At 74.1% G+C, this 56460-nt stretch carries 51 protein-coding genes (2 of these 51 cut by a window edge); 39 read left to right on the top strand and 12 right to left on the bottom strand.

Features of this window, described 5'->3' with window-relative positions:
* Window positions 1-940 carry the 3' portion of a glycosyltransferase family 4 protein gene (locus ACIQKA_RS26015; RefSeq protein WP_402542519.1) on the top strand. 140 nt of this gene lie to the left of the window's left edge, so only the last 940 of its 1080 coding nucleotides appear in the window; its start codon lies off the left edge, out of view; the stop codon is at window positions 938-940.
* Between the two features lie 69 nt (window positions 941-1009).
* Here ACIQKA_RS26015 and ACIQKA_RS26010 read toward each other — a convergent pair whose 3' ends face one another.
* The 3 genes from ACIQKA_RS26010 to ACIQKA_RS26000 form a co-directional block, all read right to left on the bottom strand.
* Complete coding sequence (locus ACIQKA_RS26010) at window positions 1010-2638, bottom strand: PucR family transcriptional regulator (RefSeq protein WP_383159113.1); 1629 nt, start codon at window positions 2636-2638, stop codon at window positions 1010-1012.
* A gap of 173 nt (window positions 2639-2811) precedes the next feature.
* Complete coding sequence (locus ACIQKA_RS26005; protein WP_402542518.1) at window positions 2812-4203, bottom strand: FAD-binding oxidoreductase; 1392 nt, start codon at window positions 4201-4203, stop codon at window positions 2812-2814.
* 126 nt (window positions 4204-4329) lie between these two features.
* Window positions 4330-6132 (bottom strand): glycoside hydrolase family 15 protein, encoded by a 1803-nt coding sequence (locus ACIQKA_RS26000; protein ID WP_383159118.1) that lies wholly within the window; start codon window positions 6130-6132, stop codon window positions 4330-4332.
* Between the two features lie 520 nt (window positions 6133-6652).
* Here ACIQKA_RS26000 and ACIQKA_RS25995 point away from each other — a divergent pair.
* The 13 genes from ACIQKA_RS25995 to ACIQKA_RS25935 all read left to right on the top strand — a co-directional run bounded on the left by ACIQKA_RS25995 (window position 6653) and on the right by ACIQKA_RS25935 (window position 21440).
* A complete protein-coding gene (locus tag ACIQKA_RS25995) occupies window positions 6653-8302 on the top strand; it encodes a CTP synthase (RefSeq protein ID WP_351971411.1) in 1650 nt (549 codons plus the stop codon).
* Window positions 8303-8414: 112 nt separating this feature from the next.
* Window positions 8415-9041 (top strand): NUDIX domain-containing protein, encoded by a 627-nt coding sequence (locus tag ACIQKA_RS25990; protein ID WP_383159120.1) that lies wholly within the window; start codon window positions 8415-8417, stop codon window positions 9039-9041.
* Between the two features lie 234 nt (window positions 9042-9275).
* Window positions 9276-11261 (top strand): NB-ARC domain-containing protein, encoded by a 1986-nt coding sequence (locus ACIQKA_RS25985; protein WP_383153015.1) that lies wholly within the window; start codon window positions 9276-9278, stop codon window positions 11259-11261.
* A gap of 148 nt (window positions 11262-11409) precedes the next feature.
* Window positions 11410-12525 carry an alanine dehydrogenase gene (gene ald, locus ACIQKA_RS25980; RefSeq protein ID WP_383434772.1) on the top strand — a complete coding sequence of 372 codons (1116 nt, stop codon included), beginning with the start codon at window positions 11410-11412 and terminating at the stop codon, window positions 12523-12525.
* 448 nt (window positions 12526-12973) lie between these two features.
* A complete protein-coding gene (locus ACIQKA_RS25975; protein ID WP_366377801.1) occupies window positions 12974-13999 on the top strand; it encodes a ParA family protein in 1026 nt (341 codons plus the stop codon).
* On the top strand, window positions 13996-14481 hold the full coding sequence (locus ACIQKA_RS25970) for a hypothetical protein (RefSeq protein ID WP_383153128.1): 486 nt from the start codon (window positions 13996-13998) through the stop codon (window positions 14479-14481). Before ACIQKA_RS25975 ends, ACIQKA_RS25970 begins: the two co-directional genes overlap by 4 nt.
* A gap of 577 nt (window positions 14482-15058) precedes the next feature.
* Entirely contained in the window at window positions 15059-15844 is a 786-nt protein-coding gene (locus ACIQKA_RS25965; protein ID WP_383219504.1) for a segregation and condensation protein A, read from the top strand.
* A 50-nt stretch (window positions 15845-15894) separates the two neighbouring features.
* Window positions 15895-16452: an SMC-Scp complex subunit ScpB gene (scpB, locus tag ACIQKA_RS25960; RefSeq protein ID WP_386366353.1), complete on the top strand. Its 558-nt coding sequence runs from the start codon at window positions 15895-15897 to the stop codon at window positions 16450-16452.
* Window positions 16452-17711 carry a pseudouridine synthase gene (locus tag ACIQKA_RS25955; protein ID WP_383153023.1) on the top strand — a complete coding sequence of 420 codons (1260 nt, stop codon included), beginning with the start codon at window positions 16452-16454 and terminating at the stop codon, window positions 17709-17711. The genes scpB and ACIQKA_RS25955 overlap by 1 nt, the downstream gene beginning before the upstream one ends.
* A gap of 249 nt (window positions 17712-17960) precedes the next feature.
* Entirely contained in the window at window positions 17961-18611 is a 651-nt protein-coding gene (gene pnuC / locus ACIQKA_RS25950) for a nicotinamide riboside transporter PnuC (protein WP_383153025.1), read from the top strand.
* Window positions 18608-19687, top strand: a complete 1080-nt coding sequence (locus tag ACIQKA_RS25945; protein ID WP_383444934.1) for an AAA family ATPase — start codon at window positions 18608-18610, stop codon at window positions 19685-19687. Before pnuC ends, ACIQKA_RS25945 begins: the two co-directional genes overlap by 4 nt.
* Window positions 19684-20421: an NUDIX domain-containing protein gene (locus tag ACIQKA_RS25940; RefSeq protein WP_383434762.1), complete on the top strand. Its 738-nt coding sequence runs from the start codon at window positions 19684-19686 to the stop codon at window positions 20419-20421. Before ACIQKA_RS25945 ends, ACIQKA_RS25940 begins: the two co-directional genes overlap by 4 nt.
* The gene (locus ACIQKA_RS25935; RefSeq protein WP_383153031.1) at window positions 20418-21440 is read left to right on the top strand and encodes an ADP-ribosylglycohydrolase family protein; all 1023 of its coding nucleotides are present in this window, start codon (window positions 20418-20420) and stop codon (window positions 21438-21440) included. Before ACIQKA_RS25940 ends, ACIQKA_RS25935 begins: the two co-directional genes overlap by 4 nt.
* A gap of 26 nt (window positions 21441-21466) precedes the next feature.
* Here the strand turns inward: ACIQKA_RS25935 and ACIQKA_RS25930 are convergent, their stop codons facing one another.
* A complete protein-coding gene (locus ACIQKA_RS25930) occupies window positions 21467-22156 on the bottom strand; it encodes a DNA polymerase beta superfamily protein (protein ID WP_383153033.1) in 690 nt (229 codons plus the stop codon).
* Window positions 22157-22166: 10 nt separating this feature from the next.
* A complete protein-coding gene (locus ACIQKA_RS25925; RefSeq protein ID WP_391095982.1) occupies window positions 22167-22625 on the bottom strand; it encodes a Rieske 2Fe-2S domain-containing protein in 459 nt (152 codons plus the stop codon).
* A 199-nt stretch (window positions 22626-22824) separates the two neighbouring features.
* Here ACIQKA_RS25925 and aroH point away from each other — a divergent pair, with 199 nt between their 5' ends.
* The 5 genes from aroH to der all read left to right on the top strand — a co-directional run bounded on the left by aroH (window position 22825) and on the right by der (window position 27255).
* Complete coding sequence (aroH, locus tag ACIQKA_RS25920; protein ID WP_383153036.1) at window positions 22825-23187, top strand: chorismate mutase; 363 nt, start codon at window positions 22825-22827, stop codon at window positions 23185-23187.
* Window positions 23184-24272 carry a prephenate dehydrogenase gene (locus tag ACIQKA_RS25915; protein ID WP_383434753.1) on the top strand — a complete coding sequence of 363 codons (1089 nt, stop codon included), beginning with the start codon at window positions 23184-23186 and terminating at the stop codon, window positions 24270-24272. Before aroH ends, ACIQKA_RS25915 begins: the two co-directional genes overlap by 4 nt.
* Before the next feature lie 149 nt (window positions 24273-24421).
* Window positions 24422-25096, top strand: coding sequence for a (d)CMP kinase (cmk, locus tag ACIQKA_RS25910; RefSeq protein ID WP_402542517.1), 675 nt, complete (start codon window positions 24422-24424; stop codon window positions 25094-25096).
* On the top strand, window positions 25093-25737 hold the full coding sequence (locus tag ACIQKA_RS25905) for a lysophospholipid acyltransferase family protein (RefSeq protein ID WP_383153042.1): 645 nt from the start codon (window positions 25093-25095) through the stop codon (window positions 25735-25737). The genes cmk and ACIQKA_RS25905 overlap by 4 nt, the downstream gene beginning before the upstream one ends.
* A 69-nt stretch (window positions 25738-25806) precedes the next feature.
* Window positions 25807-27255: a ribosome biogenesis GTPase Der gene (der, locus tag ACIQKA_RS25900; protein WP_383153044.1), complete on the top strand. Its 1449-nt coding sequence runs from the start codon at window positions 25807-25809 to the stop codon at window positions 27253-27255.
* Between the two features lie 578 nt (window positions 27256-27833).
* On the opposite strand, the gene ACIQKA_RS25895 is transcribed toward der, so the two are convergent.
* Window positions 27834-28616 carry a hypothetical protein gene (locus ACIQKA_RS25895; RefSeq protein ID WP_383153045.1) on the bottom strand — a complete coding sequence of 261 codons (783 nt, stop codon included), beginning with the start codon at window positions 28614-28616 and terminating at the stop codon, window positions 27834-27836.
* 216 nt (window positions 28617-28832) lie between these two features.
* On the opposite strand from ACIQKA_RS25895, the gene ACIQKA_RS25890 reads away from it, so the two are divergent.
* The 4 genes from ACIQKA_RS25890 to ACIQKA_RS25875 all read left to right on the top strand — a co-directional run bounded on the left by ACIQKA_RS25890 (window position 28833) and on the right by ACIQKA_RS25875 (window position 32548).
* A complete protein-coding gene (locus ACIQKA_RS25890; protein WP_383153046.1) occupies window positions 28833-29447 on the top strand; it encodes a transglycosylase family protein in 615 nt (204 codons plus the stop codon).
* A 101-nt stretch (window positions 29448-29548) separates the two neighbouring features.
* Entirely contained in the window at window positions 29549-30823 is a 1275-nt protein-coding gene (locus tag ACIQKA_RS25885) for a glycosyltransferase (RefSeq protein ID WP_383434744.1), read from the top strand.
* Window positions 30824-31055: 232 nt separating this feature from the next.
* Window positions 31056-32042, top strand: a complete 987-nt coding sequence (locus ACIQKA_RS25880) for a helix-turn-helix transcriptional regulator (RefSeq protein ID WP_383444955.1) — start codon at window positions 31056-31058, stop codon at window positions 32040-32042.
* Between the two features lie 290 nt (window positions 32043-32332).
* Window positions 32333-32548 (top strand): I78 family peptidase inhibitor, encoded by a 216-nt coding sequence (locus ACIQKA_RS25875; RefSeq protein WP_383153052.1) that lies wholly within the window; start codon window positions 32333-32335, stop codon window positions 32546-32548.
* Between the two features lie 77 nt (window positions 32549-32625).
* Here the strand turns inward: ACIQKA_RS25875 and ACIQKA_RS25870 are convergent, their stop codons facing one another.
* On the bottom strand, window positions 32626-33444 hold the full coding sequence (locus ACIQKA_RS25870; protein ID WP_383153054.1) for a phosphatase PAP2 family protein: 819 nt from the start codon (window positions 33442-33444) through the stop codon (window positions 32626-32628).
* Window positions 33445-33915: 471 nt separating this feature from the next.
* On the opposite strand from ACIQKA_RS25870, the gene ACIQKA_RS25865 reads away from it, so the two are divergent.
* Window positions 33916-35646, top strand: a complete 1731-nt coding sequence (locus ACIQKA_RS25865; protein WP_402542516.1) for an MFS transporter — start codon at window positions 33916-33918, stop codon at window positions 35644-35646.
* Between the two features lie 42 nt (window positions 35647-35688).
* Here ACIQKA_RS25865 and ACIQKA_RS25860 read toward each other — a convergent pair whose 3' ends face one another.
* Window positions 35689-36120, bottom strand: coding sequence for a cell division protein SepF (locus ACIQKA_RS25860; RefSeq protein ID WP_383153058.1), 432 nt, complete (start codon window positions 36118-36120; stop codon window positions 35689-35691).
* 370 nt (window positions 36121-36490) lie between these two features.
* Between ACIQKA_RS25860 and ACIQKA_RS25855 the strand changes: the two genes are divergently transcribed.
* Window positions 36491-37765 carry a DUF5685 family protein gene (locus tag ACIQKA_RS25855; RefSeq protein WP_391095992.1) on the top strand — a complete coding sequence of 425 codons (1275 nt, stop codon included), beginning with the start codon at window positions 36491-36493 and terminating at the stop codon, window positions 37763-37765.
* 77 nt (window positions 37766-37842) lie between these two features.
* Here ACIQKA_RS25855 and ACIQKA_RS25850 read toward each other — a convergent pair whose 3' ends face one another.
* Window positions 37843-38820, bottom strand: a complete 978-nt coding sequence (locus ACIQKA_RS25850; protein WP_383153062.1) for an ABC transporter substrate-binding protein — start codon at window positions 38818-38820, stop codon at window positions 37843-37845.
* Window positions 38817-39314, bottom strand: a complete 498-nt coding sequence (locus ACIQKA_RS25845) for a GNAT family N-acetyltransferase (RefSeq protein WP_402542515.1) — start codon at window positions 39312-39314, stop codon at window positions 38817-38819. Before ACIQKA_RS25845 ends, ACIQKA_RS25850 begins: the two co-directional genes overlap by 4 nt.
* A 504-nt stretch (window positions 39315-39818) precedes the next feature.
* Between ACIQKA_RS25845 and ACIQKA_RS25840 the strand changes: the two genes are divergently transcribed.
* The 11 genes from ACIQKA_RS25840 to ACIQKA_RS25790 all read left to right on the top strand — a co-directional run bounded on the left by ACIQKA_RS25840 (window position 39819) and on the right by ACIQKA_RS25790 (window position 52118).
* Complete coding sequence (locus tag ACIQKA_RS25840; RefSeq protein WP_402542514.1) at window positions 39819-40676, top strand: amino acid ABC transporter permease; 858 nt, start codon at window positions 39819-39821, stop codon at window positions 40674-40676.
* Entirely contained in the window at window positions 40673-42478 is a 1806-nt protein-coding gene (locus ACIQKA_RS25835) for an FAD/NAD(P)-binding protein (protein ID WP_402542512.1), read from the top strand. The genes ACIQKA_RS25840 and ACIQKA_RS25835 overlap by 4 nt, the downstream gene beginning before the upstream one ends.
* A 75-nt stretch (window positions 42479-42553) precedes the next feature.
* Entirely contained in the window at window positions 42554-43450 is an 897-nt protein-coding gene (locus tag ACIQKA_RS25830; protein WP_383434732.1) for an amino acid ABC transporter permease, read from the top strand.
* Complete coding sequence (locus tag ACIQKA_RS25825; protein ID WP_383153071.1) at window positions 43447-44247, top strand: amino acid ABC transporter ATP-binding protein; 801 nt, start codon at window positions 43447-43449, stop codon at window positions 44245-44247. Before ACIQKA_RS25830 ends, ACIQKA_RS25825 begins: the two co-directional genes overlap by 4 nt.
* Before the next feature lie 71 nt (window positions 44248-44318).
* Window positions 44319-45293, top strand: coding sequence for an ABC transporter substrate-binding protein (locus ACIQKA_RS25820; protein WP_383434729.1), 975 nt, complete (start codon window positions 44319-44321; stop codon window positions 45291-45293).
* Between the two features lie 69 nt (window positions 45294-45362).
* Complete coding sequence (locus tag ACIQKA_RS25815; protein WP_391095997.1) at window positions 45363-46400, top strand: LLM class flavin-dependent oxidoreductase; 1038 nt, start codon at window positions 45363-45365, stop codon at window positions 46398-46400.
* Window positions 46397-47713, top strand: coding sequence for an NtaA/DmoA family FMN-dependent monooxygenase (locus ACIQKA_RS25810; RefSeq protein ID WP_402542511.1), 1317 nt, complete (start codon window positions 46397-46399; stop codon window positions 47711-47713). The genes ACIQKA_RS25815 and ACIQKA_RS25810 overlap by 4 nt, the downstream gene beginning before the upstream one ends.
* A complete protein-coding gene (locus ACIQKA_RS25805) occupies window positions 47710-48498 on the top strand; it encodes a DUF1684 domain-containing protein (RefSeq protein WP_391095999.1) in 789 nt (262 codons plus the stop codon). The genes ACIQKA_RS25810 and ACIQKA_RS25805 overlap by 4 nt, the downstream gene beginning before the upstream one ends.
* 181 nt (window positions 48499-48679) lie before the next feature.
* Window positions 48680-49573, top strand: a complete 894-nt coding sequence (locus tag ACIQKA_RS25800; protein WP_390112120.1) for a S1 family peptidase — start codon at window positions 48680-48682, stop codon at window positions 49571-49573.
* Between the two features lie 281 nt (window positions 49574-49854).
* Entirely contained in the window at window positions 49855-50736 is an 882-nt protein-coding gene (locus tag ACIQKA_RS25795) for an esterase/lipase family protein (RefSeq protein WP_402542509.1), read from the top strand.
* Between the two features lie 185 nt (window positions 50737-50921).
* A complete protein-coding gene (locus tag ACIQKA_RS25790) occupies window positions 50922-52118 on the top strand; it encodes a hypothetical protein (protein WP_402542507.1) in 1197 nt (398 codons plus the stop codon).
* Window positions 52119-52180: 62 nt separating this feature from the next.
* Here ACIQKA_RS25790 and ACIQKA_RS25785 read toward each other — a convergent pair whose 3' ends face one another.
* Window positions 52181-53194 (bottom strand): lytic polysaccharide monooxygenase, encoded by a 1014-nt coding sequence (locus ACIQKA_RS25785; RefSeq protein WP_402542505.1) that lies wholly within the window; start codon window positions 53192-53194, stop codon window positions 52181-52183.
* Window positions 53195-53378: 184 nt separating this feature from the next.
* Window positions 53379-54047: a response regulator gene (locus tag ACIQKA_RS25780; protein WP_383437324.1), complete on the bottom strand. Its 669-nt coding sequence runs from the start codon at window positions 54045-54047 to the stop codon at window positions 53379-53381.
* Between the two features lie 135 nt (window positions 54048-54182).
* On the opposite strand from ACIQKA_RS25780, the gene ACIQKA_RS25775 reads away from it, so the two are divergent.
* The 3 genes in view from ACIQKA_RS25775 to ACIQKA_RS25765 are tightly spaced (at most 3 nt apart) and all read left to right on the top strand, a layout consistent with a single transcriptional unit that may run on beyond the window.
* Window positions 54183-55166: a Bug family tripartite tricarboxylate transporter substrate binding protein gene (locus ACIQKA_RS25775; protein ID WP_383153091.1), complete on the top strand. Its 984-nt coding sequence runs from the start codon at window positions 54183-54185 to the stop codon at window positions 55164-55166.
* Entirely contained in the window at window positions 55163-55705 is a 543-nt protein-coding gene (locus tag ACIQKA_RS25770; RefSeq protein ID WP_391096009.1) for a tripartite tricarboxylate transporter TctB family protein, read from the top strand. The genes ACIQKA_RS25775 and ACIQKA_RS25770 overlap by 4 nt, the downstream gene beginning before the upstream one ends.
* A gap of 3 nt (window positions 55706-55708) precedes the next feature.
* On the top strand, window positions 55709-56460 hold the 5' end (the start) of the coding sequence (locus tag ACIQKA_RS25765) for a tripartite tricarboxylate transporter permease (protein WP_391096011.1). The gene runs 754 nt beyond the window's last position; 752 of the gene's 1506 nt are visible here — the first part of the coding sequence; it begins with the start codon at window positions 55709-55711; its stop codon lies beyond the right edge, outside the window.

Below are 56460 nucleotides of genomic sequence, written 5' to 3'. Positions count from 1 at the left end.
CGACTACCTCGGCGCCGGCGCGCGCTTCGTGCCCCTGCCGCGCCTCGGCGACCCCGCCGCCGTCACCGCCCTGCGCAACACCTGCGTCGGCGCGGACATCGTCCACGCGCACGGCCTCCAGGCCTCCGTGCGGGCCGCGCTCGCGCTGTCCGGCGGGGCGCCGGTCCCGCTGGTGACGACCTGGCACACCCGGAGCCACGCGGAGGGCGCGCGCGGCGGGGTGCTCCGGCTCCTCGAACGGCGGACCGTACGGGCCGCGAGCGTCGTCCTCGCGACCTCCTCCGAACTGGTCGACCGGGCCCGGCGGCGCGGCGCCCGCGACGCCCGGCTCGCCCCCGTCACGGCGCCCGCCGCGCACGGACCGGTCTGCCTCCACGACGGCAAGGCGCGCGCCGAACTCGGCGCCGTCGACCGCCCGCTGCTCATGGCCGTCGGGGCGCTCGAACGCGGCCGGGGCTACCGGACCCTGCTCGACGCGGCCCGGCGGTGGCGGGACCTCGACCCGCAGCCGCTCCTCGTGATCGCCGGCGAGGGGCGCGAACGGGCCTTCCTCCAGCGGCGGATCACCGACGAGGACCTGCCGGTCCGGCTGATCGGCAGCCGCGAGGACGTCGCCGAACTGCTCGCGGCGGCGGACGTCGCCGTCCTGCCGTCCCGCTGGGAGGCCCGCTCCCCGCTCGCCCAGGAGGCGCTGCGGCTCGGCGTGCCGCTCGTCGCGACGGCGGTCGGCGGGGTGCCGGAACTCGTCGGCGACGCCGCCGAACTGGTGCCGTACGGGGACTCCGCGGCCCTCGCGGCGGCGGTGCGGGGCCTCCTGGAGGACGCCGACCGGCGGATGGACCTGGCGGCGGCGGGCCGGGTCCAGGCGGGCACGTGGCCGACCGAGGACGACACGGTGGCGCACGTGCTCAGCGTGTACGACGAGCTGGCGGGGCGCTGACGGACCCCGTTGCCGGGCACGGACGGCGGACGGGCCGGGCGCTGACGGGCCCCGTGACCGTCGTGGGGGCTACGAGGTGTGGCGGCGGGCCCTGAGGGCCAGGGAGAGCGCCAGGACCGTCTGGGGGTCGTCCAGGTCCGTGCCCAGGAGCTCCGAGATGCGGGCGAGCCGGTTGTAGAGGGTCTGCCGGTTGAGGTGCAGCTCGCGGGCCGTCTCCGCCTTGCGGCCCGCGTGGGCCAGATACGTCTCCAGGGTGGGCAGCAGCGGCGGCCGGGAGGTCCGGTCGTGCTCCTGGAGGGGGCCGATCGCACGGTCCACGAAGGCCCCGAGCACCGTGTCCCCGTGGAAGTGCAGCCGCCACAGCAGCAGGTCGATGTCGAGGCGCCGCGCGTCGTACCAGGGCAGGTCCGACAGGCCCTGCGCCGCCGTCGCCGTCTCCGCGGCGTGCCGCAGGCCCGCCGAGGCCGCCGCCCAGCCGCCCGCCACGCCCACCACGATCACCGGCGGGTGCGTGCCCGCGCGCTCCAGGCCGGCCCGCTCCACGCCCGCGCGCAGGGCCGCCGCGACCCGGTCCGCGACCGCCGTCCGCTCGGTCTCCGAACGCAGGCCGAGCAGGAGCGGCACCCGGCCCTCGACCGGGCGGACGCCGAGCAGCACGGGGACGCCGACGGAGGACAGCTCCTCCAGGACCGCCCGGGCGAGCAGCGCCCAGTTCCCCGAGGGGGACAGCTCCGGGGCCAGGCGCATCACCACCGGCAGGAGCGGGCCGTCGCCCGGCTTGAAGCCGAGCACCCGGGCCTGCGCCGGGGCGTCCTCGGCGGTGATCCTGCCCTCCGCCAGGTCCGTCAGGAAGTCGCCCCGGCCGCGCGCGGCCAGCTCCTCCTCCTGCCGCGCCTGCATGAGGACGACCGCGAGGAGCCCGGCCGCCCGCTCGGCTGCCATCCGGTGCACGGGGGAGAGGGCCCCGGAGACCGCCAGGAGCACCAGGCGGGCCCGCACCGAGCCCGTGCCGGGGCCGCCGCCGGGCACGTCGACCAGGACCGTGCCGGTGGGCGGGCCCGACTCGCGGGCCGCCCGTCCGCCGCGCAGCCCGTCCCACACCTGGAGCGGGTCGGCGGGCGCGGACTCCGTGCCCGCCGCGTACAGGAGCTGTCCGTCGGGGGTCTCCAGGAAGACCGGGTTGGCGGCGAAGCCGGAGAGGATCCGCAGCACCTGCGGGACCCCGCCGCCGCCGAGCAGGGCCTCCGTGCACTGCCGGTGGACCTCCTCGGCCCGCCGCTGGAGGGCGTAGTGGCCGTTGACGATCTCGGTGTGGATCTCCTCCGTCACCGTCACGAACGGCACCTCGCGGTGCAACTGCACCAGCGGCAGGCCCGCCGTCCGCGCGGCCTCCACGATCGTCGCCGGGAGGCGGGCGAAGCGCGGTCCCAGCTCCACCACGAGCGCCGCGATGCCCCGGTCGGCGAGCCGACGCACGAAGGCCCGCTGCTCGGCCGGCCGGGTCCCGAGCCCGAGGCCCGTGGTGAGGAGCAGCTCGCCGCCCTTGAGCAGCGACGCGATGTTCGGCACCTCGCCCGCGTGCACCCAGCGCACCGTCCGGTGCAGCCGGTCCGCGCCGGCGACGACCTCCGGGAGCCCGCCGCGCAGGCCGGGGAGTTCGAGGGCCCGCTGCACGGTGATACCGCCCTGGTTGTCCATGGCCCCGGACGCTACCCGCGTCCGACTTCCGGCGACATCACCCCGCGGTCACGGCGCCGGACGCCCCGTGCGCCGGCCCGACAACTCGTCGCCCCCGGAGGGGGATTGCGCGATCATGTGTCGAGTGTGTCCTGCGTCACCCGCGGAGGGGGGGCGGGACGGGCGGGCGGTCCTCAGGCCGCCGGGGTGATGTTGTGGTTGAAGCGGAACACGTTCTCGGGGTCGTACGCCGCCTTCACCCCGGCCAGCCGGCGGGCGTTCTCCGCGCCGAGGCCCGCCTCCACCCGGTCCGCGCCCTCGGAGCCGATGAAGTTCAGGTACACGGCGCCGACCGCCCACGGCCGCATGTCGGCCCGGACGTCCCGCACCCAGCGGATCACCCGCTCGTCGTCGGCCGGGTCCCCCCACACCCCGAAGGGGTGCACGGCCCACGGAGCCGTGCGCCACGGCAGCGGATGGTTCGAGGGCCCGTCCGCCACCCGTCCGCCCATCGGGAAGACCAGGTGCTGGGTCCCGGTGGGCACCGGCATGTCCCGCTCCCGCGCGCAGAAGCGGTCCACGGCCTCGTCGGGGAAGCCGTCCAGGTACTCGGCCGACCAGTAGTTCCGCTGCCCCGGCGGGTCGTCCAGCATGCACTGGAAGTCGGCGTACGGGATCTCCGCCACCACCGTCGCCGCCGGGCCGAGCGCGAGCAGCGGCGCCATCGCCTCCCGCAGCTCCGCCTCCGGTCCGGCGTACGTCGTCAGCACCACGTAGACCGGCGTCCCCACCAGCTCCGGCGGGACGAAGTCCTCCGGCGGGGCCGTCAGGCAGAGCACCGCGCCGCCCGCCGCGTCGGGGGCCGGGGCGTCGAACAGGTCCCGGTACGCGCGGACCGCCGCGGGCCCCGTCTCCGGCGTGAACACCAGCAGCGCGAAGCAGAACTCCGGCAGCTCGTGCACCCGCAGGGTCAGCGAGGTGACCACCCCGAAGTTCCCGCCGCCGCCGTGCAGCGCCCAGAACAGCTCCGGGTTCTCCCCGGCGTCGGCGTGCACGTGCCGGCCCTCGGCCGTGACCAGCTCGGCGGAGAGCAGGCTGTCGCAGGCGAGGCCGAACCTCCGCTCCAGCCAGCCCGAGCCGCCGCCGAGCGCGAACCCGCCGACCCCGGTCGTGGACGCCCGCCCGCCGGTCACCGCCACGTGGAACGGCTGGCAGGCGCGGTCCAGGTGCGACATGGTCGCCCCGCCCCCGACCCGTACCGTCATCTGCTCGGGGTCCGCGACCACCGCGTGCATCCGGCGCAGGTCCACCACCAGGCCGCCGTCGTTGAGCGCGGTGCCGGCGACGGAGTGGCCGCCGCCGCGTACCGCGATCGGCAGGCCGGCCTCCCGGCCGAAGAGCACCGCCCGGGAGACGTCCTCGGGGGTCGCGCACTGGGCGACGACGGCCGGACGCCGGTCGATCATGCCGTTGAAGACGGTCCTCGCCGCGTCGTAGCCGGGATCGTCCGGCACGAGGACCTCACCCGCCAGGTCCTCGCGGAGACCGGCCAGGGCGCTGTCGGGGACGGGCGTTCGGGGAGCCATGGGGTGCCCCCCTTCCTTGCGGGGGACAGGACCCTTTCATCGTAGGTCCGGCCCCCGGCCCGTGCTCCCCGGCCTCCGCCGCGGCCCGGCCCCCGCGCGCCGGGCCCCAACCGCTCCCGTGCCCCCTCAGCCGCCGTAGGCGCCGCTCGCCGTCAGGCGCAGCGCCGTGTCGATCAGCGGGACGTGGCTGAAGGCCTGCGGGAAGTTGCCCACCTGGCGCTGGAGCCTGGGGTCCCACTCCTCGGCGAGCAGGCCCAGGTCGTTGCGGAGCGCGAGCAGCTTCTCGAAGAGGGTGCGGGCCTCGTCGACCCGGCCGATCATCGCCAGGTCGTCGGCCAGCCAGAAGGAGCACGCCAGGAACGCGCCCTCGTCGCCCTCCAGGCCGTCGACGCCGGCCTCTTCGCCCGCCGTGGGGTAGCGCAGGACGAAGCCGTCCTCCGTGGACAGCTCCCGCTGGATCGCCTCGATCGTGCCGATGACCCGCTTGTCGTCCGGCGGCAGGAACCCCATCTGCGGGATCAGCAGCAGCGAGGCGTCCAGCTCCTTGGAGCCGTACGACTGCGTGAAGGTGTTCCGCTCCTTGTCGTAGCCCTTCTCGCACACGTCCCGGTGGATCTCGTCGCGCAGCTCGCGCCAGCGCTCCAGCGGGCCGTCGGCGTCCCCGGACTCGATGAGCTTGATCGTGCGGTCCACCGCCACCCAGGCCATCACCTTGGAGTGCACGAAGTGCCGGCGCGGGCCGCGGACCTCCCAGATGCCCTCGTCGGGCTGGTCCCAGTTCTTCTCCAGGTACTCGATCAGCTTCAGCTGGAGCAGGGAGGCGTAGTCGTTGCGGGACAGGCCCGTCATGTGCGCCAGGTGCAGGGCCTCGGTGACCTCGCCGTACACGTCCAGCTGGAGCTGGTTGGCGGCGCCGTTGCCGACCCGGACCGGGGTGGAGTTCTCGTACCCCGGCAGCCAGTCGAGCTCGGCCTCGCCCAGCTCGCGCTCGCCCGCGATGCCGTACATGATCTGGAGGTTCTCCGGGTCGCCCGCGACGGCGCGGAGCAGCCAGTCCCGCCAGGCGCGGGCCTCCTCGCGGTAGCCGGTGCGCAGCATCGAGGAGAGGGTGATCGCCGCGTCCCGCAGCCAGGTGTAGCGGTAGTCCCAGTTCCGCACGCCGCCGATCTCCTCGGGCAGCGAGGTGGTCGGGGCGGCGACGATCCCGCCGGTCGGCGCGTACGTCAGCGCCTTCAGGGTGATCAGGGAGCGGATCACGGCCTCCCGGTAGGGGCCGTGGTACGTGCAGTGGTCGACCCACTCGCGCCAGAACTCGGTGGTCGCCTCCAGGGCCCCCTCGGGGTCCGGCAGCGCCGGCTGCTCCTTGTGGGAGGGCTGCCAGGAGATCGTCAGGGCGACCCGCTCCCCGGGGCCGACGGTGAACTCCGAGTACGTGGTGAGGTCCTCGCCGTGGGTCTCGGCCCCGGTGTCCAGCCACACCGAGTCGGGCCCGGCGACCGCGACCGTGCGGTCGCCGACCTTGTGCACCCAGGGCACGATCCGGCCGTAGCTGAACCGCATCCGCAGCGCGGACCGCATCGGCACCCGGCCGGAGACGCCCTCGACGATCCGGATCAGCTGCGGCGCGCCGTCGCGCGGGGGCATGAAGTCGATCACCCGGACCGTGCCGCGCGGGGTGTCCCACTCGGACTCCAGGACCAGGGAGTCACCCCGGTAGCGGCGCCGGTCGGCCGGGGCCGGGTCGGCGTCCTCGGGACCCGCGGGGGCCACCCGCCAGAATCCGTGTTCCTCGGTGCCGAGGAGTCCCGCGAAGATCGCGTGGGAGTCGAAGCGGGGCAGGCAGAGCCAGTCCACGCTGCCGTCCCGGCAGACCAGGGCAGCGGTCTGCATGTCTCCGATGAGTGCGTAATCCTCGATGCGCCCGGCCACGTGCTTCACTCCAGTCGAACGGCCATGTCCGCCCCTCGGGGCGCTTGCTCCAGATGCCCGGCCGCATGTGCCGGCCGGGGTCCGAGTGTGTCAGCCGTCAGGGGGTCTGCGACAAGCCTCGGTCCGGGATGGGTCCCCGGGCGTTCGGCCCCGGGGGGACAGGCGGTGGCGTCGTCGGCCGGCCGGCTCGGCCGGCCATGTCCGAGCAGGATACGTCGCGCCCCGCCCCGCCCGTTGATCACACCAGTAACGTCGTTGCTCCAATCGGGTGAACGCCCCCTTTCCCGTTCCCCACCCCGGGCCGGCCGGACCCGGTCGCGTCGCCCTCCGTGAACACCCGGCTGCCGCGTGTGGCCGGAAGCGGTCTCCCCGGGTCGCTGATACCCTGGTACCCCGTGGACCGGTGGGAAACGGCGACAGCCGAGGACCCCGCAACCGCAGCGACGGCACCCCCCGATTCTTCCGGAGGGGACGCCGGTACGCACCTCCAGAACGCGACCACGGGAGCCCCCTCTTGGCGATGCCGCCCAACACCACGACGACCAAGCACATCTTCGTCACCGGGGGTGTCGCCTCCTCCCTCGGCAAGGGCCTGACCGCCTCCAGCCTGGGTGCGCTCCTCAAGGCGCGGGGCCTGCGGGTCACGATGCAGAAGCTCGACCCGTACCTGAACGTCGACCCCGGCACCATGAACCCGTTCCAGCACGGCGAGGTGTTCGTCACCAACGACGGCGCCGAGACCGACCTGGACATCGGCCACTACGAGCGCTTCCTCGACGTCGACCTCGACGGCTCGGCCAACGTCACCACCGGCCAGGTCTACTCGCAGGTCATCGCCAAGGAGCGGCGCGGCGAGTACCTGGGCGACACCGTGCAGGTCATCCCGCACATCACCAACGAGATCAAGTCCCGGATCCGCCGCATGGCGACCGACGACGTCGACGTGGTCATCACCGAGGTCGGCGGCACCGTCGGCGACATCGAGTCCCTGCCGTTCCTGGAGACCGTCCGCCAGGTCCGCCACGAGGTCGGCCGCGACAACGTCTTCGTCGTGCACATCTCGCTGCTGCCCTACATCGGCCCCTCCGGCGAGCTGAAGACCAAGCCGACCCAGCACTCGGTCGCCGCCCTGCGCAACATCGGCATCCAGCCCGACGCGATCGTGCTGCGCGCCGACCGCGACGTCCCCACCGCCATCAAGCGCAAGATCTCGCTGATGTGCGACGTCGACGAGGCCGCCGTGGTCGCCGCCATCGACGCCAAGTCGATCTACGACATCCCGAAGGTGCTGCACACCGAGGGCCTGGACGCCTACGTCGTCCGCAAGCTCGACCTGCCCTTCCGCGACGTGGACTGGACCGTCTGGGAGGACCTCCTGGACCGCGTCCACAACCCGGAGCACGAGGTCACCGTCGCGCTCGTCGGCAAGTACATCGACCTGCCCGACGCCTACCTCTCGGTCACCGAGGCCATGCGGGCCGGCGGCTTCGCCAACAAGGCCCGGGTCAAGGTCAAGTGGGTCACCTCCGACGACTGCAAGACCCCGGCCGGCGCCGAGAAGCAGCTCGGCGACGTCGACGCGATCCTCGTCCCCGGCGGCTTCGGCGACCGCGGCGTGAGCGGCAAGGTCGGCGCGATCCAGTACGCCCGCGAGCACAAGGTCCCGCTGCTCGGCATCTGCCTCGGCCTCCAGTGCATCGTCATCGAGGCCGCCCGGAACCTGGCCGACATCCCCGAGGCCAACTCCACCGAGTTCGACCCGGCCACCGCGCACCCCGTCGTCTCCACGATGGAGGAGCAGCTCGCGTACGTCGAGGGCGCCGGCGACCTGGGCGGAACGATGCGCCTGGGCCTCTACCCGGCGAAGCTCGCCGAGGGCTCGATCGTCCGCGAGGTCTACGGCGACGAGCCGTACGTCGAGGAGCGCCACCGCCACCGCTACGAGGTGAACAACGCCTACCGCGCGGAGCTGGAGAAGAAGGCCGGCCTGGTCTTCTCCGGCACCTCCCCGGACAACAAGCTCGTCGAGTACGTCGAGTACCCGCGCGAGATCCACCCCTACCTGGTCGCCACCCAGGCGCACCCGGAGCTCCGCTCCCGCCCGACCCGCCCGCACCCGCTCTTCGCCGGTCTGGTGAAGGCCGCGGTGGAGCGCAAGACGGGCAAGTAGGGCGCAGGCGTTAACGTTGCCGGGGTGCGGGCCCGTTCGGGTCCCGCACCCCGGTTTTCGTGTGTCCGCGCGGTGCGCGTGCCGCACGTGTTCGTCTACGGGAGGACGGCTGATGGAGTTGCAGGACACCCCGCAGGAGTGGCGGATCGCCGCGACGGCGACCCCCTTCCAGGGCAAGAAGACGGGCGTCCGCACGGACGACGTGGTCATGCCGGACGGCACGGTCGCGCGCCGCGACTACCAGGTCCACCCCGGCTCGGTGGCCGTCCTGGCCCTGGACGCGGAGGACCGGGTGCTGCTGGTCAAGCAGTACCGGCACCCGGTGCGGCACAAGCTCTGGGAGATCCCGGCCGGGCTGCTCGACGTGCCCGGTGAGAACCCGCTGCACGCCGTCCGGCGCGAGCTGTACGAGGAGGCGCACGTCAAGGCGGAGGACTGGCGGGTCCTGACCGACTTCTACACCTCCCCGGGCGGCAGCGACGAGGCCGTGCGGATCTTCCTCGCGCGGGACCTCTCGGAGGCGGAGGGCGAGCGCTTCGAGGTGGCCGACGAGGAGGCCGACATGGAGGTGGCGCGGGTGCCGCTCGCGGACCTCGTCCGGGGCGTCCTCGCGGGCGACCTGCACAACAACTGCCTGGTGACCGGCGTCCTGGCGCTGGCCGCCGCCCGCGCCGGCGACGGCCTCGACGCCCTCCGTCCGGCGGAGGCGCCCTGGCCGGCCCGCCCGTTCGAGGCGTAGGGCGCGTCCGGCGAACCGGGGCGCGTCCGGCCCCGGTCCGCCGGACGCGCCCCGGTTCCGGCGCCCGCTCCGCCGAGGGGAGCGGTCCGGTCGGAAGATCTGCTGATCCGATCGGGGGATGTGTCCGCCCTGCTCCGCCGGGTACGCGCCGTGCGCTGAACTACGCTCGGAAACGCCCGTGCGGAGCCCCTCCCGCGGGATCGGCTCGTGCGCAGGTGGACGGGAGCGTGGCCCGTGACGGATCAGGCGGTGGCGACAACCGGCAGCCGGCGGTTCTTCGGCCGCCAGCGCGAGTTGAAGGCCCTGCGCGCCGACATCGAACGGACCGGCCTCGACACCCTCACCGGCCGCAAGGCGCCCCGCGCCCGGGTCCTGCTCGTCGCCGGGAGGCCCGGCTCGGGACGCACCGCCCTCGCCGAGGAACTGGCCGCCGACATCGCCGACCGGTACCCCGACGGGATCTTCCGCGTCCGGCTGACCGACCCCGGCGGCGAGCCCGTCCCCACCGGCCGGGCCGCCCAGGAGCTGCTGGCCGCCCTCGGGGTCGCCGAGCCGCCCGGCGCCGCCGAGGACGAGCTGACCGAACTGGTCCGCGGCGCCTTCGCCGGGCGCCGGGCCGTCCTGGTCCTCGACGACGCCGTCGACGCCGAGCAGGCGGACCCGCTGATCCCCGACGAGCCCGGCACCCTGGTGATCGGGGTCGCCGGAGGCCCGCTCACCGGCATCCCCGACGTGCGGCCCTGCACCCTCGGCGGCCTCGACCCCAAGTCGGCCATCGAACTGCTCACCTCCTTCACCGGCTCCGTCCGCGTCACCGTCGACCCGCAGGCCGCCGAGACCCTGGTCGAGGAGTGCGGCGGACTGCCCGCCGCGGTCGTCCTCGCCGGCGGCTGGCTCTCCACCCACCCCAAGTCCTCCGTCGCCGACCTCGCCAAGCGGCTGCGCGGGCTCGGCGGCGACCCCCTCACCCGGGCCTTCCTGCTCGCCCACGAGGCACTGCCCGCCACCGCCTCCCGGATACTGCGGTTCCTGGTCCTCGCCCCGCTCGGCCGGGCCGACGCCCACACCGCCTCCGCCCTGGCCGGCTGCTCGGTCTCGGCCGCCGCCACCACGCTCGCCGACTTCGAGGCCCTGGGGCTCGTCCAGGCCCGCGAGGACGGGCAGTACGAGGTGCGCGCCCATCTCGTCCCCCTCCTCCGCGCGCAACTGGAGGAGCGCGACCGGCCCGCCGAGGTGCAGCTCGCCCGGGCCCGGATGCTGGAGCGGACCGTACGGCTCCTCCAGTCCTGCCGCGCGGTCACCGAGCCCGAGGGCTCGCCCGCCCGCAAGAAGCTGGCCGGGTTGCCGCGCGCCCTGCGCTTCCCGAACGCCGCCGCCGGGGCCGTCTGGCTGGACTCCCGGCGACCCGTCCTGCTGGCCTCCGCCCGCCTCGCCGTCGCCGACGGGGAGCTCGACACCCTGGCCCGCCGCCTGATCGCCTCCCTGGTCCGGGCGCTCACCGCGCACCGGGGCGCCGAGGCCGCCGCCCCCGAGCTGTACGGGCTGCACCGGCTCGTCCTGGACGTGGCCGAGCGGCGCGGACTGCACCGCGAGCGGGCCGCGGCCCTGCTCAACCTCGCCGACCTCGACGCCCGCACCGGCAGAACGAAGGAGGCTCTGCTGCGGTATCGGTCGGCCCTGGAGGCCGGACGCGCAGCAAATGACCCGTACGCGACCGGTCGGGCGATGGAATCCGTAGGGGGCTCCTATCAGGAGCTGGGGGACTGGCAGCGGGCCGGCGACTGGTACGGACGGGCGCTCGCCCAGCGCCTCGCCCGGGACGAGCGCGCCGACCAGGCCCGGCTGTACGCCCGCCTCGGCGCCGTGCAGACCTACGCGGGGCGGTACGGGGAGGCCCTGCGGAACTGGCGGGCCGCCGCCGCCGGCTACCGCCGGCTCTCCGATCTCCCGGGCTACGCGAGGGCGTTGAGCGAGGCGGCCCGGGTCCAGGAGTACGCCGGGCGGCCCGAGGAGTCCCTGCGGACCTGCGAGGAGGCCGTGGAGTGGGCCCGCCGGGCCGAGGACACCCGGCTCCAGGCGGCGCTCCGGCTGCGCCTCGCCGACACCCTCGACCGGCTCGGCGACCCGGCGGCGGCCCGTCTGCACCGGGCCGGAGCGGAGAGACTGCTGGAAACGGAACCATCTGCCTGCGAAATCCGCAGTGGGTCCGTCGAAGATTAGTACTTTGAAAGGCTAGACAGCGGGAACTCCTTCATTAGACTGGGTCCGCCGCGTTCGAACGCGGTCTGCCCCGGTGCGCCGTCATGCATCCGGGTATGTATCGCAGTGCGCCATTTATCCCTCCCTGATTCAAGGACCGTGATCGACGATGAAGGTCGGCATCCCCCGCGAGGTCAAGAACAACGAGTTCCGCGTGGCCATCACCCCCGCCGGTGTCCACGAGCTCGTCCGCCACGGCCACCAGGTCTTCGTCGAGCAGAACGCCGGTGTCGGCTCCTCGATCACGGACGCGGAGTACGTCGCCGCCGGCGCCGAGATCCTCCCCACCGCCGACGAGGTCTGGGCCACCGCCGACCTGCTGCTCAAGGTCAAGGAGCCGATCGCGGAGGAGTACCACCGCCTCCGCAAGGACCAGACCCTCTTCACCTACCTGCACCTCGCCGCCTCCCGCGAGTGCACCGACGCGCTGCTCGCCTCCGGCACCACCGCCATCGCGTACGAGACCGTCGAGACCGCCAACCGCGCGCTCCCGCTGCTCGCCCCGATGTCCGAGGTCGCGGGCCGCCTGGCCCCGCAGGTCGGCGCCTACCACCTGATGCGCTCGGCCGGCGGCCGCGGCGTCCTGCCCGGCGGCGTCCCCGGCACCCACGCCGGCAGGGCGGTCGTCATCGGCGGCGGCGTCTCCGGCTGGAACGCCACCCAGATCGCCGTCGGCATGGGCTTCCACGTGACCCTGCTCGACAAGGACATCAACAAGCTCCGCGAGGCCGACAAGATCTTCGGCACCAAGGTGCAGACGATCGTCTCCAACGCCTACGAGCTGGAGAAGGCCGTCGTCGAGGCCGACCTCGTCATCGGCGCCGTCCTCATTCCGGGCGCCAAGGCCCCGAAGCTGGTCACCAACGAGCTCGTCGCCAAGATGAAGCCCGGAAGTGTCCTTGTCGACATCGCGATCGACCAGGGCGGCTGCTTCGAGGACTCGCACCCGACCACCCACGCCGAGCCGACCTTCCGGGTTCACGACTCGGTCTTCTACTGCGTCGCCAACATGCCCGGCGCGGTCCCGAACACCTCCACCTACGCGCTCACCAACGCCACACTGCCCTACATCGTGTCGCTGGCGAACAACGGCTGGGCCGAGGCCCTGCGCCGCGACGCCGCCCTGGCCCTGGGCCTCAACACCCATGACGGCAAGGTGGTTTACAAGGAGGTCGCCGAGGCGCACGGCCTTCCGCACGCCGAGCTGACCAGCCTCCTGGGCTGACCCCCGCGGCACCGCCGTCAACGCGCGCCGTCAATACCACGCACCCGGCCGGACCTTGTCGACAAGGTCCGGCCGGCTGTGTCTCCGGCCACGCCGAAACGTTCGGGCAACTCGCGGCGAACGTAAGTCTTTAACCGTTTCGCACACCCCGGAAACGTACGGATGCGTGCCCGCGCGCCCTTGACAGAGACGTGTTCGGTTGCCGACACATCGGGCCGGGTCCGGCGGATTGTGTTGCTGCGGACCGGTGACACGCCATAGAGTCGCCAACCGTCGGCATGGTGCCACGCTGACCTATCGATAAATGTTCCCGGTCACACTCAAGGAGGTAAGACGACTTGTGAATGAGTCGACATTTACTCCCGGGAGTGGTGCGCCGGGAGCTCCGATCGGCTCCGTCGCGGTGCGGACCTTCGCGACGCACCAGCCCGTGACGACAGCCCACACGATGAAGACGATGGACGGCCTACACGTGAACGCCACGGCCGGCAACGAGATGGGCCGAGAGTCCACCCACTTCGCCGCCTACGACGAGGTGCCCGAGGGGCACTTCTACGACCCCGACGCCGAGTACGAGCCCGATCCGGAGTACGCGGCCACCCTCGCGCCCGACGCTGCCCGCCAGCGCCGCGAGCGGGTCGGCCCCACCGGACGGCCCCTGCCGTACTTCCCGATCCCGGGTCCGCTGACCGACCACGGACCCGCGAAGATCATCGCGATGTGCAACCAGAAGGGCGGCGTCGGCAAGACCACGTCGACCATCAACCTGGGCGCCGCGCTCGCCGAGTACGGACGGCGGGTCCTGCTCGTCGACTTCGACCCGCAGGGAGCCCTGTCGGTCGGCCTCGGCGTGAACCCGATGGAGCTCGACCTCACCGTCTACAACCTGCTCATGGAGCGGGGCATGTCGGCGGACGAGGTCCTCCTGAAGACCGCCGTGCCCAACATGGACCTGCTGCCGAGCAACATCGACCTCTCGGCCGCCGAAGTCCAGCTCGTCAGCGAGGTCGCGCGCGAGTCCACGCTCCAGCGCGCCCTGAAGCCGCTGATGAACGACTACGACTACATCGTGATCGACTGTCAGCCCTCGCTCGGCCTGCTGACCGTGAACGCCCTGACGGCCGCTCACAAGGTCATCGTGCCGCTGGAGTGCGAGTTCTTCGCGCTGCGCGGCGTCGCCCTGCTGACCGAGACCATCGAGAAGGTGCAGGAGCGGCTCAACCCCGAGCTGGAGCTCGACGGCATCCTCGCCACGATGTACGACTCCCGGACCGTGCACAGCCGCGAGGTGCTCGCGCGCGTCGTCGAGGCCTTCGACGACCACGTGTACCACACGGTCATCGGGCGGACCGTGCGCTTCCCGGAGACCACGGTCGCCGGCGAGCCCATCACCACGTACGCCTCCAACTCCGTGGGCGCCGCCGCCTACCGCCAGCTCGCCAGGGAGGTGCTCGCCCGGTGTCACGCCGAGTGAGTCTGCCCGGCGCCGACGAACTCTTCCGTACGACCGGGGGCACGGCGCTCCAGGCGTCCTCACCCCGCCGGGCCGTCCCGGCACCGGCGGGTGAGAGCGACCCGGCGGCGGCCGAGGGCTCCGCGGAGCACGCGGCGGCGGACTCCGAGGCCGCGGAACCGCGCGCCCGGACGTCCCCCGAGACCGAGAAGGCGGCTCCGGCCGCCGCCCCCGCCCAGGCCGCCGCGTCCCGGCGGCGCGGCGGCGGGCGCACCGCGAGCCGGCGGCCCAGCGGCCGCGAGCGCCACGACGAGAAGATCACGGTCTACGTCTCCGCCGAGGAGCTGATGGACCTGGAGCACGCCCGGCTCGTGCTGCGCGGCGAGCACGGCCTCGCCGTCGACCGGGGCCGGATCGTCCGGGAGGCCGTCGCGGTCGTCCTGGCGGACCTGGAGTCCCGCGGCGACGCGAGCATCCTCGTCCGCCGTCTGCGCGGCCGCTGACGATAGCCTGCGGGCTGCCGCGCTCCCCGCTCCCCCCTGGACCCCCATGCACCACGCCCCCGACTCCGCCCCCGACGAAACGTCCCGCCCGCCGCGCCGCGCCCTGGGGCGCGGAGGGAGCGCGGGACCCCCGCGGGGGCCGGAGCCGGGCGAGCCGGGCCCGGAGGCCCCCGAAGCCCCCGAGAGGCCCGTAGGGGCCGCGTCCGGGACCCCCGGGGCCCCCGGAGCCCTCGCGGCCCTCGCCGCGGCCTCCGCGCCGCCCGAGCGGGCTGCGGCCGGGGCCGTATGGGCCGGGGCGGACGAGGAGGGCGGCGAGCGGACCGGGCCCGCGCCCGTGCCCGTGCCCGGTGGGACCGTACGGACGTGCGGCGGTGCCGAGCAGGCCTCCGGCGGGCCCGCGCCCGCGCCCGTGCCCGTGCCCGTGCCCGGTGGGACCGTACGGACGCGTGACGGAGCCGGGCGTACCCCCGACGAACCCGAGCAGACGCCCGGCGGGCCCGATCGGGCCCCTGACGGGCCGGACCGGGCCCCTGACGGGCCCGAGCAGCAGCCCGTCGGCGCCGACGGGCGGTTCACCGTGCGGCTCTCGAACTTCGAGGGGCCCTTCGACCTGCTGCTCCAGCTCATCACCAGGCACAAGCTCGACGTCACCGAGGTCGCGCTCTCCCGGGTCACCGACGAGTTCATGGCCCACCTGCGCGCCCTCGGGCCCGACGGGGACCTCGACCAGACCACCGAGTTCCTCGTGGTCGCCGCCACCCTGCTGGACCTCAAGACCGCCCGGCTGCTGCCCGTCGCCGAGGTGGAGGACGAGGCCGACCTCGCCCTCCTGGAGGCCCGCGACCTGCTCTTCGCCCGGCTCCTCCAGTACCGCGCGTACAAGCGGATCGCGGCGATCTTCGAGGAGCGCTGGGAGAGCGAGGGCCGTCGCCACCCCCGTACCGTCGGGCTCGAACCGCACCACGCCGAGCTGCTCCCCGAGGTGATCATCTCCGTCGGTGCCGAGGGCTTCGCGAAGCTGGCCGTCAGGGCCATGCAGCCCAGGGCCGAGCCGCAGGTGTACGTCGAGCACATCCACGCCCCCCTCGTCAGCGTCCGCGAGCAGGCCGCCGTGGTCGCCGCCCTGCTGCGCGAGCGCGGCACGGCGGCCTTCCGGGAGCTGATCGAGGACGCCGGCGACACCCTCACCGTCGTCGCCCGCTTCCTCGCCCTCCTGGAGCTCTACCGGGAGCGGGCCGTCGCCCTCGACCAGGAGACCGCCCTGGGCGACCTCACGGTCTCCTGGACCGGCGGGGACGGGGAGGCGGCGGTCACCGACGAGTTCGACCAGGAACCCGGACAGGAAACGGAGGCCCGCGCGTGAGCGCCCCCGACGCCGACACCGACCTCAAGCCCTCCCTCGAAGCCGTCCTCATGGTCGTCGACGAGCCCGCCACCGAGGCCCACCTCGCCAAGGTCCTCGACCGCGCCCCCCGGGAGGTCGCCGACGCCCTGCGCGAGCTGGCCGGCGAGTACACCGCCCAGGGCCGCGGCTTCGAGCTGCGCCAGGTCGCCGGCGGCTGGCGCTACTACACCCGCCCCGCGTACGCCCCGGCCGTCGAGGCCTTCGTCCTGGAGGGCCAGCAGGCCCGGCTCACCCAGGCGGCCCTGGAGACCCTCGCGGTCGTCGCGTACCGCCAGCCGGTCAGCCGTTCCCGCGTCTCGGCGGTCCGCGGGGTCAACTGCGACGGCGTGATGCGGACCCTCCTCCAGCGGGGTCTGGTGGAGGAGGCGGGCGCGGAACCCGAAACAGGTGCGATCCTGTACAGGACGACGAACTACTTCCTGGAACGGATGGGCCTGCGCGGCCTGGACGAACTCCCCGAGCTCGCCCCCTTCCTCCCCGAGGCGGAGGCGGTCGAGCCGGACTCCCTCGAAGGCGTCCCGTCGTTCGAACCCGACGCAGACGTAGACGACAAGACGGAACTTTGATGCGAAGCAGCAGCGGCAGGAACAGCAGCGGAAACAACGGCGGGAGCCGTGGTGGCAACAGCGGCGGCCGCGGCGGCAGCAGCGGTGGCGGCCGTGGCGGCAGCGGCGCCGGCGGTGGCGGCGGCTACCGGGGCTCCGGCGGCGGCGGTGGCGGCCGTGGCGGCAGCGGCTCCGGAGGCGGCGGTCACCGCGGCGGTGGCGGCGGCTACCAGGGCGGCGGCTACCAGGGCGGCGGCGGCCGTGACGACCAGAAGCGTCCCGGTAACCCGCGCCGGCCTCGCCCCGAGGAGCGCTCCTACGACGTGAGCCCGCCCGCCGAGGCCCCGAAGAAGGGCCGCGGCTCCGCGGCCCGCGGCGGCGCCAAGGGCGGTCCCAAGGCCCCGCAGGGCGGCGTCCCGCCCCGTCGCGGTCCGCACGGCCAGCGGCAGGCCCCGGCCCGCTCGCGCGAGCTCGACGCCAGGATCGAGCAGCGCAACCGGGACCGGTACGAGAACCGGCCCGAGATCAAGACCCCCAAGACCTTCCCCGGCGCCGAGCAGGAGGGCGAGCGGCTGCAGAAGGTCCTCGCCCGCGCCGGCATGGGCTCGCGCCGCGCCTGCGAGGAGCTCATCGAGCAGGCCCGCGTCGAGGTCAACGGCGAGATCGTCCTGGAGCAGGGCAAGCGCGTCGACCCGGAGAAGGACGAGATCAAGGTGGACGGCCTGACCGTCGCCACCCAGTCGCACCTGTTCTTCGCGCTGAACAAGCCTGCCGGCGTCGTCTCCACCATGGAGGACCCGGACGGCCGCCAGTGCCTCGGCGACTACGTCACCAACCGCGAGACCCGGCTCTTCCACGTCGGCCGGCTCGACACGGAGACCGAGGGCATCATCCTGCTCACCAACCACGGCGAGCTGGCCCACCGCCTCACGCACCCGAAGTACGGCGTGAAGAAGACCTACCTGGCCGCCATCACCGGCCCGCTGCCCCGCGAGGTCGGCCGGCGGCTCAAGGACGGCATCCAGCTGGAGGACGGCTACGCCCGCGCCGACCACTTCCGCGTGGTCGAGCAGACCGGCAAGAACTACCTGGTCGAGGTCACCCTGCACGAGGGCCGCAAGCACATCGTGCGCCGGATGCTGGCCGAGGCGGGCTTCCCGGTCGAGAAGCTGGTCCGCACCGCCTTCGGCCCGATCGCCCTGGGCGACCAGAAGTCGGGCTGGCTGCGCCGCCTGACCAACACGGAGGTCGGCATGCTGATGAAGGAAGTCGGCATGTAAGGCCGCCGGGGCGTCCGTACGAAGGGGCCCGTGACCGTTCCGGCGGTCACGGGCCCCTTCGCGTCCGCGCCCGGCCCTTTCCGCGTCCGCCCCTTCGCGTCCCCGGCGGACCCGTCCGCGTCCGCGCCCGCCCCTCCGCGCCCGCCCCCGTCCTTCCGCGCCCGCCCCCGCCCTTCCGGGTCCGCGCCCGGCCCTTGTGGGCGCGGACCGCCACCCTTTATAGTCAGGATGACTCTTAAGGAGGCGGGCGTGAGCCTCGCGACTTTGCTCGAACCCCTGCGGCAGCCGCTCCTCACCGTCCTGGACACCCCGGTCAGCTGGACCGAGGTCCTGGGCTTCGGCAGCGGAGCGCTCTGCGTCTGGCTGGTGGCCCGCCAGCACGTGGCCAACTGGCCGATCGGCATCGCCAACAACCTCTTCTTCGTCCTGCTCTTCACGCAGGCGGGGCTCTACGCCGACGCCGGCCTCCAGATCGTCTTCATCACCCTCGCCGCGTACGGCTGGTGGACCTGGACCCACGGGGGTGGACCGGGCTCCGACACCCTTCCGGTGCGCCGCACCACGCGCGCCGAATGGACGTGGCTGCTCGCGGCGGGGGTGGTGGGGACCCTCGGACTCACCCTGCTGCTCGACCGGGCCACCGACTCGACCGTCCCCTTCTGGGACGCCCTGACCACCGCGCTCTCCCTCATGGCCACCTACGGCCAGTGCCGGAAGCGCCTGGAGTCCTGGTGGCTCTGGATCGCCGCCGACGTCGTCTACGTGCCGCTGTACGCGCACAAGGGCCTGTACCTGACCTCCCTGCTGTACGTCGGCTTCATGGCGCTCTGCGTCCTCGGCCTGCGCGGCTGGACCCGGGACCTCGCGGGGACCCGGCGACCGGTGGGGGCGACGGCGTGAAGCGCTACGGGCACGGCCTCGTCCTCGGCAAGTTCTATCCGCCGCACGCCGGCCACCACCACCTCGTCCGCACCGCCCTCGACCGCTGCGAGCGCCTCACCGTCCTCGTCTGCGCCTCCTCCGTCGAGTCCGTCCCCCTGGAGGACCGCGTCGCCTGGATGCGCGAGGTCCACCCCGACGCCCTGGTCGTCGGCGCCGTCGACGACCACCCCGTCGACCTCCACGACCCCGACGCGTGGGAGGCCCACATGCGCGTCTTCCGGGCCGCCGTGCCCGAACGCGTCGACGCCGTCTTCACCTCGGAGCCGTACGGGGAGGAGCTCGGCCGCCGCTTCGGCGCCGACTCCGTCCTCGTCGACCCCGACCGCGTCCGCTTCCCCGTCTCCGGCACCGCCGTCCGCGCGGACCCCGCCGGCCGCTGGGACTTCCTGGAGGCCCCCGTACGGGCCGCGCTCACCCGCCGGGTCGTCGTCCTCGGCGCCGAGTCCACCGGCACCACCACCATGGCCCTCGCCCTCGCCGACCACTACCGGCGGCGCGGCGGCGTCTGGGCCCGCACCCGGTACGTGCCGGAGTACGGGCGCGCGTACAGCGAGCTCAAGCTCGCCGAGCTGAGGGCCGAACGCCCCGGCGCCACCTGGTCCGACGTCGTCTTCCGCTCCTCCGACTTCCCCGTCATCGCCCAGCGCCAGGCCGAACTGGAGGAGGAGGCCGCCCGCGACGGCTCGCCCGTCCTCTTCTGCGACACCGACGCCTTCGCCACCACCATCTGGCACGAGCGGTACATGGGCACCACCAGCCCCGACACCGGCGAGATCGCCGCCCGCGGCCGGCAGCACCTCTGGCTCCTCACCGACCACCGGGGCGTCGACTTCGAGGACGACGGACTGCGCGACGGGGAGCACCTGCGGCCCTGGATGACCGCCCGCTTCCTCACCCGGCTCGCGCACTCCGGCCGCCGCACGGTCGTCCTCACCGGCCCGCACGAGGAACGGCTCGCCACCGCCGTCGCCGCCGTGGACGCGCTGCTCGCCGAGGGCCCCCGCCTCACCGACCCCCTGCCGGAGCGCCGATGACCGCCCACCGGGCCCCCGAGGGCTACGACCCTCACGCCTTCGAGCCGTTCGCCGTCACCGTCGACCTCGCCGTCCTCACGGTCCGCGAGGAACGCCTCCACGTCCTCCTCGTCGAGCGCGCCCGGGAGCCGTACGCCGGGTCCTGGGCGCTGCCCGGCGGCTTCGTGCTGCCCCGCGAGTCCGCCGAGTCCGCCGCCCGCCGCGAACTCGCCGAGGAGACCGGGCTCTCCGGGACCACCGTCGCCGGGCTCCACCTCGAACAGCTCCGCACCTACACCGAGCCGGACCGCGATCCGCGGATGCGGGTCGTCTCCGTCGCCTTCACCGCGCTCGTACCCGACCCGCCCGAGCCGCGCGGCGGCGGGGACGCGGCGCAGGCACGGTGGATCCCCTACGGGACGCACGGGCCGCTCGCCTTCGACCACGACCGGATCCTCGCCGACGCCCACGAACGGGTCGGCGCCAAGCTCGAGTACACCTGCCTCGCCACGGCCTTCTGCCCTCCCGAGTTCACCCTCGGCGAGCTGCGGCAGGTCTACGAGACGGTCTGGGGCGTCGAACTCGACCGCCCCAACTTCCGGCGCAAGGTCCTCGCCACGCCCGGCTTCGTCCGGGCCGTGGAGGGACCGCCGCGCCTCACCGGCGGACGGGGGAAACCGGCCGCCCTCTACCGGGCGGGCGGGACCACGGCCCTCCATCCGCCCCTCCTGCGACCGGAAGGACGCTCCTCGTGAACCACGCACACACCGCCGTCAAGCGGGCCGCGACCGGATCCCTGATCGGACTCGCGCTCGGCGACGCGCTGGGACTCCCCACCGAGTTCATCGACGTGCCGCGCATCATCAGCTGGTACGGCCCGTGGCGGGAGCTGGAGCTGCCGGGCAACGGCCGCGTCACCGACGACACCCAGATGGCCCTCGCCTTCGCCCGGGGCATCCGCACGGCCATGGACCGGGGCGTCCTCGCTCCGGGACGCCTCGCCCGGCCGGTGCGCGAGGAGTTCGTCGACTGGTACCGGTCGCCGGAGAACAACCGCGCCCCCGGCCGCACCTGCATGGTCGCCTGCCAACTGCTGACGACCGACGTGCCCTGGCAGGACGCCAGCCAGATCCACTCCAAGGGCTGCGGCGCCAACATGCGGGTCGCGCCGATCGGGCTCGTCCCCGGCCTGAGCGACGAGCAGCGGGCGGGTGCCGCGCAGCTCCAGTCGGCGCTGACCCACGGCCACCCCACCGCGCTCGCCGCCTCCGACCTGACGGCCCGCGCCGTGCACCTGCTCGCGCGGGGCGTGGACCCGGCCGGGCTCGTCGGACAGCTCCGCTCGTACGCGTACGAGAACCGCTCCCGCTACCAGGAGGAGTGGCTCGGCGACCTGTGGACCCGCTCCCAGGACCCCTCCGCCCGGCACTTCACGGAGCGCGGCTGGGACGAGTGCCTGGCCGTCCTGGAGCGCCTGGACGCCGTCCAGCGCACGGCCGACCCGGAGCTCGACCCCTGCGCGTACACCGGCGACGGCTGGATCGCGGAGGAGGCCCTCGCGACCGGGCTCCTCTGCTTCCTCCTCTTCCCCGGCGAGCCCCTCGCCGCCCTGCGCCGGGCCGCCTGCACCCGCGGCGACTCCGACTCGATCGCCGCCCTCGCGGGCGCCTTCGCCGGCGCCCACCTCGGCGCGGACGCCTGGCCCGACGCATGGGCGGACCGCGTCGAGTACCGGAGCGACCTGATCTCCTTCGGTGCCCTCTGGGACGCCTGAGCCACGGCGCCCGTCCCGGACACGCCCTAGGACGCGCTCGGCACCGACGCCCGGCGGGCGCGGATCAGGAAGGCCTCCACGCGCGCGTGGTCCGGCTCGGGGGGCAGCGGGGAGGTGTCGTGGGCGCGGTCGGCCTCCTCCCGGAGGCGGTTCATCCAGGACTCGACCTCCGGCCAGGGCACCTCGCCGCGCTTGACCGCGAGGAGGCGGTCGCGGTCCCCGCCGACGTCGACGCGCAGCTCGCCCGTGCGCAGCAGGTCGCGGCAGCTCGCCAGGAGCCGCAGCAGGTGCATGGCGTGCTTCCAGCGCGGATGCCCGTACTGGCGCACGTCCGCGTCCAGCCTGCGGCGCTGGCCGTCCGCGTACCGCACGAACGTCCCGTGGGCCTGCCGGGAGAGGAAGGCGCCGCGCAGGGAGACCAGCTCGCGGCCGAGGTCGTCGGCGTACTCGACGACGGGGGAGTGGAGGCACTCCAGGACGTTCGGGTTGTTGCGCAGGGCCAGCTCGCAGAAGCGTTCCAGCTCCCAGCTGAACTGCTCCTCGCGCGGCCCCTCCACGTGTGCCGGGGGCTTGTCGAAGCGCCAGAAGAGCGGCGTCGGCGCCAGGTAGACGCCCCGCACGTCCGTGTCGCTGCCCTCGGTCGCCAGACCGAAGGCGCGCGAGCCCACCACACAGGAGTAGATCGTGTGCTCGCGCACCAGCTCGTCCGGAGTCATGCCCGGCAGGCTACGCCAGGGTGATCGTCCCGCCCGAGACGTCGATGCGCTCCGCCGGGAGCGGGCGGGTGGCCGGACCCGTCACCACCGAGCCGTCCGCGACGCGGAACTTCGAGCCGTGGCAGGGGCAGTCGATGGTGCCGTCCGCGACCTTGTTCACCAGGCACCCCTGGTGCGTGCAGACCGCCGAGAACGCCTTGAACTCGCCGGCCGTCGGCTGCGTCACCACCACCTTCTCCTCCGGGAAGACCGCTCCGCCGCCGACCGGGATCTCGGAGGTCCTGGCCAGCGCCTCGCCGTCGTCCTCGGGGGAGTCCGGCGACTCCGAGGCCTCCGGCGTCTCCGGTGCCTCCGGGGTGGCCGTGGCGGTGCCGCCGCCGTCGTCGTCGCCGTCCGCGCCGCAGCCCGTCGCCGTCAGGGCCGCGGCGGCGAGCAGGACGGTACGGCGGCTCGTGCTGTGGGACGTCATGGCGCCAGCTTGGCCACGCGCCGCCGCCGGGTCCCGCGACACGCCTGCCCCTGTACCCCGAGTGGCGGAACGCACCGGTTCGCGTGACATTGGCCCTGATCCGTACGTTCGCCCCGTCTCGGAGAGCGGGCGCCGTGCTCCCGGCCCCCCGCCCCTGACTAGGCTGAACGGAGCACAGACGCAGGCGAAGGAGCACGACGTGGCGGTACGAGCGGTCCGAGGCGCCGTCCAACTGGACCGGGACGAGGCCGGGCACATGCGCGAGCGGGTCGAGGAGCTGCTCGCCGCCGTCCTCGCGCGCAACGGCCTCACCGCCGAGGACCTCATCAGCATCTGGTTCACGGCCACGCCCGACCTGCGCAGCGACTTCCCCGCCGCCGCGGCCCGGCACACCGGCCTCGTGGACGTCCCCCTGATCTGCGCCCGGGAACTCGACGTCGAGGGCGCCATGCCGAGGGTCGTCCGGCTCCTCGCCCACGTCGAGACCGAGTTGCCCAAGTCCCGGATCGCGCACGTCTACCTCGGCGCCGCGGCCGCCCTGCGCAAGGACATCGCCCAGTGAGAACAGCGCTCGTCATCGGAACCGGCCTGATCGGCACCTCCGCCGCCCTCGCCCTCGCCGGCCGGGGCGTCACCGTCCACCTGCGCGACCACGACCCGGCCCGCGCCCGCACCGCCGCCGCGCTCGGCGCCGGCACCGACGAGGCGCCCGGGGGCCCCGTGGACCTCGCCGTCGTCGCCGTGCCCCCCGCGCACACCGCCGCCACCCTCGCCGGGGCCATGGCCGCCGGCCTGGCCCGCGGCTACCTGGACGTCGCCAGCGTCAAGGGCGGGCCGAAGCGGGAGCTGGAGGCCCTCGGCCTCGACCTCACCGCGTACATCGGCACGCACCCGATGTCCGGCAAGGAGCGCTCCGGCCCGCTCGCCGCCACCGCCGACCTCTTCGAGGGCCGCCCCTGGGTCCTCACCCCCACCCGCGACACCGACACCGAGGTCCTCAACCTCGCCCTGGAGCTCGTCGCCCTCTGCCGGGCCGTCCCCGTCGTCATGGACGCCGACGCCCACGACCGGGCCGTCGCCCTGGTCTCCCACACCCCGCAGCTGGTGTCGTCCATGGTCGCCGCGCGCCTGGAGGAGGCCGACGAGTCGGCCGTCCGCCTCTGCGGGCAGGGCATCCGCGACGTCACCCGGATCGCCGCCTCCGACCCCCGGATGTGGGTCGAGATCCTCTCCGCCAACCCCGGGCCCGTCGCCGACGTCCTCTCCGGCGTCGCCGCCGACCTCGACGAGACCGTGCGCGCCCTGCGCTCCCTCCAGTCCGCCGACGAGGACAAGCGCCGGGACGGCGCCACCGGCGTCGAGGACGTCCTGCGCCGCGGCAACGCCGGCCGCTCCCGCGTCCCCGGCAAGCACGGCGCCGCCCCCGCCGCCTACGAGACCGTCGCCGTCCTCATCAGCGACCGGCCCGGCGAGCTGGCCCGGATCTTCGCCGACGCGGGCCGCGCGGGCGTCAACGTCGAGGACGTCCGCATCGAGCACGCGACCGGCCAGCAGGCCGGACTGGTCCAGCTCATGGTGGAGCCCTCGGCGGCCCCGGTCCTCGGCGCGGCCCTCCAGGAGCGCGGCTGGTCCCTCCGCACGGGCTGACGCGGACGCCGGAGCCCGGGGCGGAGGACCGGCCCCGGGGGTCCGGCACGGGCTGGGCCGAACGGGTGCGTGGGACTCGGTAACCTTGGGGGAAGCCCGTCGCGACTCCGCCGGGTCCTGCCACCCCACCCCAGGAAGGTGTTCCCACCGTGGAATCCGTGATCGTCGCCATCGACGGGCCGTCCGGCACGGGCAAGTCGAGCACCTCGAAGGCGGTCGCCGCCAAGCTGGGGCTGAGCTACCTCGACACCGGCGCCCAGTACCGGGCGATCACCTGGTGGATGATCAGCAACGGCGTGGACGTCTTCGACGCCGGAGCCGTCGCCGCCGTCGCCGCCAAGCCGGTCATCGTCTCCGGGACCGACCCGTCCCGGCCCACCATCACCGTGGACGGCGCCGACGCCTCCGGTCCCATCCGCACCGAGGAGGTCACCTCCAAGGTCAGCGCCGTCAGCGCCGTCCCCGAGGTGCGCGCGCTGATCACCGAGCTCCAGCGGACCATCGCCCGGGGCGCCGAGCAGGGCATCGTCGTCGAGGGCCGGGACATCGGCACCACCGTCCTGCCGGACGCCGACCTGAAGATCTTCCTCACCGCCTCGCCCGAGGCCCGCGCCGCCCGCCGCTCCGGCGAGCTCAAGGGCGCCGACGTGCGCGCCACCCAGGAGGCCCTGGTCAAGCGGGACGCGGCCGACTCCACCCGCAAGACCTCCCCGCTCGCCAAGGCCGACGACGCCGTCGAGGTCGACACCACCGACCTCACGCTCGACCAGGTGATCGAGTGCGTCGTCACCCTCGTGGACGAGAAGCGGGCGGCCGTCAGGTGACCGTGCCCTCCGCGAAGGGCGCCGCCGTCGGCCGCGGCATCGGCATCGGGCTGATGTACGGGCTGTGGAGACCGCGCGTCCTCGGCGCCTGGCGGGTGCCGGCCTCCGGTCCCGTCGTCCTCGCCGTCAACCACGCGCACAACATCGACGGCCCCATGCTCATGGGCACCGCCCCGCGCCCCGTGCACTTCCTCATCAAGAAGGAGGCGTTCGTCGGCCCGCTCGGCGGCTTCCTGGAGGGCATCGGGCAGGTCAAGGTGGACCGGAACGGCACCGACCGCACCGCGATATCCCACGCCCTGGGCGTCCTGGAACAGGGCGGCGTCCTCGGGATCTTCCCCGAGGGCACCCGGGGCGAGGGCGACTTCGCCTCGCTGCGCGCGGGCCTCGCGTACTTCGCGGTCCGCAGCGGCGCGCCGATCGTCCCGGTCGCCGTCCTCGGCAGCACCGACCGCCGGGGACGGCTCGTCAAGGCCCTGCCCCCGCTGCGCGGCCGCGTCGACGTCGTCTTCGGCGACGCTTTCGAGGCGGGCGACGGCAGCGGCCGGCGCACCCGCGGGGCGCTGGACGAGGCCACCGTACGGATCCAGGGGAAGCTCACCGCCCACCTGGAAAACGCCAGGCGCCTCACCGGGCGCTGAGCGAGACTCTCAGTAGTGGAACCCGTCGACCGGGAACCACCGACCACGAATGATCGAGGAACGGACTTCATGAACGACCAGCACGACCACGGGGCACTTGGCGACGCCGAGTACGCGGAGTTCATGGAGCTCGCCGCGGAAGAGGGCTTCGACGCGGAGGAGATCGAGGGCGCGATCGAGGAGGCCGGGCACGGCCCGCTCCCCGTCCTCGCCGTCGTCGGCCGCCCGAACGTCGGCAAGTCGACCCTGGTGAACCGCATCATCGGCCGCCGCGAGGCCGTCGTCGAGGACAAGCCGGGCGTCACCCGCGACCGCGTCACCTACGAGGCCGAATGGGCCGGCCGCCGCTTCAAGGTCGTCGACACCGGCGGCTGGGAGCAGGACGTCCTGGGCATCGACGCCTCCGTCGCCGCCCAGGCCGAGTTCGCCATCGAGGCCGCCGACGCCTGCCTCTTCGTCGTGGACGCCACCGTCGGCGCCACCGACACCGACGAGGCCGTCGTCAAGCTGCTCCGCCGCGCCGGGAAGCCGGTCGTCCTGGCCGCCAACAAGGTCGACGGCCAGTCCGGCGAGGCCGACGCCGCCATGCTCTGGTCGCTCGGCCTGGGCGAGCCGTTCCCGGTCTCCTCCCTGCACGGCCGCGGCACCGGCGACCTCCTGGACGAGGTCCTGAAGAAGCTGCCCGAGGCCCCCGCGCAGCGCTTCGGCAACGCCGTCGGCGGCCCGCGCCGCATCGCCCTCATCGGCCGCCCGAACGTCGGCAAGTCCTCCCTGCTCAACAAGGTGGCGGGCGAGGACCGGGTCGTCGTCAACGAGCTGGCCGGTACCACCCGCGACCCGGTCGACGAGCTGATCGAGCTCGGCGGCGTGACGTGGAAGTTCGTCGACACCGCCGGCATCCGCAAGAAGGTCCACCTCCAGGAGGGCGCGGACTACTACGCCTCCCTGCGGACCGCGGCCGCCGTCGAGAAGGCGGAGGTGGCCGTCATCCTCATCGACACCACCGACACCATCTCGGTCCAGGACCAGCGCATCATCACGATGGCGGTCGAGTCGGGCCGCGCCATCGTCATCGCCTACAACAAGTGGGACGAGCTGGACGAGGAGCGGCGCTACTACCTGGAGCGCGAGATCGAGACCGAGATGCAGCAGGTCTCCTGGGCGCCCCGGGTCAACGTCTCCGCCAAGACCGGCCGCCACATGGAGAAGCTGGTCCCGGCCATCGAGACCGCCCTCGCCGGCTGGGAGACCCGCGTCCCCACCGGCCGGCTGAACGCCTTCCTCGGCGAGATCGTCGCCGCCCACCCGCACCCGGTCCGCGGTGGCAAGCAGCCCCGCATCCTCTTCGGCACGCAGGCGGGCACCAAGCCGCCCCGGTTCGTCCTCTTCGCCTCGGGCTTCCTGGAGGCCGGCTACCGCCGCTTCATCGAGCGCCGCCTCCGCGAGGAGTTCGGCTTCGAGGGCACCCCGATCCACATCTCGGTGCGGGTGCGCGAGAAGCGCGGCCGCAAGAAGTAGTCCGGCACGGCGCACGGCCGGGGGCCGGGACCCGGTGATCGGGTCCCGGCCCCCGGCCGTTCCGTGCGCCTCCGCCCCCGGAGGCTTCCTTCAGAACCCTCCGCGGGGCCCCGGCGGCAGCGCCGGCCGTGGGGTCTGCGGAGGAGTCGGCGACGGCGCCTGCGCCGCCCACGCCGCGGGAGGCGCCGCGTGCCTCCGCCCGGTCCCGCCCGCGCCCGGCGTCGCGCCGAAGGCCCGGAAGGCCAGTCCCTCCTCGCCGCTGCGGTCGCCCGGCAAGGTGCGGAACGACCGGCGGTACTCCGAGTACAGCGCGTCGTAGATCGGCGTGGGCGAAGGGCCCGCCGCGCCGTCCGACACGGGGCGCATGGAGGGGATCCGGCTCGGATGCGGCGGGGAGAAAGGGTCGTATGGGTGCACGTAGGTGCCAACGACCCCGCCGCCCGTCGGATGCGGGCGGCCCTCCGAAAGGGCCGCCCGCCGCGGGTGCGGCACGGTCGGAGCCCCCGGTCCCGGCGTCCCCCGCTCCGCCGGCACGCCGGCGACCCGCACCCATCCCGAGCCCCGCCGCGCGTCCTTGGTCACGTGCCGGCCAGCGGCATCGCGGCGGCCACCAGACGCCCGTTCGCGGCGGCCTTCTCCAGGGCGTCGCGCAGCAGGTCCTCGCGCGGCTGCTGGCCGATCGAGCCCACCGGGGCGGCGAAGACCAGGACCGTGTGCGACTTGTTGGCCGCCGCGCGCCAGCCCTCGGTGACCTGGAGCGGCTGGTGCGCCTGCCACCAGGCGGCCTGCCCGGCGCCGCCCGGCCCCGGCTGGAGCACCGAGTGGAGCTGGCCCATGGCGACCAGGACCGACCAGCCCGGCAGCGCCGCCGGCCGGGTGTCGAGGTCCATGACCTGCTGGAAGCCCTGCTCGGCCAGGAGCGGCAGGAACTCGTCGACGAGGCCGTCCGAGCCCGGGCGGGCCACCGGGGCGGTCGGCTCCACCACCAGGGCCGGGTGCAGCTCGCCCTGGATCAGGACGAGCCCGCTGGTGACCCCGAGGACGGCCTGCTCCGGGTGGGAGGCGGAGAGCGCGTCGGCGGCGTCCGAGGCCGTGATGGAGGCGACGGCGCCCTGGAGCTGCTCCTCCGCGACCCGGACGACCTGCGACGGGATGCAGCCGGCGTGGGCGAACGCGAGGACCGCCGTCTCCTCGCCGACGAACAGCACCGTGCTGGTGCGCTCCTGCTCGGAGTCCCCCGGTGTGCGGCAGGAGGTGCAGTCGTAGCTGCCCGGGGCGTTGTCGCCGTCGAGCAGCCGGTCGGCTTCTTCGTCGCCGATCTCGGCGCGTACGTCCTCGCTGACGTCGAGCATGCGCGGCACGGGGGGCTCCCTGGACTCGGTACGGGCGGACGCCGGGCCGTTCCCGGTCGTCCCATGCCGAGTTCAACGGGCCAGGCTCGGCCGGGGTCACGCGCGGATGCGGGGCAAGTTGCCGCCGGTGCCCGGGGCGGGAGGGTGCCGCCGACCGGGTGGGGCGCCGGCGGAGTACCGCGCGGCACGGGCCGGGGAGACCGGGAGGCTGCCTAGCCTGCGTCGATGTCGAAGATCAGATGGTGTACGGCCGCTTCCCTCGCGGCGGCCTCCGCGGCCGCGCTCCTCGCCCTGGCCCCGACCCCCGCCCAGGCGCAGGCACGGACCCAGGTCCCCGCCCAGGCCCGGGAGCCCGTCGCCGCGGCCCGTACGACCGCCGCCACCGCATCCCGTACGGCCTCCTCCGCGCCCGCGTACGCCTGTGCCCGGGACCAGTGGCCGTGGGGCTGCGTCGCCGAGTGCGAGAGCGGCGGGCGCTGGCACGTCAACACCGGAAACGGCTTCTACGGCGGGCTCCAGTTCTGGCAGCCGACCTGGGTCGAGCACGGCGGCCTCGCGTACGCCCCGCGCGCCGACCTGGCCACCCGCGCGCAGCAGATCCAGGTCGCCGAGGAGGTGCTGCGCACCCAGGGCTGGGGCGCCTGGCCCGTCTGCTCCAAGCGGTACGGCCTGAGCGGGCGCGTCCACACCGTCGAGCCCGGCGACACCCTCGGCTCGATCGCCCGCCGCTTCGGGATCAAGGGCGGCTGGCAGGCCCTGTACGCGGCGAACAAGAGCCTGATCGGGGCCGATCCGAACCGGATCGCCGTCGGCACCATGCTGCGCATCGCCCCGCTCTGACGCTCCCGCCCGCACGGGCGCCCGGCCGCACGCGCACCGCCGCCTCCCCGGCAAGTACAGTCGGGCGACCGATCAACTGACCGGGGGGAACCGGCAGCGCGATGCGCATCTCCTTTCTGCTCCACAACGGCTACCACTACGGCGGCACGATCCGCACGACCTACACGCTCGCCGAGGAACTGGCGGAGCGTCACGAGGTCGAGATCGTGTCGGTGTTCCGCCACCGCGACCGCCCGCTGCTCGACCTGCCCGCCGGGGTGACCCTGCGCCACCTCGTCGACCTGCGGGAGGACAGCCCCGGGTACGACGGGGACCACCCCGACTTCGGCCGCCCCGCCCGGGTCTTCCCGCGCGGCGACGGACGCTGGAAGCAGTACAGCGCGCTCACCGACGCCCGGATCGGGGAGCACCTGCGCGGCGTGGAGGCCGACGTCCTCGTCGCCACCCGGCCCGGGCTCAACGTCCACCTCGTCCGGCAGGCCCGGCGCGGACCCGTCCTGATCGGCCAGGAGCACCTGACCCTGGACGGCCACGCCTACCGGCTGCGCCGGGACATCGGCCACGAGTACGCGCTCCTCGACGCCGTCACCACGGTCACCGAGGCCGACGCCCGCGCCTACCGGAAGCTGGGGCTGTCCGGCGTGCGGATCGAGGCCGTGCCCAACAGCGTGCCCGCGCCCTCGCTGCCGCCCGCCGACCCGGCGGCGAAGACGGTCGTCGCGGCGGGCCGGCTGACCCTGGTCAAGCGGTACGACGTGCTGATCGACGCCTTCGCGGAGGCGACGGGGGACCACCCCGACTGGAAGCTGCGGATCTACGGCTCCGGGGACGCCGTCCAGAACCTCAGGCCGCCGCTCGCCCGGCGGATCGAGGAACGGGGCCTCGGGGGACGGGCCTTCCTCATGGGGTCGGTCACCCCGCTGGAACCGGAGTGGGTCAAGGGCTCGATCGCCGCCGTGACCTCCCGGCGCGAGTCCTTCGGCATGACGATCGTGGAGGCGATGCGCTGCGGCCTCCCGGTGGTCTCCACCGACTGCCCGAACGGGCCGCGCGAGATCATCGAGGACGGGGTCGACGGGCGGCTCGTGCCGGTCGACGACGTGGCGGCGGTCGCGCGGGCGCTGCGCGAGCTGATCGAGGACGACGAGCTGCGGGCCAGGACGGCGCGGGCGGCCCTCGCCGCCTCCGAGCGCTTCGACCCCGCCCGGATCGCCGCCCGGCACGAGGAGCTCTGGACGGAGCTCCTGGACCGGGGCGCGGGCCGGCGCGCGCACTCCCCGGTGCGGACGGCGCTCCACCGGGGCGTGGGCCGGGCCGTCGACGCCGCCTACGCGCAGAAGGCGAGGGCGGGCCGGCTGGTCCGCCGCTTCCGCTGAGCCGGGCGGGAGCGCGAGCGGGGCGGGGCGGAAACGGGCCGGGGGCGGGAGGAAGGGGTCCGGGCCCCTCGGCGGCGTGTGCCGAGGCCCGTACCAAGGCCTGTACCGAGGTGTGCACCAAGGCCGGTGACCGGTCCCGTACCAAGGCGTGCACCAAGGCCGCTGACCGGTCCCGTAGCAAGGCCCTCATCGAGGACCGCAGCTGTCCGCGAGGGCTGTCAGACTCGGCCGCATGTTGGAGACCTCCGCACGGCTGCTGCGTCTGCTCTCACTGCTCCAGGCCCACCGCGAGTGGTCCGGGGCCGATCTCGCCGACCGGCTCGGCGTCACCCCGCGCACCGTGCGGAGGGACGTCGACCGGTTGCGGGAGCTCGGCTATCCCGTGCACGCCAGCCCCGGCACCGGCGGCGGCTACCAGCTCGGGGCCGGGGCCGAGCTGCCGCCGCTCCTCCTCGACGACGAGGAGGCCGTGGCGGTCGCGGTCGGTCTGCGCGCCGCCGCCGGTCAGGGCGTCGAGGGCATCGGCGAGAGCTCGGTGCGCGCCCTGGCCAAGCTGGAGCAGGTCCTGCCCGGCCGGCTGCGGCGGCGCGTCGGGGCGCTGAACGCCTTCACGGTGCCGCTGCTGCGCACCCCGGACCAGCGGATCGACCCGGAGGTCCTCACCGACCTCGCCCACGCCTGCCGGGACAGCGAGCGGGTCCGCTTCGCCTACCGGGACCACGAGGGCTCGGCCACCCGCAGGAGCGTGGAGCCGCACCGGCTGGTCTGCACCGAGCGGCGCTGGTACCTGGTCGCCTGGGACCTGGACCGGGCCGGCTGGCGCACGTTCCGGGTCGACCGGATCGAGCCCGCCCCGCCGCACGGCCCCCGCTTCCCGCCCCGCGAACCGCCCGCCGAGGACCTGGCCGCCTACGTGGCGAAGGGCGTGTCGAGCGGCGCCTACTCCACGGAGGGGACGGTCCGGCTGCTGGTGCCGCTCGCCGAGGCCGCGGCCGCCGTCGGCCCGCTGCACGGCGTCCTGGAGGCCGACGGCGACGGGACCTGCCTGCTGCGCACGGGGGCGCACGGACTCGACGTCCTGCTGATCCACGTGGCGATGCTGGGCTTCGACTTCGAGGTGGTCGAACCGCCGGAGCTCACCGGCCTGGTCCGGGACCTCAGGGACCGGCTGTCCCGCGCCCTCGACCGCACGGAGGGCGGGCCCGGTACGGACTCCTGACCCGCGCGCCGGGCCGTTCGCGCGGCGTAAGCATTGTGTAAGGAAAGGGTGAGAGCCTCGCGCGGGCGCCGCGGGGGCAATTCGGGAACTCCGCGCGGCGAGCGGGAATTGTCCGTCTCCTATCGGTCCTTCCCGGCCCGGACGAGAACTGCCGGACGTTCCCGGTAAAGCGCCGGAGAAGTGCCGGGGAAGGGACGGGTAACCGCCCTTCCGGGCGGCGCCGGGCGAGGCGAACGGATGTCGAGGACTTGTGACACAAGCGTGACCGGCAAGGTACTAACGTGAGGTTCATGGCACCCACATCGCGCACTCCCGAACAGCCCGGCGACGCTCCCGAGTCCTATGTGGGCCTCGGCGCGGAAGGCGCCGAACAGCTCGCCAGGACCCGCGGCTGGAGCGTCGTCCGCTCCCTGCCGCCCGGCTCGATCATCACCATGGAGTACCTCGCCGGGCGCATCAACTTCGAGGTCCAGGACGGCACCGTGACCCGCTGCTGGCTGGGCTGACGCCCGGTCCGGCGCACGCGGAAGGGCCCCGGCCGACCGGCCGGGGCCCTTCCGCGCACGGGGGAGGTGCGGGGGTCTCAGCCCCGGGTCGCCGGGGTGCGCCGGCCGCCGGCCACCCCCACGGGCTCCCGGACCGGCTCCTCGGGGCCGGGCGGGCGCGCGGGGAAGAACCCCGGCCGGGGTCCGCCGGACGCCACGGGCAGCGAGGGCACGAGCCGCCGCCGGTCCCGCAGCCGCTCCCGCAGGCGGTCCCGCGCGGTGAGGATCCACGACTCCGCCACCGCCAGGACCGGCTCGCACCAGGGCAGCGCGAGCAGGACGAGCAGGCCGGCCGCCCAGCCCAGCAGGACGTCGCTCAGCCAGTGCGTGCCCAGGTAGACGGTGGTGAGGCCGACGCCGAGCGCGACCACGGCGGAGAGCGCGGAAAGGTAGCGCCGGGCCCGCGGGGTGGTCGCCAGGTAGGCCAGGATCCCCCAGGTCACGACCGCGTTGGCGGTGTGGCCGGAGGGAAATATATCGCCGCCAGCGAAGAGCTCGGCGGAGCCGACCTGCGTCGCGTAGTGGGGTCCGAGGCGGCCGAGTCCGAGCTTGACCGAGCCGACCGAGACGTTGAGCAGCAGAAGGGCGGCGCCGAGACACAGCAGGGGGCGCAGGGTGTGCTGGCGCCAGGAGCGCCAGCCCAGCCAGGCGGCCACCATGACGGCCGTGGGGCCGCGCTGACCGAGGACGACGTAGTAGTCGAGGAAGGCGTGCAGCTCCGGCCACTGCTGGTAGGGCCGGAACAGCATGATCTTCCAGTCGAGGGTCACCAGCCGGGTCGACAGCAGGACGGCCACGACGATGGCGAGATAGAACGCCGACGTCCCGCCGAAGAGGGCGAGACGCGTGCGGGTCATCCCCGGGACCTCTATCTTCGGCGGTTCCGGCTCCCGGTCCAGCCGGGCAAAGATGTCGGTACGCACCCAATCGACGTTACAGGGAGTGAGAAGCCGACCCCGTCAAACCGCTCCCTTCGTGATGACGATGTGATGTGGAGTAGGTCTCAGGAGGACTCCCATTACCGGCGTCCGTCCGGAAATCGGATGACCTGCGGACCATTCCCCGAAGGAGAGTTCCGGAAGAATGTTTGAACGTGAGGGAATTCCTCCGAACGGGCGTCCGCGCGGAATTCCGCACGCCCCGGGGGCCGGTCCGAGTGGCGTACGCCACGCCCGGAGCCCGGACGGGGTGAGAGGTGCACCACGCGCTCGACGGTCGACCTCGCGTACGCTGGCGGCTCGCTCGCCCGTCGATGCCGGGCCGCTCCGGGGAGGCAAGCCCTGGTCGGGGGCCCACCGAGCGCGAGAGTTCCACCGGGAGGTACGTACATGTCGCGGACGAACACGGCCCCAGCACGACCTCGTGCCGCCGCGGGCGGTGGTGCCAACCGCTGGGTCGTCCTCGTCGTCCTCTGCGTCAGCCTCCTCCTGGTCGCCCTGGACGCGACCATCCTCCACGTCGCCGTCCCCTCGCTCACCGAGGACCTGCGCCCCGGCTCCACCGAGCTGCTCTGGATCGTCGACGCCTACCCCCTGATCTGCGCCTCGCTCCTCATCCTCTTCGGCACCCTCGGGGACCGGGTGGGGCGGCGCAGGGTCCTGCTGCTCGGCTACGGGCTGTTCGGCGTCGCCTCCGCGGTCGCCGCCCTCGCCACCGAGCCCTCCGCCCTCATCGCGGCCCGCGCGCTGCTCGGCGTCGGCGGCGCCATGATCATGCCCGCCACGCTCTCCATCCTCCGGGCGGTCTTCCCCGACCGGCGGGAGCGCGCCACCGCCATCGGGGTCTGGACGGCGGTCGCCGCGATAGGCGCCGCCACCGGTCCGGTCCTCGGCGGCTTCCTCGTCGAGCACTACTGGTGGGGCTCCGTCTTCCTCATCAACATCCCGCTGATGGCGCTGATCCTGCCGCTCGGCCGCCGCCTGCTGCCCGAGTCCCGGGGCGCCGCCGACGGCCCCTGGGACGTCCTGGGCGCCCTCATGGCCGCGGCCGGAGTCCTCGGCTGCGTCCTCGGCGTCAAGCGCGCCGGGGCCGGCGAACCGCTGCTCGCCCCGCCCACCGCCGGGCCGCTGCTGCTCGGCGCGGTGCTCCTCGTCCTCTTCGTGCGGCGCCAGAAGCGGCGCCCGCACCCGCTGATCGACACGGGGCTCTTCGCCCGCCCCGCCTTCACCACCTCGGTCGGCTGCATCGTCCTGGCCATGCTGGCCCTGGTCGGCCTGGAGCTCATCGCCGTCCAGTACCTCCAGCTCGTCCTCGGCCTCAGCCCCCTGGAGACCGGCCTCCGGCTCCTCCCGCTGACCTTCGCCGCCATGGCGGCCGGCGCCACCGGCTCGTACACCCTGCGCCGGATCGGGCCGCGCCGGATGGTCGGCTGGGGCTTCGTGCTCACGGCCGGCGCGGTGCTGCTGCTCGTCCTCATGGGCGAGCACGACCGGCCGCTGCTGCTCACGGTGGGCTTCGTGCTGCTCGGCTTCGGCCTGCAGACCACGCTCTTCTCGGCGTACGAGTCGATGCTCAGCGAGGCGCCCCCGCGGAGCGCGGGCGGCGCGGCGGCGATCGGGGAGACCTCGTACCAGCTCGGCGCCGGCATGGGCATCGCGCTGCTCGGCAGCGTGATGAACGCGGCGTACGCCCCCGGTCTCAGCGGGATCCCCGGGGTTCCGGAGGAGGCGGGGCGGGCCGCCGCGAACTCGCTCGGCGAGGCCTACAAGGTGGCCGAACAGCTCGGCGGACCGGCCGGCGGCGCCCTGCACCAGGCCGCCCGGCAGTCCTTCGTGAACGGCCTGCACGTCACGCTCTGCGTGAGCGCCGCGCTGCTGCTCGCCGGCGCGCTGATGGCCCTGCGACTGCCCCGCGTCATGGAGTGCCCGGTGGACCCCGAGGGGCCGGACGCCCCGGAGGCGGTGGAGGGGGCCGAGGGCGTGCGGAAGGTCCCGGACGGTCCGGCACCCGGTGCGGAGCGCGTCGGGAGGGCGGGGTCGCCCGGGGCGGCCGAGCCGCGGGTGCCCGCGACCCGGGAAGCGATCGAGCCCGCCGGCTCGGGGGGACGTCCGGCGCACTGACCCGATCCGTCGGGAGGCGTCCGGTCGGGCCGGCGGACCTGATCAGCTCTGGTTGAAGAAGCCGTCCTGCGGGCGCCGGCCGCCCTCGCTGACGATCTGGGTGTCGGCCGGGGTGAGCAGGAAGACCCGCGTCGCCACGCGCTCGATGGAACCGCGCAGGCCGAAGGCGAGGCCGGCGGCGAAGTCGACGACGCGCTTGGCGTCGTCCGGCTCCATCGCCGTCAGGTTCACGATGACCGGGACGCCGGCCCGGAAGAGCTCGCCGATGCCCCGGGCGTCCCGGAAGCCGTCCGGGGAGACCGTGGCGATCCGGCGGCCCCGCTCCTCGGCGGTGTCCGTGGCCACCCGGACCCGGGGGTCCGTCACCCAGGCGTCTCCGCTCTCGGCACCGTCGGCGTACTCGTCGTCGTAGTAACGCTCGTCGTTGTCCTCGACGAGTCCCAGCCAGGCACTTGCCTTGCGCACCGATCCCATCGACGCCTCCTTTCAACGCGGTCACTTGTGGTTCCGCATGTCCCCATCGTCGTCCATGATGCGGATCGCGCGCCAAGCGGATAAGCGCCGTGCAGGGGATTCGTGACGGTACTGGTGCAGAACGTGAGGACCGTTTCCTGGCGATTCGTCAGGAAACTTGCGGTATGCGGGCCCTGAAGGGGGGCCATGCAGATGAAAATATGAAAGTCGTGTCGGAAGAGTGACGATGGGCGCGTACGGGTGAACGGGACCGCTCGCTACGATGCCGCGAGGCCGCCCGCGGCCCCCCGTACGGACTCCGTACGGCCTTGCGCACCGCTTTCCGGACGCCTTTCGGGGCGGTCCCGGCCCATGACTCACGGGGGAGTCCTTGTTCGGAATCGTCAGACCCTGCACGCACCGGCTCACCGACCGCCTCAAGACCGAGTGGACGGCCCACCTCTGCGGCCTCTGCCTGGCCCTGCGCGCCGACCACGGCCAGTTCGCCCGGGTCGTCACCAACTACGACGGGCTCATCGTCTCGGTCCTGACGGAGGCTCAGACCGGCGCCGTGGCGAGCGGACGCCGCACCGCCGGACCCTGCCCGCTGCGCGGCATGCGGACCGCGCCCGTGGCACGGGGCGAGGGCGCCAGGCTCGCCGCCGCCGTCTCGCTCGTCCTCGCCTCGGCGAAGGTGCGGGACCACGTCGCCGACCGGGACGGCCTGTTGGCGCGCCGGCCCGTCGCCGCCGCGGCCCGCCGGGTCGCCCGCTCCTGGGACCGGGCCGGGGCCAGGACCGGCCGCGCCCTCGGCTTCGACACCGCCGTCCTCGTCGACGCCGTCGACCGCCAGACCGGCATCGAGGCCCTCGCCGGACCCGGCACGCCCCTGCTCGCCGTCACCGAGCCGACCGAGACCGCGACCGCCGCCGCCTTCGCGCACACCGCCGTCCTCGCGGGCCGGCCGGAGAACGCCGGACCCCTCGCCGAGGCCGGCCGCCTCTTCGGCCGGCTCGCCCACCTCCTCGACGCCGTGGAGGACCAGGCCGCCGACGCGGCGAGCGGCGCCTGGAACCCGCTCACCGCCACCGGCACCTCCCGCGAGGAGGCCCGCCGGCTCGCCGACGACGCCCTGCACGGCATACGCCTCGCCCTGAAGGACGCCCGCTTCACCGACGGCAGGCTGGTCCACGTCCTGCTCGCCCACGAGCTGCGCACCTCGGTGGACCGCGCCTTCGGCACCACCACCTGCGCGCACGGGGCCTCCGGCGCCGGTCACGGGCCGGTGCCCGGCAACCCGTACGCGTCCCCGGGGCCCGGGCCCGGCAACCCGTTCGCGCCCGGACCCGGCGGCCCCGGAGGACCGGGCGGACCCTACGCCCCCGGCCCCGGCGGCCCCGGCGGGCCGTTCCCGCCCGGACCGCCCGGCCGGCGCGGGCTGATCGCCGGGTGCGCCCTCTGGGTCGGCCTCGCCTGCACCTGCCAGATGTGCTGCGGGACGTACGAGGACCCCTGGAGCCGGGAGCGGCGCGAGGGCCTCTGCGGCCAGTGCGACCCGGGGAGCTGCTGCGACTGCTGCGACTGCTGCAGCAACTGCGGCAACTGCTGCTCCTGCGGCGAGGGGGACGGCTGCTGCGGCGACTGCAACTGCGGCTGCGACTGCTGACGGGCCGTCGGGGCGATCCCGGCGGAACGCCCCGACGGGAAGCCCTCCGCGGGACCCCGCGGCCCGCCCCCGTACCGCTACTTCTTCGGCGCCGGGATCTCCGGCGGGGAGATCCGCGAGCGCTCGATGCCCGAGCCCGTCACCCCCCACTTCCTCAGGATCCGGTCGTACGTCCCGTCGGCCTTCAGCCCGTTCACCGCGGCCTGGAAGGCCGGCGCGAGCGGGGTGCCCTTCTTGAAGGCGAAGCCGACGTCGAGGCGCCGGTACTCGTTGAGGAACTTCATCCCCTTCTGCTGCGTCACCGCGTACCGCAGGCCGTTGATCGTGCTCATCACGACGTCGCTGCGGCCCTGCCGGAGCGCCATCCAGACGGCCCCGGTCTGGTTGTAGACGTCGATCCCGTACGGCTCCTTCCCCGCCTCCGCGCACCGGCCCTTGTTCTTCTCCAGGGTCCGTTCGAAGGTGGTCCCGGCGTCCACCGCCACCCTCAGGCCGCACAGTCGGGTGAGGTCGGTGATCTCCTTCAGCGGGCTGTCGGCCCGGGCCGCGAAGCCCTGCCCGTCGTTGACGTACGTGACGAAGTCGATCGTCTTCCGCCGCTCCTCGGTCACGCCGAAGTTCCCGGTGCCCACGTCGTACTTGCCGCTGCCGAGGGCCGGCAGGATCGCCTCGAAGCCGACGGCCTCGCGCTTCGCCTCCAGGCCGAGCGCCTTCGCCACCGCCGCGGTGAAGTCCGCGTCCACCCCCACCACGGTCCTGCCGTCGGGCAGATAGGCCGAGCTGGGCGGGGTGCCGACCGAGGCGGCGACCGCGAAGGAGCCCCGCTGCCGCACGTCGGCGGGGAGCAGCCCCGCCGCGGCCTCGTTCTTCCTCACCCCCGCCGCCACGTCCTCGGTGGGCAGCGCGCCCTTCGCCGCGCCCGGGACGCCCGGGGCCCCGGCCGGCGCGGTCGCGGGCTCGCCGCCCGCGCAGGCGGTGAGACCGAGCGCGGCCACGGTGATCAGGGCGAAGGCCAGGGTGGTGCGGGCGGGGACGGGACTCGTGCGCGTGCTCATGGCTTCGGGTTCTCCAGGAATTTCTCGAACGGCAGCGGGCCGATCGACTCGGGATCGGCGGACACGTCGAAGAGCGGGCGGTAGCCGCTCGCCAGGTAGAGGCCCCTGGCCTCCGGCTGGCGCGGCCCGGTCGTCAGGTAGACGCGGGAGTAGCCGCGGTCCGCGGCCTCCTGTTCGAGCACGGCCAGGACGCGGCGGGCGAGCCCGCGCCTGCGGTGCGCCGAGTGGGTCCAGATCCGCTTCAGTTCGGCGGTGTGCCCGTCGTAACGGCGGTAGGCGCCGCCCGCCACGGGCACGTCCCGCTCCAGGAGGAGCAGGAAGGCACCGCGGGGAGGGGCGAACTCCTCCGCCGGATAGCGGCTCAGGTCGTGCGCCGAGCCGTACCGGGTCGTGTACTCGTACGCCAGCTCGTCGAGGAGCGGGCGCGCCAACGGGTCGTCGGTCGTGGTCCGGCGCACGGACAGCGTGGACTCACGACTGGGCGTGAGGGGCATGTGTCTCTTTCGGGCGCGAAGAACGAAGAGAACGCAGAAGGGGGAAGCGGAAGGCGAAGGGGGCGAGGGGAGGGGAGCTCAGTGCCGCGCGGGTGAAGGAACCGCCGGGGGCGTCAGGAGGGACACCGCGGGCGGGGAGGAAACGGAGGAAGACGCAGGGGGTCGGCTCAACAGGAAGAGGACCACACGCGACCGAAGTCGATGTGGGAGCGCGTGACCAGCTGCTGCGAATGCATGGGCACAGTGGAACAGGCATCCGTTTCCCCGTCAACCACGGCGAGACGAACGGCTCATATTCCGGACGGGCTTGACAAGCCTCCGCTCGGCGGCCGTAGCCTCACAGGGCGGACACCGGGCTGAGGGGCCCGGTCCCGCGCTCACCGCTCGCCGTGCGTGTGAAGGCGCACCCGTGCGAACGCCCCGGCGTTCCCCGCACGAACGCCCCGGGCGTTCCGTGCGCACTCCCGTGTTCGATCCGCCCCCTGGCATCCACGGAGCCTTCGCATGCCGACACCCCTCGCCACCCTCGCCAAGGAGGCCGCGGCCCCGCCGCAGGCCGGACCGGCCCTCCGGATCGTCCCCACCCGCCGCGCCGGCCAGTGGACCGCGGCCGTCGCCGTGCTCGTCCTGCTCGCGCTCGGCCTCGTCTCGGTCGTCCGCAACGAGGCCTTCCAATGGGACGTCGTGGCCCAGTACTTCACCTCCGCGTCCGTCCTGCGCGGCCTCGGCCTCACCCTGTGGCTGACCGCCCTCGTGATGGTCCTGGGCTTCGTCCTCGGCACCCTGCTCGCCGTCTGCAGGCTCTCCGCCAACCCCGTGCTGCGCGCCGTCAGCTGGGGCTACACCTGGTTCTTCAGGTCCACGCCGATCCTGGTCCAGCTGCTCTTCTGGTTCAACATCGGCATGCTCTACCCGCAGATCCTCGGTGTGAACACGGTCAACCTGCTCGGCCCCGTCGCCGTCGCCGTCATCGGCCTCACCCTGCACGAGGCCGCCTACGCCGCCGAGGTCGTCCGCGGCGGCATCCTCTCCGTCGACCGGGGCCAGACCGAGGCCGCCGAGTCCCTCGGCCTCGGCCGGTGGCGCCGGCTCTCCCGGATCGTCCTCCCGCAGGCCATGCGCGCCATCGTCCCGCCCGCCGGGAACATGCTGATCGGCACCCTCAAGGGCACCTCGATCGTCTCCGTGATCGCCGTCCAGGACCTGCTCTACTCCACCCAGCTCGTCTACCACCGCACGTACGAGATCATCCCGCTGCTCCTCGTCGCCACCCTCTGGTACGTCGCCGTCACCTCGGTGCTGAGCGCCGGCCAGTACTACGTCGAGCGGCACTACGCCCGCGGAACGGCCGGTGCCCGGTGAGCACCCGCCCCTCCCTCGTCGTCGTGGGCGCCGGGCCGCGGGGGACCGGCTTCCTGGAACGGCTCGCCGCCAACCTGCCCGAGCTGTACGGCGACCGGCCCCTCGACGTCCACCTCGTCGATCCGCACCCGCCCGGCCCCGGCCGGATATGGCGCGCCGAACAGTCCCCGCTGCTCTGGATGAACTCCCAGGCCGAGGACGTCACGATGTTCACCGACGAGACCGTGGAGCTCGAAGGCCCCGTCCGGCCCGGCCCCACCCTCGCCGAATGGGCCGGCATCGACGGCCGCACCTTCCCCACCCGCCCCCTCCAGGGCGCCTATCTGCGCTGGGCGTACGAGCGGGCCCGGGCCGCGCTGCCCGCCTCCGTCACCGTCCACGAGCACCGCACCAGCGCGCTGCGGGTCGGCGGCCCCCGCGAGGGGCGCCAGCGGGTCTGGCTGGAGGGCGCCGCCGTCCCCCTCCCCGCCGACCTCGTCGTCCTCACCGTCGGGCACCTCGAAGCCGAACCCGACCGGGAGCAGCGGGCACTCGCCGACTTCGCCGCCCGCCACGGCCTCGTCCACCTGCCGCCCGACTTCACCGCCGACACCGACCTGAGCGCGCTCCCCGCCGGCGAACCCGTCCTCGTCCGCGGCTTCGGACTCGCCTTCGTCGACCTGATGGTCCTCCTCACCGAGGGCCGCGGCGGCCGCTACGAGGGCGAGGGCGACGACCTCGTGTACGTGCCCTCCGGCCGGGAGCCCGTGCTGCACGTCGGATCGCGCCGGGGCGTCCCGTACCACTCCAAGATCGGCTACGCCCTCGACGGCGAACGGCCCCCGCTGCCCCGCTTCTTCGGCACCGCGCAGACCGACGCCCTGCTCGCCCGGGGCGGTCCGGTCGACTTCCGGCGCGACGTGTGGCCGCTCGTCGGCAAGGAACTCGGCTGGGCCCACTACCACCGCCTCTTCTCCACCCACCCCGAGCGGACCGCGCTCCCCCGGAACGACTTCGAGAAGGCCTACGAGGCGGCCGAGCCGGGCGGCGCCGAACTCGCCGCGCTCGTCGCCGCCGCCGTCCCCGACCCCGCCGACCGGCTCGACCTCGACGCCCTCGACCACCCCCTGGACGGCGTCCGCTTCGCCTCCGCCGAAGCGCTCCAGGAGGGCCTGCGCGACTACGTCACCGCCGACCTCGCCCGCCGCCACGACCCCGCCCACAGCGCCGACGCCGCCGTCTTCGCCGGACTGCTCTCCGTCTACGCGCAGCTCCTGCGGCTCGGCGACCGCATCGACCCCGGCGGCTGGTGGCACGGCTTCTTCAGCTACCTCGCCTCCGGCCCGCCCGGCCCCCGGCTCCGCCAGCTCCTCGCGCTCTCCCGCGCCGGCGTCGTCCGCTTCCTCGGCCCCCGCGTCACCGTTGCGACCGACGAGGAACGCGGCCTCTTCCGGGCCTCCTCCGACGCCGTGCCGGGGGAGTGGACCGAGGCCCGCGCCCTGGTCGAGGCCCGGCTGCCCGACCCCACCCTGGAGCTCACCGGCAGCCCGCTGCTGCGCGCCCTCCACGAGGAGGGGGCCCGCGCCACCGCCAGCGGCCTCCTCGTCGTCGACCCCGTCGACGCCCGGATCCTGGAACGCGACGGACGCCCGCACCCGCGCCGCTTCGCACTCGGCCCGCACACCACCGCCCGCGCCGGCGGCGCCTTCACCCGGCCCCGCACCGGCGGGGTCGCCTTCGGGCAGAACGACGTCACCGCGCGCGCCGCGCTCGCCCTCCTGCGCGACCTGGAGTGTCGTCTCCCGGCCCCGCTGAGCGCCTGACCGCGCTCCGCCGAGCGCCCGACCGGCCGCTCCCCCCCCCTCGTACCCCGCCCGCACGCCCCCCGAGGAACCGCCATGGCTCTCACCAGCGACCCACCGGCCGAACCGCTGACGAAGGAACCGGCCGCCCCCGCCGCACCGGCCGCCCCCGACCTCGTGGTCGTCCCCGTCCGCCACCCCTGGCGCTGGGTGGCCGTCGCCGCCACCGCCGTCCTGCTCGCGCAGTTCGCCCACGGGCTCGTCACCAACCCCGGCTGGGAGTGGGACGTCTTCGCCGCGTTCTTCACCACCGAGACGATCCTCAAGGCGGTCTGGGTCACCCTCCAGCTCACCTTCCACGGCACCGCCCTCGGCTTCGCGATCGGCATCGTGGTCGCCTTCATGCGGCTGTCGGCCAGCCCCTTCCTGCGCTCGGTCGCCTTCGGCTACATCTGGGCCTTCCGCTCCATCCCGCTCATCGTCCAGCTCCTCTTCTGGTTCAACCTCGCCTACCTCTACAAGGAGCTGAGCATCGGCGTCCCCTTCGGGCCGAGCTTCTTCTCCTTCGACACGATGGGCCTGGTCGGCGAGATGAGCGCCGCCGTCCTCGGACTCGCCCTGCACCAGGCGGCCTACGCGGCCGAGATCGTCCGAGGGGGCGTACTCGCCGTGGACGAGGGCCAGTTGGAGGCGGCGGCCTCCCTCGGCATCCCCAAGCTCCGGCAGGTGCGCCGGATCGTCCTGCCGCAGGCGATGCGCTCCATCCTGCCCAACGCCGCCAACGAGGTCATCTCCCTCTTCAAGGGCACCTCGATCGTCTCGGTCATGGCGATCGGCGAGCTCTTCTACCAGGTCCAGGTCGTCTACGGCCGCAACGGGCGGGTCGTCCCGCTCCTGATGGTCGCCACCGCCTGGTACATCCTGCTCACCACCGCGCTCTCCGTCGTCCAGCACTACGTCGAACGCCACTACGCGAAGGGGAGCACCCGATGAGCTCCGCCACCACCGTCGAGAAGACCCCCGCCGGCACCACCGCCAAGGTCGAGATCCGGGCCGTCCACAAGCACTTCGGCCCCCTGCACGTGCTGCGCGGCATCGACCTCGACGTGCGGGCCGGCGAGGTCACCGTCGTCCTCGGCCCCTCCGGCTCCGGCAAGTCCACCCTGCTGCGGACCATCAACCACCTGGAGAAGGTCGACGGCGGCACGGTCAGCGTGGACGGCGTCCTCGTCGGCTACCGGCGCTCCGGGAACAAGCTCTACGAGCTGCGCGAGCGCGAGATCCTCAAGCAGCGCACCCGGATCGGCTTCGTCTTCCAGAACTTCCACCTCTTCCCGCACCTGACCGTCCTGGAGAACGTCGTCGAGGCCCCCGTCTCGGCCCTCAAGCGCCCCCGCAAGGAGGCCGAGGCCGCGGCCCGCGCGCTCCTCGAACGCGTCGGGCTCGCCGACAAGGCGGAGTCGTACCCCAAGCAGCTCTCCGGCGGACAGCAGCAGCGGGTCGCCATCGCCCGCGCGCTCGCCCTCGAACCGGGCCTGCTCCTCTTCGACGAGCCGACCTCCGCGCTCGACCCCGAGCTGGTCGGCGAGGTCCTCGACGTCATCAAGGACCTGGCCGCCACCGGCACCACCATGATCGTCGTCACCCACGAGATCGGCTTCGCCCGCGAGGTCGCCGACACCGTGGTCTTCATGGACGAGGGCCGGATCGTCGAACAGGGCCCGCCGGCCGAGGTGCTGGACAGCCCGCGCCACGAGCGCACCCGCGCCTTCCTCTCCAAGGTCCTCTGACCCGCCCGTCCCCTCCTCTTCCCTCCCCGCCCGTCCCCTCCCCTCCCTCGCCTCCCGACAGGAGCACCGCCATGAAGTCCCGCCGTACCCTCCTCACCGCCCTCGCCTCGCTCGCCGCCCTCGGCGTCCTCACCGCCTGCGGCTCGGGCGAAGCCGCCGTCAACGAGGTCAAGCCCGAGGGCAAGAAGGGTCACGGCATCAACCTGGGCCCGGAGCAGAACCGCGTCCACACCGCCAAGGTCGACGCCATCGCCGCCAAGCTCCCCCCGGCCGTACGGGAGAGAGGCACGCTCGTCCTCGGCGTCTCCGCGTCCAGCAATCCGCCGCTCGCCTTCCGCGCCACCGACGACAAGACCCTGATCGGCGTCGAGGTCGACATCGCCACCCTGGTCGCCGACGCCCTCGGCCTGAAGCCCGAGTTCAACGCCGTCTCGTGGGAGAACCTCTTCGTCGGCCTGGACAGCGGCAAGTACGACGGCGTCTTCTCCAACGTCACCGTCACCGAGGAGCGCAAGGACAAGTACGACTTCGCCACCTACCGCCTGGACGACCTGGCCTTCGAGGCCAAGAAGGGCTCCGGCTGGACGGTGAAGGGGCCCGAGGACGTGGCCGGGAAGGCGATCGCGGTCGGCTCCGGCACCAACCAGGAGAAGATCCTCGTCGACTGGTCCGCGCGGAACGAGAAGGCCGGGCGCGAGCCGGTCGACATCAAGTACTACCAGAACACCTCCGACTACTACCTGGCGCTCCAGTCCGGCCGGATCGACGCCTACCTCGGCCCCAACCCCGTCGCCGCCTACCACGTGCTCTCCTCCGGGCAGACGGAGGTCGTCGGCAAGTTCTCCGGGGCGGGCGCCGGGCTCCAGGGCAAGATCGCGGCCACCACGAAGAAGGACAGCGGACTCGTCGCCGCCTACGCCGCCGCGCTCGACCACGTCATCCGGAACGGCACCTACGCCGAGGTCCTCAAGCGCTGGGGCCTCGACGGCGAGTCCGTCCCCAGGTCGGAGATCAACCCGCCCGGCCTGCCCCGCACCGAGAACTGACCCGCACCGAAAGAACCGCGACGGGGCCGGTCCGCCCGGCCCCGCGCGCACCCTCCCGAGAGAGACCGCATGACCAGCAGCCGACCGCTCCACCTCGCCGCCGAGCTCGCCCCGGGCTCCGGCCGGGCCGACCCGGGCCCGCACACCGCCGCGCGCACGGTCGCGCTCGCCCGCCTCGCCGAGGCCGCCGGGCTCGACTTCCTCACCCACGACGACTCCTTCGCCCGGCCCGGCCTCGACGCGCTCGCCGTCCTCGCCCGGGTCGCCCCGGAGACCCGCTCCGTCGGCCTCGTGCCGACCGTGACCACCACCCACACCGAGCCCTTCCACGTCCAGGCCGCCGTCGCCACCCTCGACTGGGTGAGCCGGGGCCGGGCGGGCTGGCGGATCGACGTCTCCCCGACCGGCGCCGAGGCCCGGCTCTTCGGCCGCCGTCCGGCCCCGCCCACCGCCGAGCTCTGGCAGGAGGCCGGCGAGGTCGCCGAGGTCTCCCGCCGACTGTGGGACAGCTGGGAGGACGACGCCGAGATACGGGACGTGGCCACCGGGCGGTTCGTCGACCGCCACAAGCTCCACCACGTGAACTTCCAAGGCGCCACCTTCTCGGTCAAGGGCCCCTCGATCGTCCCCCGGCCCCCGCAGGGCAACCCGGTGACCGTCGTCGACGCCACCCGCCCCGCCGCCCGGGAGACCGCCGCCCACCACGCCGACGTGGTCCTGGTCGAGGCCGCCGCCCCCGAGGAGGCCGCCGCGCTCCGCGCCGAACTGCACCGGGCCGCCCGCGCCCACGGCCGCGACCCCGGGCAGCTGCGCGTCCTGCTCTCGCTGACCGTCGACACCGACGCGTACGAGGGCGGGCCCGGTGCGCTCGCCGGGCTGATCGCGGACTGGCACGGGGGCGGGGCCGTCGACGGCTTCCACCTCGTCCCGGCCGTCCCGGAGCGGGACCTGGAGCGGTTCACCGCCGTGACCGTGCCCCTGCTCGCCGACCGGGGCCTCTTCCGCACGTCCTACGGGGGCGCCACCCTCCGCGACCACCTGGGCCTGGACCGCCCCGAGAGCCGGTACGCCGCCGGCGCGCGCGTCAGGACGGGGGCGGACGCATGAGCACGCGGGAGCCCCGCAGGCAGATCCACCTCGCCGCGCACTTCCCCGGCGTCAACTCGACCACCGTCTGGGCCGATCCGCGCTCCGGCTCGCAGATCGACTTCTCCTCCTTCGAGCACCTCGCCAGGACCGCCGAGCGCGGGCTCTTCGACTTCTTCTTCCTGGCCGAGGGGCTGCGGCTGCGCGAACACGCGGGACGCATCCACGACCTCGACGTCGTCGGCCGGCCCGAGTCGATCACCGTCCTGAACGCGCTGGCCGCCGTCACCGACCGGCTCGGCCTGGCCGCCACGGTCAACGCCACCTTCAACGAGCCCTACGAACTGGCCCGGCGGCTCGCCTCGCTCGACCACCTCAGCGCGGGCCGGGCCGCCTGGAACGTGGTCACCTCCTCGGACGCCTTCACCGGCGAGAACTTCCGGCGCGGCGGCTACCTGGACCGGGCCGACCGGTACACGAGGGCGGCCGAGTTCCTCGCCACCGCCCGGGAGCTGTGGGACTCCTGGACCCCGGAGGGCGCCCCGAAGCCCTTCGCGCACAGCGGGCCGCAGTTCCGGATCGACGGCGGGTTCACCGTCCCGCGCTCCCCCCAGGGACACCCGGTCGTCATCCAGGCCGGGGACTCGCCCGAGGGCCGGGAGTTCGCCGCCTCCGGCGCCGACGTGATCTTCACCCGCCACTCCACCCTGGAAGCGGGCCGCGAGTTCTACGCCGACGTCAAGGGCCGGCTCGCCCGCTACGGCAGGGAGCCCGGCGACCTGAAGATCATGCCGGGCGTGACGTACGTCCTCGGCGACACCGACGCCGACGCGCGGGAGCGGGCCTCCGAGATCCGCCGGCAGCAGGTCTCCCCGCAGAACGCGATCCTCGCCCTGGAGCAGGTCTGGGGCCGCGACCTGTCCGCCTACGACCCCGACGGGCCGCTGCCGGACGTCGACCCCGACCCGGACTCGACGCTCGTGCAGGGCAGGGTGCGGGTCGCCGACCCGGTCGGCGTCGCCCGGAAGTGGCGGGCGCTCTCCGAGGCCCGGGGCCTGTCGATCCGGGAGACCGTCATCGAGTCGACCGGCCGCCAGTCGTTCATCGGCGCTCCCGGGACGGTCGCGGCGGCCCTGGAGGAGTTCGTCGCCACGGAAGCCGCCGACGGCTTCATCCTCGTCCCGCACCTCACCCCCGGCGGCCTCGACGACTTCGTCGACCGGGTCGTCCCCCTGCTCCAGGAGCGCGGGGTCTTCCGCACGGAGTACGCCGGCACGACGCTCCGCTCCCACCTCGGGCTCCCGAGCCCGCACGAAAGGGTCGAAAAGGCATGAGCACGGATCCACGGCAGGACTGGCGGGAGTGGCACGAGGCGCGCGAGGCCTCGGCCTCCTCCCCGTACGGACCGCTCTCCCTCACGGGCAACCACTGGCTCTCGGACCACTCGGAGGGGCGAATTCCGGCCGTTCCGGGGGAGTGGCGGGCGGACGGCGACGAGGTGGTCCTGACGGCGGCCGACGCGGACGGCCTCACCGTCGACGGAAAACCGTTCACCGGCACCGTCCGGCTCGCCGCCGACCCGGGGCCCGCCGAGGAGTCCCGGGTCGCGGCGGCCGGGCGGCGGATCGTGGTGCTGCGGCGCGAGGGCGAGTGGGCCGTACGGGACTTCGACCCCGACGCGGAGACGCGCCGCGCCTTCCGGGGCATCGAGGCCACCCCCTATGACGAGCGCTGGGCGGTGCCCGGTGTCTTCCGCCCGTACGGCGAGACGCGCAGCGTGCGGGTCGAGAACGCCGACGGCCGGGAGCGGGGCCTCGCCCTCGCCGGCGAGCTGGTCTTCGAGCTGGACGGCGCCGAGCGCGTGCTCCAGGCGGCCGTCGAGGAGGGCGGCTCCCTGTGGGTGGTCTTCGCGGACGCCACCAGCGGCCGGGACAGCCACCGCTTCCGCTTCCTGAAGCCCCCGGCCCCGGCGGCGGACGGCACGGTGACGGTGGACTTCAACCGGGCGCTGCTGCCGCCGTGCGCCTTCGCCGACCACTTCCTCTGCCCGTTCCCGCCGCCGGGGAACACCCTCGACGTCGCCGTCCCGGCGGGGGAGCGGCGCCTCGCGCGGGACTGACCCCCAAACCTCCCCGTGGTGCTCGGTAGTTGACGGCTGTACGGCCGAAAGGCGCCCTTGCGGCGTGAAGTCGTACGGCCGGAGACTCCCCCACAGCGCCGGCCTCCGGGCCGCGCCTCACGGGCCCGACCCCCCACGGCGGGCCCCCGATTCCCCTCGGGAGGAACGAGAAGTGAGGACCATGCGCACCACCCCCACGAGAAGGATGCGGCTGCTCGCCGTCACCGCCGGCCTCGCCGCCGCCGCGGCGCTCGCCGTCCCCGCCGCGAACGCCGACTCCGCCGCGACCGCGGGCGCCTACGGCGCCGCCGCCCTCGCGGCGACCGGCGACGCCGTCCGCGCCGCCGACGTGGCCGGCACGGCCTGGCACGTCGACACCGCCACCGGCAGGCTCGTCGTCACCGCCGACTCCACCGTCAGCGCGGCGGAGATCGCGAGGATCAAGCAGCGCGCCGGGGCCAACGCCGCCGCCATCAAGGTCGAACGGACCCCGGGCCGCTTCAGCAAGCTGATATCCGGCGGGGACGCCATCTACGCCGACGCCGGCTGGCGCTGCTCGCTGGGCTTCAACGTCCGCGACAGCGCGGGCGCCTACTACTTCCTGACCGCCGGGCACTGCACCGACGGCGCCCGCACCTGGTACGCCAACTCCGCCAAGACCACCGTCCTCGGGACCACCGCCGGGTCCAGCTTCCCGGGCAACGACTACGGCCTGGTCCGCTACACCAACGACTCCATCACCAAGACCGGCGGCGTCGGCAGCGTGGACATCACCAGCGCCGGCAACGCCACGGTCGGCCTGTCGGTCACCCGCCGGGGCTCCACCACCGGCACCCACAGCGGCAGCGTGACGGGCCTCAACGCCACCGTGAACTACGGCGGCGGCGACATCGTCTCCGGTCTGATCCGCACGAACGTCTGCGCCGAGCCCGGCGACTCCGGGGGCCCGCTCTACTCGGGCAGCCGGGCCATCGGCCTCACCTCGGGCGGCAGCGGCAACTGCTCCTCGGGCGGCACGACCTTCTTCCAGCCCGTGACGGAGGCGCTGAGCGCGTACGGGGTGAACGTGTACTGATCCGGACCGCGCCGGGGGCGAGCCGCCCCGACGCGAGGACGAGAGGGCCCCGGTACTCCCGTGCCGGGGCCCTTCCGCGTCCCGGTCGCGCTCCGGCCGCGACGCCGTGCCCAACTCCCGCATTATCAGATGGTCATGACGGCGCATCACTTTTTACCGACGCGTAACTTCCCAGTCGTGGCTACCCGTGCGTAGCTTGGCTGAAGCGCATCCCCACTTGTGGTCCGGACCGCAGGGCGTAGCACCCCACCTTTCCCCTTGAGCCGCAAGGAGATCGCCCGATGCTGCCCTGGAAGCACGCCGTCAGAGCGCTGTCCGTCCTGCTGCTGACCGCCGCCGCCGCCCTCGCCCCCACCGCCGCCTCCGCCGCCCCCGACCGGGCCGGGACCGTCGCCGCCGCGCCCAGCCGTGGCTGGAACGACTTCTCCTGCAAGCCCTCCGCCGCGCACCCGCGCCCCGTCGTCCTCGTCCACGGCACCTTCGGCAACTCCGTCGACAACTGGCTCGGCCTCGCGCCGTACCTCGTCAACCGCGGGTACTGCGTCTTCTCGCTCGACTACGGGCAGCTCCCCGGCGTGCCCTTCTTCCACGGCCTCGGTCCCGTCGAGGCCTCCGCCGGGCAGCTCGCCACCTACGTCGACCGGGTCCTCGCCGCCACCGGCGCCCCCGAGGCCGACCTCGTCGGGCACTCGCAGGGCGGCATGATGCCCCGCTGGTACCTGAAGTTCCTCGGCGGGGCCGACAAGGTGAACGCGCTCGTCGGCATCGCCCCGAACAGCCACGGCACCACCCTGCTCGGCCTCACCAGGCTCCTGCCGTACTTCCCCGGGGTCGAGGACTTCATCGACTCCCACACCCCGGGCCTCGCCGACCAGGTCGCCGGCTCGCCCTTCGTCACCAAGCTCAACCAGGGCGGCGACACCGTGCCGGGGGTCCGCTACCACGTCATCGCGACCCAGTACGACGAGGTCGTCACGCCGTACCGCTCGCAGTTCCTGAGCGGCCCGAATGTCACCAACGTCCTCATCCAGGACAAGTGCGCGCTCGACCTCTCCGAGCACGTGGCGATCGGCACGGTGGACCGGGTCACCTTCCACGAGGTCGCCAACGCCCTCGACCCGGCCCGCGCGACCCCGACCACCTGCCTCTCCGCGGTCGGCTAGCACGGCGGCCGGGGCCCCCGGGGCCCCGGCCGTGTCCTCCTTCGCTCCGTCGGCCCAACGGAAACGCCCTCTGATGGCGCAATACCACGAAATGGGCGCTAGATGTCATCAGGTGTGCGTTTCTGGCACATCGCGAGACAGTCATGGTGGGCGTCCCGAAGGCGTCCACGAACGGAGCTTGTGACATGACCACCGAACTGCCCCAGATCCAGACCACCGAGGACGGCGCGGAAGCGGGAGCGGAAACGGAAGCGGAGATACGACCCCCCACGGACCACACGGCGGAGCCGCCGACGGCCCGGGAAGCCACGGCCGGCTGGGAGAGCCCGTTCGCCGAGGAGACCCCGGCCGCCGGAGACACCCCGTTCGCCGAGCAGGCCCCGGCCCCCGGGGAGCCCCCGCTCGCCGCGGAGGTCCCGGCCGTGGAGAAGGCCTCATCGGCCGCGGAGGTCCCGGCCCCCGAGGAGACCGCGCCCGCCGCGGAGGTCCCGGCCGTCGAGCACGTCCCGGAGGCCGGGGAGACCCCGGCCGCGCAGGAGGCCCCGGACCAGGACGAGAGCGGCGACGAGGCGGTCCGCACGCTCCTGACCACCGCGGCGACCGAGCGCCCGGTGGAGGAGGTCGCCGCGCTCGTGGCCCGGCTCCAGGAGACCGGCGAACTCTCCAGCCCCGCGGACGTGGCGCTCCGCGCGGCCGCGGTCACCCGCCCCCTGGACGAGGTGCGGGAGCTGATCGCCCTGCTGAACGCCTCGGGCTACGACCTCCACGAGGCGGAGACCACGCTGCGCGCCGCGGCGGTGGGCCGGCCGATCGAGGACGTGGTACGGCTCGTCGGCATCCTCGGCACCGAGGACCCGGCCCCGGCGGCCACCCGCCCCGCCGCCACCGCTCCCGCCGCCCCGAAGCGCCCCCGGTCCGCGGCCGAGGGGACCAGGTCGCACCTGGACCGCGCGCTGGCCGTGGGGCCCGGCAGCCACAGCACCTCCCCGGCGCTGCGGTCGGTGCTGCGCTGGCCGGCGGCGCTCGCCCTGGTCGCCTGCGGCCTCGTCCATCTGCCGACGGACCTCACGGGCCTGCGCTCGGGCGGCGACACGGAGACGCTGTCCGTGGTCGTCACCGTGCTCTGCCTGGTGGGCGCCGCGTGGCTCGCGACACGGGACACCCTGGTGGCCTGGGCCGCCGCCGCGGGCCTCGGCGTCGCCGTCATCGCGCTCCACGGAGTCGCGACCGCCCGCGCCGTCGACCTGCTGGGCGGCAGCCTCGGCGCCACGTCCGCCTGGGCGAAGGCGCTGGCCCTGCTGGGCGCCGTGGCCGTCGTCGCCCTGGCGGCCTCGGCCGTGGTCCACCACACGAAGGCGGCCGGCGCGCCGGACAACGCCTGACGCACCGGCGCCGGGGGGCCGCCTCCGCTCGGACGGCCCCGTGCCGTCCGAGCGGACGGGCGTCAGGCCCGGCGGCGCCGGGCGGCCCCGAAGAGCACGGCCGCGCCGACCGCGAGCACGGCGGCGCCGCCGATCGCGAGGTACGGGGTGCTGGAGTCGCCGCCCGTCTCGGCCAGTTCCACCCCGGAGCCGGACGTGCCGGCGGGGGCGGGCGCGTTGGGCCCGGCCGGGGCCGCGGGCGCCGGGGAGGACGACGCGGGGGCCGCGGAGGGAGCCGTCGTGCCCTCGCCGCCCTCGCCGCCCTTGCTCCCGGCGCCCGTGTCCCCGGCGCCGGTCGCCGGGTCGTCGTCCCCGTGCCCGCCGTGCTCGACCGAGGAGTGGTCCGCGCCGTCCTCGATCTGCTGCTCGGTGGGCGCGGAGGCGCTCGGCGCCGGAGAAGAGCCGCTGCCCTGCCCGAACACCACGTCGGAGCAGGTGTAGAAGGCCTCGGGCGAGTCGGAGCGCTGCCAGATCGAGTAGATCAGGTGGCGCCCGGACTTCTTCGGCACGGTGCCCCGGAAGACGTAGTCGCCGTTCTGCATCCCCGGGTCGGTCACCGTCAGGAACGGCTTCGCCTCCAGGTCCGACCACGTGAGCGGCTTCGACGGGTCGTAGCCGTCCTTCGTCACGTACAGCTCGAACGAACCCCGGTGCGGCGCGGTCCCCTTGTAGTGGAAGGTGTGCGACCCGGAGGTCAGTCTGCTCGCCGGCCAGTCGGCCCGCGCCAGGTCGAGGCCGCGGTACTTGTCGTTGCCCGCGCTGCACAGCTTGCCGTCCGGGATCAGCTGCCGGTGCTGCCCGGCGGCGTTCGCGATGTTCACCGCGTTCCAGTCGTAGAACGCCTGCGTGCCGCTCGCCGCCACCGCCGCCTTGCAGGCCGCCGACTTCGGGGACTCCGGCCCCTCCGCGTAACAGGCCGAGACCCGGCTCACCGGATCCGTCATCGACCCGTGCGCGGACGCGGGGGCCGCCGAGAGCCCCGACAGGGCCAGCACGGTACCGGCGGTGACGACTGCGGCCGAACGGCGAGAGGTCATGGGAGGACAGCTCCTTCACGAGGGCGAACGTGGGGGGTTGCCCAGCAAGCTAGCCGCCCGCGACCGCGAAGAAGCCCGCGGGAAGGAGGAGACGGGCATCCTTAGGGCCCCTTTAAGGAGCCACTAAGCGACGCCTGAGGAACCGGCCCGGCACCGTCCCGGACGGTCCCTCGCGGGAGTGCCGTCAGCCCAGCCGCCGGTAGCGCCGTTCCGGTCGGCCCGTGCCGCCGTAGCGGAGGGTGACCTCCGCGCGGCCCGTCTCCGCGAAGTACTCCAGGTAGCGGCGGGCGCTCACCCGGGACAGGGAGCCCGCCTCGGCGCACTCCGCCGCCGAGAGGCCCTCCGGGTGGGCGCGCAGGACCGAGTCGACCAGTTCGGCGGTGGGGGCGGCGAGGCCCTTGGGGAGTGCGCGGGAGCCGCGCGGACGGGCGCCGAAGATCTGGTCGACGTCCTCCTGCCGCGCCTCGTCCAAGTCGTCGAGGCGGCTGCGCAGCGAGGCCACGTGCCGCAGCTGCTCGTGCAGCGCCTCCTGGCTGAACGGCTTGATCAGGTAGTGCAGCGCCCCGGCCCGCAATGCCGAGCGGATCGTCCCCGCGTCCCGCGCCGCCGTGATGAAGAGCGCGTCCGCGCCGTGCCCCGCCGCCCGCAGCTCCCGCAGCACCCGGACGCCGTCCATGTCGGGCAGGAACACGTCGAGCAGCACCAGGTCGGGCCGCAGCCGCTCGGCCGCCCGCAGCGCCTCGGCGCCGCTGTGCGCGACCCCGGCCACCGTGAAGCCCGCCACCGCCGAGACGTACCGGCAGTGCAGCTTGGCGACCATGAAGTCGTCGTCGACCACCAGCACCCTCGTCACGCCGACCCACGCTAAGTGCCGACCACAACGACCACAACGTCCGTTGGTTGCGGAAGAGAGACAGCTTCTTCACGCGCGGGCAACATGTGGGCCACCTCACACCCCTTTTTCCCTCCTACCTGAGAGGCGGCACACGTGCGGTTGCGCACCCCCTTCGCCCTCCTCGGAGCGGCGCTGCTCGTGCTGGTGGGTCCACCGCTGCTGACCCCGGGCAGCGGCTCCGACACCGGCACGCGGATCCCCGGCCTGCGCCTCATGGTCCCCAACACCCCCGGCGGCGGCTACGACATCACCGCCCGCACCGTCGCCGAGAACGCCGAGGAGGCCGGACTCACCGGCGACGTCGAGGTCTTCAACCTGCCCGGCGCGGGCGGCACCGTCGGCCTCACCCGGCTCGTCGGCGAACGCGGCAACGGACGCCTCGCCCTGTCCATGGGCCTCGGCGTCGTCGGCGCCCTCCACACCAACAAGACCCCGATCACCCTCGCCGACACCACCCCGATCGCCCGGCTCACCGAGGAGCAGGACATCGTCGTGGTCGGCAAGGACTCCCCGTACAGGACGATCGGGGACCTGCTCGCGGCCTGGAAGAAGGACCCCGGCAAGCTGCCCGTCGGCGGCGGCTCCTCGCCCGGCGGACCCGACCACCTCGCCCCCATGCTGATGGCCCGCGCCGCCGGCATGGCCCCCGGGGACGTCAACTACGTCCCCTTCGACGGCGGCGGCGAACTCCTCGCCTCCATCCTCGGGAACAAGGTCGCCTTCGGCGTCTCCGGCGTCGGCGAGTACCTCGACCAGATCGAGGCCGGCGAACTGCGCCTGCTCGCCGTCACCGGCCCGAAGCGCGTCCCCGGCCTCGACGCCCCCACCCTCCGCGAGGCGGGACTCGACACCGAGTTCACCAACTGGCGCGGCATCGTCGCCCCGCCCGGCCTCTCCGACGCCGAGCGCGACAAGCTCGTCGCCCTCGTCACCGCCCTGCACGGCTCCCCGCAGTGGCGCGAGTCGATGAGGACCCACGGCTGGGACGACGCCTTCCTCCCCGGCGAGCGCTTCGGCGCCTTCCTCACCGAGCAGGACCGGCGCGTCGCCTCCGTGCTGAAGGAGCTGGGACTGTGAAGCGGACCGTCCCCACAAAGCCGACCGTCCCCACGAAACCGACCGTCCCCACCTGGCTGCGCGGGCGTTCCGAACTCGGCGTCGGAGTACTCCTCTTCCTCCTCGGCGTCCTCGTCCTCACCGACGCCCTCACCCTCGACGACACCGTCACCGGCCGCGGCCCGGTCGGCCCCGCCACCGTGCCCCTCGTCGTCGGCTGCGGCCTCCTCGTCGTCTCCGTCCTGCTCACCGCCGACGTCCTGCGCGGCGGTCGCGGCGAGGCCGAGACCGGCGAGGACGTCGACCTGACCGAACCCGCCGACCGGCGCACCGTCCTCCTCCTGGCCGGCGCCTTCCTCGGCTTCGCCGTCCTCATCGGCCCCGTCGGCTTCCCCGTCGCCGGCGCCCTCCTCTTCTGGGGCGCCGCCCACGCCCTCGGCAGCCGCCACATCCCCCGCGACCCGCTGATCGCGGCCGGCCTGTCGCTCCTCACCTACGCCGTCTTCGACAAGCTGCTCGGCGTCCCGCTGCCCGGCGGCCCGCTGATGGGAGTGATCTGACCCGTGGGTTCCCTGAACTCCCTCCTCGACGGCTTCGGGACCGCCCTCACCCCGATGAACCTGCTCTGGGCCGTCCTCGGCGTGCTCCTCGGCACCGCCATCGGCGTCCTGCCCGGCATCGGCCCCGCCATGGCCGTCGCCCTGCTGCTCCCGGTGACCTACGGACTCGATCCGACCGGCGCCTTCATCATGTTCGCCGGCATCTACTACGGCGCCATGTTCGGCGGCTCCACCACCTCCATCCTGCTCAACACCCCCGGCGAGAGCGCGGCCGTCGTCGCCGCCATCGAGGGCAACCCGATGGCCAAGGCCGGCCGGGGCGCGCAGGCGCTCGCCGCCGCGGCCGTCGGCCACTTCGCCGGCGGCATGATCGGCACGATCCTGCTCGTCGTCCTCGCCCCGACCGTCGCCGCGCTCGCCGTCGACATCGGAGCCCCCGACTACCTCGCCCTCATGGTCCTCGCCTTCATCGCGGTGACCTCCGTCCTCGGCTCCTCCCGCGTCCGCGGCCTCGCCTCCCTGCTGATCGGCCTCACCATCGGCCTGGTCGGCCTGGACCCGATGACCGGACAGCAGCGCCTCACCTTCGGCTCGCTCCAGCTCGCCGACGGCGTGGACGTCGTCATCGTCGCGGTCGGCCTCTTCGCCATCGGCGAGGCCCTGTGGGTCGCCGCCCACCTGCGCCGCACGGCGGGCGAGGCCATCCCGGTCGGCCGCCCCTGGCTGGGCCGGGAGGACGTGAAGCGCACCTGGAA

Origin of the sequence: Streptomyces sp. NPDC092045 (genome assembly GCF_044756005.1) — a bacterium.
In the GTDB taxonomy this organism is placed as follows: Bacteria; Actinomycetota; Actinomycetes; order Streptomycetales; family Streptomycetaceae; genus Streptomyces.
The sequence above is the reverse complement of the archived record's forward strand: the minus strand, read 5'-3'. Positions and strand labels throughout refer to the sequence as shown.

Excerpts from the sequence above, each read along its gene's own strand:
- ACIQKA_RS25825 (WP_383153071.1), top strand. The coding sequence starts at position 43,447 with ATGAGCTCCGCCACCACCGTCGAGAAGACCCCCGCCGGCACCACCGCC.
- ACIQKA_RS25995 (WP_351971411.1), top strand. The coding sequence starts at position 6,653 with ATGCCGCCCAACACCACGACGACCAAGCACATCTTCGTCACCGGGGGT.
- ACIQKA_RS25860 (WP_383153058.1), bottom strand. The coding sequence starts at position 36,120 with ATGGGATCGGTGCGCAAGGCAAGTGCCTGGCTGGGACTCGTCGAGGAC.
- ACIQKA_RS25870 (WP_383153054.1), bottom strand. The coding sequence starts at position 33,444 with ATGACCCGCACGCGTCTCGCCCTCTTCGGCGGGACGTCGGCGTTCTAT.
- ACIQKA_RS25865 (WP_402542516.1), top strand. The coding sequence starts at position 33,916 with ATGTCGCGGACGAACACGGCCCCAGCACGACCTCGTGCCGCCGCGGGC.
- ACIQKA_RS26005 (WP_402542518.1), bottom strand. The coding sequence starts at position 4,203 with ATGGCTCCCCGAACGCCCGTCCCCGACAGCGCCCTGGCCGGTCTCCGC.
- ACIQKA_RS25955 (WP_383153023.1), top strand. The coding sequence starts at position 16,452 with ATGCGAAGCAGCAGCGGCAGGAACAGCAGCGGAAACAACGGCGGGAGC.
- ACIQKA_RS25795 (WP_402542509.1), top strand. The coding sequence starts at position 49,855 with ATGCTGCCCTGGAAGCACGCCGTCAGAGCGCTGTCCGTCCTGCTGCTG.
- ACIQKA_RS25930 (WP_383153033.1), bottom strand. The coding sequence starts at position 22,156 with ATGACTCCGGACGAGCTGGTGCGCGAGCACACGATCTACTCCTGTGTG.
- ACIQKA_RS25820 (WP_383434729.1), top strand. The coding sequence starts at position 44,319 with ATGAAGTCCCGCCGTACCCTCCTCACCGCCCTCGCCTCGCTCGCCGCC.
- scpB (WP_386366353.1), top strand. The coding sequence starts at position 15,895 with ATGGTCGTCGACGAGCCCGCCACCGAGGCCCACCTCGCCAAGGTCCTC.
- ACIQKA_RS25975 (WP_366377801.1), top strand. The coding sequence starts at position 12,974 with ATGAAGACGATGGACGGCCTACACGTGAACGCCACGGCCGGCAACGAG.
- ACIQKA_RS25840 (WP_402542514.1), top strand. The coding sequence starts at position 39,819 with ATGCCGACACCCCTCGCCACCCTCGCCAAGGAGGCCGCGGCCCCGCCG.
- ACIQKA_RS25875 (WP_383153052.1), top strand. The coding sequence starts at position 32,333 with ATGGCACCCACATCGCGCACTCCCGAACAGCCCGGCGACGCTCCCGAG.
- ACIQKA_RS25810 (WP_402542511.1), top strand. The coding sequence starts at position 46,397 with ATGAGCACGCGGGAGCCCCGCAGGCAGATCCACCTCGCCGCGCACTTC.
- ACIQKA_RS25805 (WP_391095999.1), top strand. The coding sequence starts at position 47,710 with ATGAGCACGGATCCACGGCAGGACTGGCGGGAGTGGCACGAGGCGCGC.
- ald (WP_383434772.1), top strand. The coding sequence starts at position 11,410 with ATGAAGGTCGGCATCCCCCGCGAGGTCAAGAACAACGAGTTCCGCGTG.
- ACIQKA_RS25885 (WP_383434744.1), top strand. The coding sequence starts at position 29,549 with ATGCGCATCTCCTTTCTGCTCCACAACGGCTACCACTACGGCGGCACG.
- ACIQKA_RS25785 (WP_402542505.1), bottom strand. The coding sequence starts at position 53,194 with ATGACCTCTCGCCGTTCGGCCGCAGTCGTCACCGCCGGTACCGTGCTG.
- ACIQKA_RS25830 (WP_383434732.1), top strand. The coding sequence starts at position 42,554 with ATGGCTCTCACCAGCGACCCACCGGCCGAACCGCTGACGAAGGAACCG.
- ACIQKA_RS25850 (WP_383153062.1), bottom strand. The coding sequence starts at position 38,820 with ATGAGCACGCGCACGAGTCCCGTCCCCGCCCGCACCACCCTGGCCTTC.
- ACIQKA_RS26010 (WP_383159113.1), bottom strand. The coding sequence starts at position 2,638 with ATGGACAACCAGGGCGGTATCACCGTGCAGCGGGCCCTCGAACTCCCC.
- ACIQKA_RS25800 (WP_390112120.1), top strand. The coding sequence starts at position 48,680 with ATGCGCACCACCCCCACGAGAAGGATGCGGCTGCTCGCCGTCACCGCC.
- ACIQKA_RS25790 (WP_402542507.1), top strand. The coding sequence starts at position 50,922 with ATGACCACCGAACTGCCCCAGATCCAGACCACCGAGGACGGCGCGGAA.
- ACIQKA_RS25815 (WP_391095997.1), top strand. The coding sequence starts at position 45,363 with ATGACCAGCAGCCGACCGCTCCACCTCGCCGCCGAGCTCGCCCCGGGC.
- der (WP_383153044.1), top strand. The coding sequence starts at position 25,807 with ATGAACGACCAGCACGACCACGGGGCACTTGGCGACGCCGAGTACGCG.
- ACIQKA_RS25845 (WP_402542515.1), bottom strand. The coding sequence starts at position 39,314 with ATGCCCCTCACGCCCAGTCGTGAGTCCACGCTGTCCGTGCGCCGGACC.
- ACIQKA_RS25880 (WP_383444955.1), top strand. The coding sequence starts at position 31,056 with ATGTTGGAGACCTCCGCACGGCTGCTGCGTCTGCTCTCACTGCTCCAG.
- ACIQKA_RS25990 (WP_383159120.1), top strand. The coding sequence starts at position 8,415 with ATGGAGTTGCAGGACACCCCGCAGGAGTGGCGGATCGCCGCGACGGCG.
- ACIQKA_RS25940 (WP_383434762.1), top strand. The coding sequence starts at position 19,684 with ATGACCGCCCACCGGGCCCCCGAGGGCTACGACCCTCACGCCTTCGAG.
- ACIQKA_RS25925 (WP_391095982.1), bottom strand. The coding sequence starts at position 22,625 with ATGACGTCCCACAGCACGAGCCGCCGTACCGTCCTGCTCGCCGCCGCG.
- ACIQKA_RS25890 (WP_383153046.1), top strand. The coding sequence starts at position 28,833 with ATGTCGAAGATCAGATGGTGTACGGCCGCTTCCCTCGCGGCGGCCTCC.